General features: G+C 59.3%; 55 protein-coding genes, 1 other RNA gene and 1 riboswitch (1 of these 57 running past the window's edge). Of the genes, 32 read left to right on the top strand and 24 right to left on the bottom strand.

The annotated features are described in order from the left end of the window. From AC2TAD_RS05570 to AC2TAD_RS05555, 4 genes are all read left to right on the top strand, one after another. Positions 1–328, top strand: the final stretch of a protein-coding gene (locus AC2TAD_RS05570; RefSeq protein WP_480866439.1) for a helix-turn-helix transcriptional regulator. The gene continues 365 nt to the left of window position 1, outside the view; the window shows 328 of its 693 coding nt (coding positions 366–693); its start codon lies beyond the left edge, outside the window; it ends in the stop codon at positions 326–328. 117 nt (positions 329–445) lie between these two features. Further along, positions 446–1,108 carry a YiaD family glycine zipper/OmpA-like lipoprotein gene (locus AC2TAD_RS05565; RefSeq protein ID WP_480866437.1) on the top strand — a complete coding sequence of 221 codons (663 nt, stop codon included), beginning with the start codon at positions 446–448 and terminating at the stop codon, positions 1,106–1,108. A 122-nt stretch (positions 1,109–1,230) separates the two neighbouring features. Beyond that, positions 1,231–1,773: an NADPH-dependent FMN reductase gene (locus AC2TAD_RS05560; protein ID WP_480866436.1), complete on the top strand. Its 543-nt coding sequence runs from the start codon at positions 1,231–1,233 to the stop codon at positions 1,771–1,773. A 48-nt stretch (positions 1,774–1,821) separates the two neighbouring features. Further along, positions 1,822–2,619 (top strand): HTD2 family dehydratase, encoded by a 798-nt coding sequence (locus AC2TAD_RS05555; protein ID WP_480866434.1) that lies wholly within the window; start codon positions 1,822–1,824, stop codon positions 2,617–2,619. Here AC2TAD_RS05555 and AC2TAD_RS05550 read toward each other — a convergent pair. Further along, on the bottom strand, positions 2,611–3,645 hold the full coding sequence (locus tag AC2TAD_RS05550) for an NAD(P)/FAD-dependent oxidoreductase (protein ID WP_480866433.1): 1,035 nt from the start codon (positions 3,643–3,645) through the stop codon (positions 2,611–2,613). The two genes, AC2TAD_RS05555 and AC2TAD_RS05550, sit on opposite strands and share 9 nt — an antisense overlap. A 55-nt stretch (positions 3,646–3,700) precedes the next feature. Between AC2TAD_RS05550 and mnmC2 the strand changes: the two genes are divergently transcribed. Beyond that, entirely contained in the window at positions 3,701–4,366 is a 666-nt protein-coding gene (mnmC2, locus tag AC2TAD_RS05545) for a tRNA (5-methylaminomethyl-2-thiouridine)(34)-methyltransferase MnmC2 (protein ID WP_480866431.1), read from the top strand. Beyond that, on the top strand, positions 4,363–5,232 hold the full coding sequence (locus tag AC2TAD_RS05540; RefSeq protein ID WP_480866429.1) for a DMT family transporter: 870 nt from the start codon (positions 4,363–4,365) through the stop codon (positions 5,230–5,232). Before mnmC2 ends, AC2TAD_RS05540 begins: the two co-directional genes overlap by 4 nt. Here AC2TAD_RS05540 and AC2TAD_RS05535 read toward each other — a convergent pair. Beyond that, a complete protein-coding gene (locus tag AC2TAD_RS05535) occupies positions 5,206–7,170 on the bottom strand; it encodes a lytic transglycosylase domain-containing protein (protein WP_480866427.1) in 1,965 nt (654 codons plus the stop codon). The genes AC2TAD_RS05540 and AC2TAD_RS05535 overlap by 27 nt on opposite strands. 134 nt (positions 7,171–7,304) lie before the next feature. Here AC2TAD_RS05535 and dapA point away from each other — a divergent pair, with 134 nt between their 5' ends. Then, positions 7,305–8,177, top strand: a complete 873-nt coding sequence (gene dapA / locus AC2TAD_RS05530) for a 4-hydroxy-tetrahydrodipicolinate synthase (protein ID WP_480866425.1) — start codon at positions 7,305–7,307, stop codon at positions 8,175–8,177. 95 nt (positions 8,178–8,272) lie between these two features. Here dapA and AC2TAD_RS05525 read toward each other — a convergent pair whose 3' ends face one another. The 6 genes from AC2TAD_RS05525 to pdxR all read right to left on the bottom strand — a co-directional run bounded on the left by AC2TAD_RS05525 (position 8,273) and on the right by pdxR (position 17,278). After that, complete coding sequence (locus AC2TAD_RS05525) at positions 8,273–9,145, bottom strand: dimethyl sulfoxide reductase anchor subunit family protein (protein WP_170754507.1); 873 nt, start codon at positions 9,143–9,145, stop codon at positions 8,273–8,275. Next, positions 9,145–9,894, bottom strand: a complete 750-nt coding sequence (locus tag AC2TAD_RS05520; RefSeq protein ID WP_170355347.1) for a 4Fe-4S dicluster domain-containing protein — start codon at positions 9,892–9,894, stop codon at positions 9,145–9,147. The genes AC2TAD_RS05525 and AC2TAD_RS05520 overlap by 1 nt, the downstream gene beginning before the upstream one ends. Positions 9,895–9,991: 97 nt before the next feature. Continuing rightward, positions 9,992–12,838 (bottom strand): molybdopterin oxidoreductase family protein, encoded by a 2,847-nt coding sequence (locus AC2TAD_RS05515; protein ID WP_480866423.1) that lies wholly within the window; start codon positions 12,836–12,838, stop codon positions 9,992–9,994. A 56-nt stretch (positions 12,839–12,894) separates the two neighbouring features. Continuing rightward, positions 12,895–13,908, bottom strand: a complete 1,014-nt coding sequence (pta, locus tag AC2TAD_RS05510; protein ID WP_480866422.1) for a phosphate acetyltransferase — start codon at positions 13,906–13,908, stop codon at positions 12,895–12,897. Between the two features lie 5 nt (positions 13,909–13,913). Then, a complete protein-coding gene (gene xsc, locus AC2TAD_RS05505) occupies positions 13,914–15,692 on the bottom strand; it encodes a sulfoacetaldehyde acetyltransferase (RefSeq protein WP_480866420.1) in 1,779 nt (592 codons plus the stop codon). A gap of 125 nt (positions 15,693–15,817) precedes the next feature. Beyond that, the gene (gene pdxR, locus AC2TAD_RS05500) at positions 15,818–17,278 is read right to left on the bottom strand and encodes a MocR-like pyridoxine biosynthesis transcription factor PdxR (protein WP_480866418.1); all 1,461 of its coding nucleotides are present in this window, start codon (positions 17,276–17,278) and stop codon (positions 15,818–15,820) included. Positions 17,279–17,394: 116 nt separating this feature from the next. On the opposite strand from pdxR, the gene AC2TAD_RS05495 reads away from it, so the two are divergent. Next, the gene (locus AC2TAD_RS05495) at positions 17,395–17,703 is read left to right on the top strand and encodes an ArsR/SmtB family transcription factor (RefSeq protein ID WP_170355342.1); all 309 of its coding nucleotides are present in this window, start codon (positions 17,395–17,397) and stop codon (positions 17,701–17,703) included. Continuing rightward, positions 17,696–18,727, top strand: coding sequence for a permease (locus AC2TAD_RS05490; protein ID WP_480866416.1), 1,032 nt, complete (start codon positions 17,696–17,698; stop codon positions 18,725–18,727). The genes AC2TAD_RS05495 and AC2TAD_RS05490 overlap by 8 nt, the downstream gene beginning before the upstream one ends. 38 nt (positions 18,728–18,765) lie before the next feature. Here the strand turns inward: AC2TAD_RS05490 and AC2TAD_RS05485 are convergent, their stop codons facing one another. Next, on the bottom strand, positions 18,766–19,158 hold the full coding sequence (locus AC2TAD_RS05485; protein ID WP_480866414.1) for a hypothetical protein: 393 nt from the start codon (positions 19,156–19,158) through the stop codon (positions 18,766–18,768). A gap of 53 nt (positions 19,159–19,211) precedes the next feature. After that, complete coding sequence (locus AC2TAD_RS05480) at positions 19,212–19,973, bottom strand: DUF1013 domain-containing protein (RefSeq protein WP_170724540.1); 762 nt, start codon at positions 19,971–19,973, stop codon at positions 19,212–19,214. A 130-nt stretch (positions 19,974–20,103) separates the two neighbouring features. Between AC2TAD_RS05480 and AC2TAD_RS05475 the strand changes: the two genes are divergently transcribed. Continuing rightward, on the top strand, positions 20,104–20,745 hold the full coding sequence (locus AC2TAD_RS05475) for a ribonuclease T2 family protein (protein WP_170754489.1): 642 nt from the start codon (positions 20,104–20,106) through the stop codon (positions 20,743–20,745). Here the strand turns inward: AC2TAD_RS05475 and AC2TAD_RS05470 are convergent. After that, on the bottom strand, positions 20,742–21,230 hold the full coding sequence (locus AC2TAD_RS05470; protein WP_480866412.1) for a hypothetical protein: 489 nt from the start codon (positions 21,228–21,230) through the stop codon (positions 20,742–20,744). The two genes, AC2TAD_RS05475 and AC2TAD_RS05470, sit on opposite strands and share 4 nt — an antisense overlap. A gap of 212 nt (positions 21,231–21,442) precedes the next feature. On the opposite strand from AC2TAD_RS05470, the gene AC2TAD_RS05465 reads away from it, so the two are divergent. Continuing rightward, entirely contained in the window at positions 21,443–22,288 is an 846-nt protein-coding gene (locus AC2TAD_RS05465) for an FkbM family methyltransferase (protein ID WP_480866411.1), read from the top strand. Between the two features lie 35 nt (positions 22,289–22,323). Here the strand turns inward: AC2TAD_RS05465 and recR are convergent, their stop codons facing one another. The 3 genes from recR to AC2TAD_RS05450 all read right to left on the bottom strand — a co-directional run bounded on the left by recR (position 22,324) and on the right by AC2TAD_RS05450 (position 25,292). Then, on the bottom strand, positions 22,324–22,917 hold the full coding sequence (gene recR, locus AC2TAD_RS05460; RefSeq protein ID WP_480866409.1) for a recombination mediator RecR: 594 nt from the start codon (positions 22,915–22,917) through the stop codon (positions 22,324–22,326). Between the two features lie 63 nt (positions 22,918–22,980). Continuing rightward, entirely contained in the window at positions 22,981–23,325 is a 345-nt protein-coding gene (locus AC2TAD_RS05455; RefSeq protein WP_170355334.1) for a YbaB/EbfC family nucleoid-associated protein, read from the bottom strand. Between the two features lie 215 nt (positions 23,326–23,540). Beyond that, positions 23,541–25,292 (bottom strand): DNA polymerase III subunit gamma/tau, encoded by a 1,752-nt coding sequence (locus AC2TAD_RS05450; RefSeq protein WP_480866408.1) that lies wholly within the window; start codon positions 25,290–25,292, stop codon positions 23,541–23,543. Positions 25,293–25,425: 133 nt separating this feature from the next. Here AC2TAD_RS05450 and AC2TAD_RS05445 point away from each other — a divergent pair, with 133 nt between their 5' ends. After that, positions 25,426–25,914, top strand: coding sequence for a protein-tyrosine phosphatase family protein (locus AC2TAD_RS05445; protein WP_480866406.1), 489 nt, complete (start codon positions 25,426–25,428; stop codon positions 25,912–25,914). Between the two features lies 1 nt (position 25,915). Here the strand turns inward: AC2TAD_RS05445 and AC2TAD_RS05440 are convergent, their stop codons facing one another. Beyond that, the gene (locus AC2TAD_RS05440) at positions 25,916–26,323 is read right to left on the bottom strand and encodes a hypothetical protein (RefSeq protein WP_480866404.1); all 408 of its coding nucleotides are present in this window, start codon (positions 26,321–26,323) and stop codon (positions 25,916–25,918) included. Between the two features lie 82 nt (positions 26,324–26,405). Continuing rightward, positions 26,406–26,625, bottom strand: a riboswitch (cobalamin riboswitch). 136 nt (positions 26,626–26,761) lie between these two features. Between AC2TAD_RS05440 and AC2TAD_RS05435 the strand changes: the two genes are divergently transcribed. Next, positions 26,762–27,619, top strand: coding sequence for an alpha/beta hydrolase family protein (locus AC2TAD_RS05435; protein ID WP_480866402.1), 858 nt, complete (start codon positions 26,762–26,764; stop codon positions 27,617–27,619). Between the two features lie 38 nt (positions 27,620–27,657). On the opposite strand, the gene ffs is transcribed toward AC2TAD_RS05435, so the two are convergent. Both ffs and AC2TAD_RS05425 read right to left on the bottom strand, forming a co-directional pair. Next, positions 27,658–27,756, bottom strand: an RNA gene (ffs, locus tag AC2TAD_RS05430) — signal recognition particle sRNA small type. Between the two features lie 39 nt (positions 27,757–27,795). After that, positions 27,796–29,655: a bifunctional 2',3'-cyclic-nucleotide 2'-phosphodiesterase/3'-nucleotidase gene (locus tag AC2TAD_RS05425; protein ID WP_480866400.1), complete on the bottom strand. Its 1,860-nt coding sequence runs from the start codon at positions 29,653–29,655 to the stop codon at positions 27,796–27,798. Between the two features lie 178 nt (positions 29,656–29,833). On the opposite strand from AC2TAD_RS05425, the gene nudC reads away from it, so the two are divergent. Together nudC and AC2TAD_RS05415 are read left to right on the top strand one after the other, a co-directional pair. Beyond that, positions 29,834–30,814 (top strand): NAD(+) diphosphatase, encoded by a 981-nt coding sequence (gene nudC / locus AC2TAD_RS05420; protein ID WP_480866398.1) that lies wholly within the window; start codon positions 29,834–29,836, stop codon positions 30,812–30,814. Between the two features lie 39 nt (positions 30,815–30,853). Next, positions 30,854–31,318 carry an SRPBCC family protein gene (locus AC2TAD_RS05415; protein WP_480866396.1) on the top strand — a complete coding sequence of 155 codons (465 nt, stop codon included), beginning with the start codon at positions 30,854–30,856 and terminating at the stop codon, positions 31,316–31,318. Positions 31,319–31,348: 30 nt separating this feature from the next. Here AC2TAD_RS05415 and AC2TAD_RS05410 read toward each other — a convergent pair whose 3' ends face one another. Further along, on the bottom strand, positions 31,349–32,182 hold the full coding sequence (locus AC2TAD_RS05410; protein ID WP_480866395.1) for a prephenate dehydratase: 834 nt from the start codon (positions 32,180–32,182) through the stop codon (positions 31,349–31,351). 118 nt (positions 32,183–32,300) lie between these two features. Here AC2TAD_RS05410 and AC2TAD_RS05405 point away from each other — a divergent pair, with 118 nt between their 5' ends. The 5 genes from AC2TAD_RS05405 (at position 32,301) to AC2TAD_RS05385 (ending at position 38,665) form a co-directional block, all read left to right on the top strand. Next, positions 32,301–32,810, top strand: coding sequence for a c-type cytochrome (locus AC2TAD_RS05405; RefSeq protein ID WP_170355522.1), 510 nt, complete (start codon positions 32,301–32,303; stop codon positions 32,808–32,810). A 173-nt stretch (positions 32,811–32,983) separates the two neighbouring features. After that, the gene (locus tag AC2TAD_RS05400) at positions 32,984–34,888 is read left to right on the top strand and encodes an extracellular solute-binding protein (protein ID WP_480866393.1); all 1,905 of its coding nucleotides are present in this window, start codon (positions 32,984–32,986) and stop codon (positions 34,886–34,888) included. A 1-nt stretch (position 34,889) separates the two neighbouring features. Further along, positions 34,890–35,984: a microcin C ABC transporter permease YejB gene (locus tag AC2TAD_RS05395; protein WP_170754462.1), complete on the top strand. Its 1,095-nt coding sequence runs from the start codon at positions 34,890–34,892 to the stop codon at positions 35,982–35,984. Beyond that, a complete protein-coding gene (locus AC2TAD_RS05390; protein WP_170355323.1) occupies positions 35,985–37,091 on the top strand; it encodes an ABC transporter permease in 1,107 nt (368 codons plus the stop codon). Next, complete coding sequence (locus tag AC2TAD_RS05385) at positions 37,088–38,665, top strand: ABC transporter ATP-binding protein (RefSeq protein WP_170754460.1); 1,578 nt, start codon at positions 37,088–37,090, stop codon at positions 38,663–38,665. The genes AC2TAD_RS05390 and AC2TAD_RS05385 overlap by 4 nt, the downstream gene beginning before the upstream one ends. Before the next feature lie 18 nt (positions 38,666–38,683). On the opposite strand, the gene AC2TAD_RS05380 is transcribed toward AC2TAD_RS05385, so the two are convergent. Together AC2TAD_RS05380 and hemN are read right to left on the bottom strand one after the other, a co-directional pair. After that, on the bottom strand, positions 38,684–40,612 hold the full coding sequence (locus tag AC2TAD_RS05380) for an elongation factor G (protein WP_480866390.1): 1,929 nt from the start codon (positions 40,610–40,612) through the stop codon (positions 38,684–38,686). A 203-nt stretch (positions 40,613–40,815) separates the two neighbouring features. Continuing rightward, positions 40,816–42,171 carry an oxygen-independent coproporphyrinogen III oxidase gene (hemN, locus tag AC2TAD_RS05375; RefSeq protein ID WP_480866388.1) on the bottom strand — a complete coding sequence of 452 codons (1,356 nt, stop codon included), beginning with the start codon at positions 42,169–42,171 and terminating at the stop codon, positions 40,816–40,818. A 61-nt stretch (positions 42,172–42,232) separates the two neighbouring features. Between hemN and fnrL the strand changes: the two genes are divergently transcribed. Continuing rightward, entirely contained in the window at positions 42,233–42,970 is a 738-nt protein-coding gene (fnrL, locus tag AC2TAD_RS05370; protein WP_480866387.1) for a transcriptional regulator FnrL, read from the top strand. A 6-nt stretch (positions 42,971–42,976) separates the two neighbouring features. On the opposite strand, the gene AC2TAD_RS05365 is transcribed toward fnrL, so the two are convergent. Continuing rightward, entirely contained in the window at positions 42,977–43,816 is an 840-nt protein-coding gene (locus AC2TAD_RS05365; protein WP_480866660.1) for a universal stress protein, read from the bottom strand. A gap of 194 nt (positions 43,817–44,010) precedes the next feature. Between AC2TAD_RS05365 and ccoN the strand changes: the two genes are divergently transcribed. From ccoN to ccoP, 4 genes are read left to right on the top strand one after another with little or no spacing between them, the layout of a single operon-like run. Further along, complete coding sequence (ccoN, locus tag AC2TAD_RS05360; RefSeq protein WP_170355317.1) at positions 44,011–45,618, top strand: cytochrome-c oxidase, cbb3-type subunit I; 1,608 nt, start codon at positions 44,011–44,013, stop codon at positions 45,616–45,618. Between the two features lie 14 nt (positions 45,619–45,632). After that, on the top strand, positions 45,633–46,361 hold the full coding sequence (gene ccoO / locus AC2TAD_RS05355) for a cytochrome-c oxidase, cbb3-type subunit II (RefSeq protein ID WP_170355316.1): 729 nt from the start codon (positions 45,633–45,635) through the stop codon (positions 46,359–46,361). 10 nt (positions 46,362–46,371) lie between these two features. Then, on the top strand, positions 46,372–46,557 hold the full coding sequence (locus AC2TAD_RS05350; protein ID WP_170355315.1) for a cbb3-type cytochrome c oxidase subunit 3: 186 nt from the start codon (positions 46,372–46,374) through the stop codon (positions 46,555–46,557). Then, positions 46,554–47,417 (top strand): cytochrome-c oxidase, cbb3-type subunit III, encoded by an 864-nt coding sequence (gene ccoP, locus AC2TAD_RS05345; protein WP_480866385.1) that lies wholly within the window; start codon positions 46,554–46,556, stop codon positions 47,415–47,417. Before AC2TAD_RS05350 ends, ccoP begins: the two co-directional genes overlap by 4 nt. A 102-nt stretch (positions 47,418–47,519) precedes the next feature. On the opposite strand, the gene AC2TAD_RS05340 is transcribed toward ccoP, so the two are convergent. Then, positions 47,520–47,687 (bottom strand): hypothetical protein, encoded by a 168-nt coding sequence (locus tag AC2TAD_RS05340; protein WP_480866383.1) that lies wholly within the window; start codon positions 47,685–47,687, stop codon positions 47,520–47,522. Between the two features lie 99 nt (positions 47,688–47,786). Here AC2TAD_RS05340 and AC2TAD_RS05335 point away from each other — a divergent pair, with 99 nt between their 5' ends. From AC2TAD_RS05335 to nusG, 7 genes are all read left to right on the top strand, one after another. Continuing rightward, the gene (locus AC2TAD_RS05335; RefSeq protein ID WP_480866382.1) at positions 47,787–48,662 is read left to right on the top strand and encodes a LysR family transcriptional regulator; all 876 of its coding nucleotides are present in this window, start codon (positions 47,787–47,789) and stop codon (positions 48,660–48,662) included. Between the two features lie 101 nt (positions 48,663–48,763). Beyond that, the gene (ccoG, locus tag AC2TAD_RS05330; protein ID WP_480866380.1) at positions 48,764–50,191 is read left to right on the top strand and encodes a cytochrome c oxidase accessory protein CcoG; all 1,428 of its coding nucleotides are present in this window, start codon (positions 48,764–48,766) and stop codon (positions 50,189–50,191) included. A gap of 1 nt (position 50,192) precedes the next feature. After that, the gene (locus tag AC2TAD_RS05325; RefSeq protein WP_170355311.1) at positions 50,193–50,651 is read left to right on the top strand and encodes a FixH family protein; all 459 of its coding nucleotides are present in this window, start codon (positions 50,193–50,195) and stop codon (positions 50,649–50,651) included. Positions 50,652–50,666: 15 nt separating this feature from the next. After that, on the top strand, positions 50,667–52,832 hold the full coding sequence (locus tag AC2TAD_RS05320) for a heavy metal translocating P-type ATPase (protein WP_480866658.1): 2,166 nt from the start codon (positions 50,667–50,669) through the stop codon (positions 52,830–52,832). A gap of 4 nt (positions 52,833–52,836) precedes the next feature. Continuing rightward, positions 52,837–52,995: a cbb3-type cytochrome oxidase assembly protein CcoS gene (gene ccoS / locus AC2TAD_RS05315; RefSeq protein WP_170355309.1), complete on the top strand. Its 159-nt coding sequence runs from the start codon at positions 52,837–52,839 to the stop codon at positions 52,993–52,995. A gap of 68 nt (positions 52,996–53,063) precedes the next feature. Next, positions 53,064–53,261, top strand: a complete 198-nt coding sequence (gene secE / locus AC2TAD_RS05310; protein ID WP_170355308.1) for a preprotein translocase subunit SecE — start codon at positions 53,064–53,066, stop codon at positions 53,259–53,261. Positions 53,262–53,455: 194 nt separating this feature from the next. Further along, positions 53,456–53,989, top strand: a complete 534-nt coding sequence (nusG, locus tag AC2TAD_RS05305) for a transcription termination/antitermination protein NusG (protein ID WP_480866378.1) — start codon at positions 53,456–53,458, stop codon at positions 53,987–53,989. Between the two features lie 128 nt (positions 53,990–54,117). On the opposite strand, the gene AC2TAD_RS05300 is transcribed toward nusG, so the two are convergent. Both AC2TAD_RS05300 and AC2TAD_RS05295 read right to left on the bottom strand, forming a co-directional pair. Next, positions 54,118–54,882, bottom strand: a complete 765-nt coding sequence (locus AC2TAD_RS05300) for a hypothetical protein (protein WP_480866376.1) — start codon at positions 54,880–54,882, stop codon at positions 54,118–54,120. Further along, positions 54,879–55,739, bottom strand: coding sequence for a hypothetical protein (locus tag AC2TAD_RS05295; protein WP_480866375.1), 861 nt, complete (start codon positions 55,737–55,739; stop codon positions 54,879–54,881). Before AC2TAD_RS05295 ends, AC2TAD_RS05300 begins: the two co-directional genes overlap by 4 nt. Positions 55,740–56,006 lie beyond the last annotated feature (267 nt).

The following is a 56,006-nucleotide window of genomic DNA, read 5'->3' as shown; positions in this document are numbered from 1 at the left end:
CGCACCGATCGACGATCCCGACAAGGGCTGTATCCCCGTTGTGAACTACCGAGAGGCCATCCGCGCCGAGCGCAAGATTCGCATCACCTACATCAATGCCCAAGAGGAAAAAACCGAACGTGTCGTGCGGCCTGTCGCTCTGATTTATCACATAGAATGCACCATGCTGGTCGCTTGGTGCGAGCTTCGTAGCGGGTTTCGCCACTTCCGCACGGATCGAATCTGGGCCTGCGAACTGATAGATGACCATTTTTGCGGTCAGGGAGAGCCGTTGCGCGCCATCTGGCAGGAACAAAACCAATGGGAGACTGGACCAAAAGCCCATTAGATGGCGGGTAACTGCCCATATCACCGCATTGTTGCTTGAGCCCGCCTGCACTAGGCACGATATACTGCCTCAAACAACATGGACCTAAAAAAGAGGTCCAGAGCAGAAGGTGAATTCATGACGATTTCCAAGTTTTTTGTAACCGCCGGGCTGTGCTCGGCCATGTTTCTGGGTGCTTGTACGGACCCCGGTACCCTGAACCTTCCGGCCGATCCGAACCAGAACGCCAAGCAAGGTGCAATTCTGGGCAGTATTGTTGGCGCGGGCGTTGGGGCGATTGCCAACGACTCGGACCCGCTTCTGGGTGCCGTGGCCGGTGCCGCAATCGGCGCAGCAGGCGGTGGAATCATAGGCAATCAGCTGGACCAGCAAGCGGCAGAGCTGCGGCAGCAACTGGCCAATGACGGCATTACTATTGTGAACGCAGGCAACCGCCTGATCGTGACCGTGCCCAACGACATTACTTTCAACACCGACAGCGCGACCGTGCGTCCGGCGTTGCGGGCCGATCTGGTTAAGGTGGGTCAGAACCTGACGCGCTATCCCAATTCGAACGTGCAGGTTATCGGCCACACCGACAGCGATGGCGAGGCCTCGTATAATCAGGGCCTGTCCGAACGTCGCGCGCGTTCGGTCGCGGATATTCTGCAAGCGAATGGCGTGAATGGCGCGCGGATCTCGACCATTGGTCTGGGCGAAAGTCGTCCTGATGCATCGAACCTGACAGCTGCGGGCAAGGCGCAGAACCGTCGGGTCGATATCGAGATCATCCCCAACTGATCACATTGACCGAGCAGGGCGCCTTTTGGCGCCCTTTTGCGCACATTGACTGCGCGTCAGGTGGGCTTTGGTCCACGGCAAAGCCGCGCTAGGTATTGGGGAACACGCAACGGAGTTTCCCAATGGCCGAACCGATCCTTCTGAGCCTTTCCGGCTCACTTCGCGAAAGCGCGACCAACCGTAAACTGCTGCGCGAGGCCGCCCGGCTGTTCGAACCCGCCACCCATATCGAGGCAGACCTGAATCTGCCGCTTTACGACGGCGATCTGGAAGAAGGCGAGGGTATTCCCGCCGCCGTTCAGGTGCTGGCGGATCAGATCGCGCAGGCCGATGCGGTGATCATCTCGACCCCGGAATACAACAAGGGGCCGTCTGGCGTACTGAAAAACGCTCTGGATTGGGTCAGCCGAACCAAGGGTCGTCCCTGGGCTGACAAGCCTGTCGCTGTTATGTCTGCGGCTGCCGGACGGGCCGGTGGGGAGCGCGCGCAAATGGTTTTGCGCGGCTATATGGTTCCGTTCCAGCCGCGCATCCTGCAGGGCCCGGAAATCCATTTGGCTGACAGTTCGAACGAATTCGACGAACATGGCAAGCTGGTCAGCGAGCGCTATGAAAGTGCCCTGCGGACCCTGATGCAGAAATTGCGGGCGGAAGCGGGTCTTTGAAAGCCCTGATGGCTTGTTCTGCACAGGCGCGCTGCTTAGGTTTTTCTTATGACCGAGGATATCCTGACTGACACCCTGGACCCGGCGCGTGCCGCCGCATTGCAGGCAACGCTGGGTCAAAAGCCAAGTGTAGCAGCCGGGTCCGAGTTGCCACCATTTTTTCATCACCTGTATTTCTGGTCTCCACAGACCCCAGATCAGCTGGGGCGCGACGGGCACCCAAAAGTCGGCGGGCTGATCCCCGACATAGGCCTGCCGCGCCGTATGTGGGCCGGGGGACGGTTGGAGTTTCATACGCCGCTAACAGCAGGAGCGCAGGCCGAGAAGCGGACGGTTTGCGAAAGCTCCGAGGTTAAGGCTGGACGCAGCGGCCCGCTTGGGTTTGTCACTCTGCGTCACGAATTCCACCAGAACGGAGCGCTTTGCCTAACGGAATGGCAGGATTTGGTTTACCGCGAAGACCCCTCGGCGAATGTTGTCCGGCCTGTCGCACCTCAAGCACGCGTGAAGGAAACGCATCGGCGGGAGGTCGATTTCGATTCGACAGTGCTGTTTCGCTATTCGGCGCTGACGTTCAACGGGCACCGAATACACTATGATCTGGATTATGCCCGCGAAGTCGAAGGCTATGATGGGCTGGTCGTTCACGGCCCCCTGCTGGCGCAGCTGTTGATGTTGTTCGCGCAGGATCAGATCGGCCCGTTGGCGCAGTTTTCTTTCCGGGCCTCTTCGCCTTTGATGCATTTCGAGCAGGCGGTTTTGTGTCGGAACGGCTCGGATATGTGGGTGCGTGGCCCGGACGGACGCCAATGTATGAGCGCGCAGGCCGTGCCCCGTTCAGAGTGAGGCTTCGGGCCTGAAATCATTGGGGATGGTATCGCGTTCTTCCAACACCAGATCGGCCATCACCTCAGCGACTTTCGGGGCCATGCCAAAGCCGATCTTGAACCCCCCATTGGCAATGAACTGTCCCTGATGCAAAGGATGTGCCCCCAGCATCGGTGCACGACTTTTGCTGCGAGGGCGGACGCCGGCCCATCGTTCGATCACTTCAGCCCCATGCAGCACCGGCACCGCCCGCATGGCGCGTTCCAACACGTCGTCCAGCGCAGCGTCCGTACTGGTTGGATCGTCATACTCTCGTTCCGAAGTTGAACCGATCGCCAGCGTTCCGTCCGCATGAGGAACGAAATGAATGGCGTCTGCAAAAAGTTGTGGAACACTACCCGCATCAAATCGCAGCAGGGCGGCCTGTCCCTTGACGCCGTTGCCGACTGTCTTGCCGAAAGCGTCGCTCAGTGCTTGCAGCCCGGCCAACCCGGTGGCGTGAATAACCTGACCTTTGTCAGGCGCTTCCGCCTGAACGTGCACGTCCATCACCTCTAACGCCGCGACCAGCGCGGCACAGGCCCGTCTGGGGTGCATCCGCGCGCTGAGCGTGTCGTGAATGACGAAATCGGTGGGGCTGGGCGGGCACCAAGCACCGATCTCCGAGGTTTTGACCACGCGCCATTCGGCATGGCCTTGCCACAAGTCTTGTGCCGTCCCTGCTCTCGCGTAGGCAAGGTCCAAGCTGCGTTGATCGGCAATGGGTTGCAGGCGACCTGACCGGGCATAGCCGGGCGACACGCCTCCTGTCGCCTCGACCTGTTTCCAGAACGGTTCGGCCATGATCAGGCTGTCGAATTGAAAGGCTTTCTTGGCGTTCCAGTTCTCGGGCACATGCGGGGCCAGTGCACCCACTAGCCCGCCGCTAGAGCCCGCGCCGGGGCCGAACGGGTCGACCACCTGCACCTTGGCGCCGCGCCGGGCGCAGGTCCAAGCGATGGACAGGCCAAAGATACCTGCACCCCGCACTGTCACATCGACCATTGCCAAACCTCATTTCCTTGTTCAGTGTCGCGCCGCTTAGCTACAGGATTCCCCGATGGCAGACCAGCGTGCCGAACTGACATGGCGGGACGGGCAGATCCCCGTCTCGGACCGTTTCGATGACCCCTATTTCTCGCTCCAGAATGGGCTGGAGGAAACGCGGCATGTTTTTCTGGCGGGCAATGATCTGCCTGCACGGTTTGCGCCGGGATTTCGCATTGCCGAGCTAGGTTTTGGCACCGGTCTGAACATGCTGACGGCTTGGTCTGCTTGGGAAAAATCGGGCCAGTCGACTCCGCTGACCTTCACCAGTTTCGAGGCCTACCCAATGGTCCGCGATGACATGTCCCGTGCCTTGGCCGCCTTTCCTGAATTGGCCCAATGGGCCGAACGGTTTCTGGCTACATGGCGGGGAGGCATTTGCGATTTGGGTACTCTGCACCTTGAGGTCATCGAAGGCGATGCCCGGCAAGCCCTGCCTGCGTGGCAGGGCCTTGCGGATGCATGGTTTCTGGACGGGTTTTCCCCCGCCAAGAACCCCGAACTTTGGGGTGCTGACCTGATGCAACAGGTATTTGACCATACCGCCCTAGGGGGCACTGCGGCCACTTATACTGCCGCAGGGTTTGTGCGTCGCGGGCTGGAGGATGCGGGCTTTGCCGTCACCCGCGCGCCGGGTTTCGGCCGCAAACGCCATATGACCCGCGCTGCCAAATCATGAGTCAGCAAAACAACACCCGCGCGGGCATCGCGCTGATGATTTCGGCCACAGTTGTGTTTGCCTTGCAGGACGGAATCTCGCGCCATTTGGCAGGGACATATAACACCTACATGGTCGTCATGATCCGCTATTGGTTCTTCGCGGCGTTTGTCATCGCACTGGCCCTGCGCACACCCGGAGGGATCGCGGCCACTGCAAGAACCAGTCAGTTAGGGCTGCAAATCCTGCGCGGTGTTCTGTTAGCCGGAGAGGTCTGCGTCGCGGTTTATGCGTTTACCATCCTTGGGTTGATCGAAAGCCAGGCGGTTTTCATTTGTTATCCCCTGCTGATTGCGGCACTCAGCGGGCCGGTACTGGGCGAACAGGTTGGATGGCGGCGTTGGTCGGCAATTGGAGTGGGGTGCGTCGGGGTTCTGATTATCCTGCAGCCGGGCATGGGCGTGTTCAATCCGTGGGCGGTGATCCCACTGATCTCGGCTCTGATGTTCGCCGTCTATGGTTTGCTGACCCGATACGCAGCACGACGTGACAGCACCGCGACCAGCTTCTTCTGGACCGGTATTGCCGGGGCCGTTGCCATGACTGTGATTGGCCTGTGGTTTTGGGAGCCGATGGTCGGCGGCGACTGGCTTTGGATGGGTCTTTTGTGTCTCAGCGGCGTTCTGGGTCACTGGCTTCTGATCAAGTGCTATGAGATGGCCGAGGCCAGTGCCGTGCAGCCCTTTGCCTATTTCCACCTGATGTGGAGCGCAATCCTTGGCATCTCAGTCTTCGGAGAATCGCTGCGGCCCGCAGTTGTGGTCGGGGCCGCGCTGGTGATTGCGGCGGGGCTGTTCACCCTATGGCGCGAACGCCGCCAGAGTTGACCCCGTGAGTTCTTGCGAAAACGGGACAGGCAAGGCGGGCCGCCCAAGCCGTGCGCGGTAAACCGGCAGGCTTTCGGCGACGCGCATCACATAGTTCCGGGTCTCGCTGAACGGGATAGTCTCAATCCAGTCGACCATGTCGATCTCACCCGCGCGCGGGTCGCCGTACCGATCCATCCACGAGATCGGCCTGCGTGGTCCAGCGTTATAGCCTGCGGCCATCATCACCACGTTGCCGTTGAAATCGTCGGCCAGACTGGACAGGTAGTTCGCTCCCAGCTTGGCATTGTATTGCCAGTCCGATGTCAGGCTCGAGGTCTTGTGCCCGCTGAGAATCCCCATGTTCTTGGCGACCAGCTGAGCGGTTGCGGGCATCACCTGCATCAATCCACGTGCGCCTGCACCGCTGATGACGACCGGATCAAACTCACTTTCTCGGCGGGCGATGGCCAGCGTCATTTCCTTCGCCATTGGCAGGCCAAGATCGGCAACCGGATGCACCGGATAGTACGCAGCGGGCAGCACGACACCGGTTTTGGCTGCCCGCTTTGCAATCATCACTGCCAGATGTGGCTGTTTCAGCTCGATCGCCAGATCACCCAATTGGTTGGCCTGCGTGTCGTCCAGATCTTCGACCAAGTGGGTCAGGAAACGTTCTGATAGGTTGTCCTCGCCCGCACGCAGTAGCAGTAGACCCGCTTCCAGCACGCTGGAATCGGCAAATCCTGCCTGTTTCCAATGCGGGGCTCGGCGTGGGCTGGCCAATTCACTGTCAAAGGGTCGACCGATCCGTTCCGCCGCCAGCAAGCCATAGAATGAGGTCTGGTAGTCAGCCCCCATCGCATAAGCTTCATACGCCTTGTCCGCATCCCCCTGGGCCGCGTAGGCCCGCCCCAGCCAATAGCCGCCGCGCCCCTTCGAAATAGGAGACGCAACTGCATCCGAGAAGTTCTGGAAATGGCGCACCGCCGTGCCAGGGTCGTTCAGTTTCCGCAGCGCCAGAAATCCGGCCAGCCATTCCAGATCGGCATAGCCATAGCCCATCTCAGGCGTCATATGGTGGTTCGCTGCAATCTTGTAGGCTTTTGAGGCGCTACCATTGCGCATTTCAAGCCGCGCCAGACGGCGACGGCCTTCGGCCCATTTGTCGGGTTCCCCCAACGCATCCGGCCCAGTGGAACGCGCCAGCATCAGGTCAATTGCACTGTCGTCCAGCTCTTTCTTGTCGCGCCAGACAAAGCGGTCAAAGGCCAGCCCCGGCGCGTCCGCCAGTGATTTCGGAACCGCAGCGACCTTGCCATCGACACCCGGTTGCCGCTTTTGCAATGCAATTCGCGCCTCGGCTAGTTTACGCTGATCGGTACTGACCAAAGGCAACATCTGGCCAGCGCTAACCAGATGACCGTCCCACAGCATCCGGTCCAGCCGCGCCGCGTGATGAGGTTTCAGTAACGATCCAAAGTTCTCAAGATAGTTCTTTTGCAGTCCGGACCCCATCGGCATGGTCCGCCAGGCGGCCACGATATCAGCCTCGGCATCCCCCGACCGCCCCTTGGCCTTCAGCGCCACAGCATAATTCAATGCACCCTCGGCGGTCTGAGGTGGAACGTCTGTATAGAATTTCACGACGCGATCCGGATCAGCTCCGGTAAAGGCTGGCTCGCTTTTGCGTCGCAGCCATGCGAGGCCGGGCCAATCGGGGCGTCGGTCCAGAAAAACCAACACATCGCCTGAAGTCCCGAAGCCTTCGCGCAACCAGTGCCATACGATAATGTCGCGCGATACCGACCCTCGGGCACCAGATTCGCGCAGGGCGGCGTTCCAATCGCCTTTGCGCATCTCGTAAAGACCCGCGCGCAGGTCGCCCACCGCGTCGGCCCTTGCCTGCCCGAATGAAACCAGAATCACAGCCGTCAAAAGCGCCAGAACGCGTGTCATGCCTTGCATTTCCCAACCAACCAAGGATAGAGCAATTCAGGATAAAGCTTGCATCGTCGGGATCAACACACATCGCAAAGATTGTGATGACCCGCGAGGCAAAAAAACACTAACCGCACACCAAGGAGCGTGTCATGTTCAAAGGCTCAATGCCAGCCCTCGTCACTCCGTTCACTAACGGCGCGTTGGACTTGGATACGCTCAAACGTTTGGTCGAGTGGCACATTCAGGAAGGCTCGACCGGATTGGTCCCTGTGGGCACGACGGGCGAAAGCCCCACACTCAGCCACGATGAACACGAAACCGTTGTGGCCGAGGTCGTCAAAGCTGCCGCCGGTCGCGTGCCAGTTATCGCGGGGGCGGGCTCGAACAACACGGTCGAGGCCATCCGCTTTGTGCAATTTGCTCAAACGGTTGGAGCAGATGCGGCTCTTGTCGTGACCCCATACTACAACAAGCCCACGCAAAAAGGGCTGATCGAACACTTCCGCGCGCTGCATGAATGCGCGGATATCCCGATCATCATCTACAACATTCCCGGCCGCTCGGTCATCGACATGTCACCCGAAACCATGGGTGAGTTGGCTAAACTACCGCGCATCGTGGGCGTCAAAGATGCCACAGGCGATATCGCTCGGGTCAGCCAGCAACGCGCGTCCTGCGGCTCGGAATTCTGCCAGCTATCGGGCGAGGACGCCACTGCGCTGGGTTTCAACGCCCATGGCGGCGTCGGCTGTATCTCGGTCACTGCAAACGTGGCACCCAAGCTCTGCGCCGAATTCCAGCAGGCCACTCTGAACGGCGATTATACCAAGGCGCTTGCGTATCAGGACCGCCTGATGCCCCTGCACGAAGCCATCTTCATCGAGCCCGGCCTTGTGGGCGCCAAATACGCGCTTAGCAAACTGGGCCTGTGCAGCCCCGAAGTGCGCTCGCCGCTGACCGAACTGGAAGACAGTACCAAAGCCGCGATCGAAGCTGCCATGAAACACGCAGGCCTGTTGTAAAACCGCGCTTCCATCCGGATCCGTTCTTCATCTGGCTACAAATATCTCAGGGGAGGAATTGGCCTTAAAGGCCAAGGAGGAGCTGGCCCCCTCCATCAGCGTTTGCCGTAATACAGCCCCACGACATGTTCCGCCTGCGCGAAGAACAGCCAACGTGACGTGGCAACACCTGCGATATGGGACAAGACCGCGACGGCGGCAAAGGCATGGCTGAACGGCAGCAGCAGGAACAACACCGGTGCCATGAATGCCAGCACAAAGGAAATGATACGAAGTTTCTCAGCATGTTTGCGGCCAACCACATGCACGAACTCTCGCAGCAGATAGTTCGTACCGGTGTGCGGCGGTTCAAACGCTCTGACGTCACCACGTGATCCTAAACCCGTGGCTGTTCCGATATCGGTGCCGGAGCGGGCCAAGGCAGTATCCCCACGCCACCAATACAGCGCTTGAATTGTAGCGGCGACCACAAGAAGTATGATGGAAACTGTGGTTTGTCCGGCCAGCAACGCGCCACCCGCCAAGCTGAAGCTCAAAAACATCGCCGGTGTCAGCGCCATGTTCCAGCGCGGGATTGTCTTAAGTTGGGTGTAAATCATCGAGGTCGTGAAAACCGTGGCCAATGAGAAAGCCGCGCCCAATAGACCTAAAGCACTCCAGCGTTGACCTGCGAAAACAACCCCAAGCGCATAAAGCCCCATCACGATCAAAGCGATCACGGCACACCAGCCTTCACGGCTGAGCCAGCTTGACCGCCACTGTGTAAACGCCTTCCACGCGCGTTCGGGGTGGCCAAGGTGAAAAGTCGAGGCCATCAAACCGCCAACCGACAACGCATAGGCGATCAAAAAGAAAACAAATGCCACCCAGCCCGAGACGTCAGGTACTCCCAGACCCAAAAAGAACAGAAGACCGAAGCCCAAGCCTGAGAGGGTGGTAAAGATGATGACAGAAGGGGCCGGATGCATCAGAGCTTCTCCAGTGCTTTATCGAGCCAGCCAAGGAACCCTTTCGGCTCTTCGGCTACAGGGGCCAGAAGGGGGGCGAGAATGTCGATTTGCTCCTCAATCTGATCCTTGGGGCGTGGAGGCAGGTATTTGTTAACAGGTTTGGTGCCCATCTCAGGCATCAGATCCATGCCTTCACGTTCGGCTACCAGTTTGCTGACATCGCTATTGGGGTCGCCAAGGTCTCCGAAATGGCGGGCACCGGCGGGGCAGGTCCGAACGCAGGACGGCACGCGATCCACCTCGGGGAGGTTCTCATTATAGATGCGGTCGACGCAGAGTGTGCATTTCTTCATCACGCCTTCGGCCGCATCCAGTTCCCGCGCGCCATAGGGGCAGGACCATGCGCACAACCCGCAACCGATGCAGTCGCTTTCATTGACCAGAACGATCCCGTCCTCGACCCGTTTATAGCTGGCCCCGGTGGGGCAGACGGTGACGCAGGGGGCGTCCTCGCAATGCAGGCAGGACTTAGGGAAGTGGATGAGTTGGGCATGACCGTCGGCGGGTTGCACCTCGTAGGAATGTACCCGGTTGAGGAATGTGCCTGAGGGGTCGGCCCCATAGGCGTCCTGATCCGACAATGGTGCGCCGTAGTTTTCAGTGTTCCAGCCTTTGCATGAGATCACGCAGGCATGGCAACCGACGCAGGTGTCGAGGTCGATAACCAGACCCATTTTGCGGTCCGTGGATTGGGGAAGCTGGGTCATGATTGCCTTGCCTCTGCGTTGGTGGGGAAGACAGGAGCGAGGGGCCAGCCCCTCGCGCTCCCCGAGGTATTTTGGGCCAGATGAAGAGCGGATAGGGTCATTTGCCCACCTTCCATGCCAGGTCCTTGGGGCCAGTGCCGACGGGGGACTGGATAGGATCGAATTCCGGCTGACTTTGGGCGTCCGAGGGCGGGGCGGCTTTTTCGAGTTTGACCTTGAGGTCGAACCATGCAGCTTGCCCCGTGATCGGGTCTGAATTGGCCCAGCGCATGCCATCAACTTTGGGGGGGAGGAGTTCGTGAATGAGGTGGTTCAGCAAGAAGCCCTTGGTCGCCTCGGGCGCGTCTTCCTGCAAGGCCCAGGCACCTTTCCGTTTGCCGATTGCATTCCACGTCCAGACGGTGTTGTCGTTGAGCGCGGCCATCTCCATCACCGGCACAGTGATCTCACCGTGGGGCGAGGTGACTTTGGCCCAATCGCCGTCTTCCAGCCTGTGTTCACGCATCAGTTTCGTGGGCACGTAGAGCGGGTTGCGACCGTGCAGCTGACGTAGCCATGCGTTTTGGGTGCCCCAGCTGTGATACATCGCCATGGGGCGTTGCGTCAGGGCGTTGACGGTGAATCCTTCGTTACCCTGCTGGTCGGTTTCGTACCAGATGGGCAGCGGGTCCATCGTGTCCTTGAGGCGTTTGCGCAGGTGCTCGGGGGGCTGGCGGTCCCCATGCCCTTCAGCGGCCAGCTGGAATTTGCGCATCGGTTCAGAATAGAGCTGGAAAAGATAGGGTTGCGGGCTGTCATAGAGGCCCATGCTGACGGCCCAGTCCTGATAGGCTGTGTTCCACGGTTTGTAGTAATCTGCGCCTTCGGGGATGTGGGCCACATAGAAGCCGCCATTGTCTATATAGCGGGTCAGCTGGTCTGGATTGACCGCTCCGCGCCCTTCTTTATCGCCATCCTCGCCCCGGAACCCGGCCAGTGGTCCGATGCCGGGCTTGCGTTCGTGGTTGACGATGTAGTCGGCGTAGTCTTTCCATTTGGGCGTGCCGTCTTCGTTTGTGAAGCCCGGGAGGCTCATGCGGTTTGCCAGTTCGATCAGAACCGACTGGAACCCGCGCACATCGCGGTCGGGTTCCACCACGGGCCAGCGGATGGCGTCGGCTGCGGCGTCGGCCTCGCAGATCGGGCGGTCCAGCAGCGAGATACAGTCGTGCCGTTCCAGATAGGTGGTGTCGGGCAAGATCAGGTCGGCATAGGCGACCATTTCCGAGGAATAGGCATCCGAGTAGATGATCTTGGGGATGACATATTTGCCGTCTTCGGTTTTGGCCGACAGCATCTCCATCACGCCCTTGGTGTTCATGGAGGAGTTCCACGACATGTTCGCCATATACATGAACAGCGTGTCGATTTTGTAGGGATCACCGGCAGCGGCGTTTGAGATCACCATATGCATCAGCCCATGGGCCGACATCGGGTTTTCCCACGTGAACGCTTTGTCGATGCGCTGGGCCGTTCCGTTTTCGTCCAGCAGCAGGTCTTCGGGGCCGCGCGGGAAGCCCAGATGCGGGCCTTCCAGTGGGCGACCGGGGCGGCGGTCACCGTGCGGGGTGGGGTGCGCCTCGACCGGTTTGGGGTAGGGCGGCTTGAAGCGGAAGCCTCCGGGGACTTCGACCGTACCCAGAAGAATTTGCAGCACGTGCAGGGCGCGGCAGGTTTGGAAGCCGTTGGCATGGGCCGAAATCCCGCGCATGGCGTGGAAGCTGACAGGGCGGCCGGTCATTTTGGAGTGTTTTTCGCCCCGGAAGTCGGTCCATTCGTGATCCAGCTCGATGGCCTCGTCAAAGGCGACGCGGGCGATCTCGGCCGCGATGGCGCGGATGCGTTGGGCAGGGATGCCGCAACGGTCAGCGACGTTTTCGGGGGCGTGGTCGTCCGACAGGTATTTCTCGGCCATCAGATGAAAGACCGGGCGGTGGATGACGCCGTCTTTGTCATAGGTGGCCGACAGGTCCGGGCGGACACCGGGTTTATCGAAGGCGGTGGCCTCGCCCGTCACGCGGTCGATGACCAGAGGCTTGCCGTCGGCGTCGCGCAGGAACAGGCCCTTATCCGGACCGTCGGCGGCGTTCACCAGAACCGGTGCATTGGTGTAGCGGCTGAGATAGTCGAGGTCGATCTTGCCCGCTTTCATCAGCACATGAATCAGCGACAGGATGAACAGACCGTCGGTGCCGGGCGTGATCCCGACCCAATCGTCGGCCACCGCGTTATAGCCCGAGCGGATCGGGTTCACCCCGATCACCCGCGCGCCGCGTGCCTTGATCTTGCCGATGCCCATCTTGATCGGGTTGCTGTCGTGGTCCTCGGCCACGCCGAACAGCATGAACAGCTTGGTGTGGTCCCAGTCGGGCTGGCCGAACTCCCAGAACGCGCCGCCCATCGTATAGATTCCGCCCGCCGCCATGTTGACCGAGCAGAACCCGCCATGGGCTGCATAGTTGGGCGTGCCGAAATTCTGCGCCCAGAAGCTGGTGAAGCTCTGGCTTTGATCTCGTCCGGTGAAAAAGGCCAGTTTCTGCGGGGCGGTTTCGTGCAGCTCGTTCAGCCAGCCGACGGCGGTGCTGATCGCCTCGTCCCACTCGATCTCGCGGAATTCGCCCGATCCGCGTGGGCCAACTCGGCGCAGCGGTTTGCGCAGGCGTGAGGGCGCGTTGACCTGCATGATCCCGGCGCTGCCTTTTGCGCACAGAACGCCCTTGTTCACAGGGTGGTCGCGGTTGCCTTCAATATAGGCAACCTTGCCGTCCTTCATGTGGACATTGATGCCGCAGCGGCAGGCGCACATGTAGCAGGTGGTCTTGCGGACCTCGTCGGAAACCTTGGGCGAGGTGTCGATCACTGGCTGGCTCAAATGCGCCCCCTTTTCAGCTTGCGACCCGATCATTCCCACGTTTTGAGAAAAATCGGAATAATTTTTTCGTTGTCACGTCTTAGGACGACTTATGTCCCGGCATCATTGTGTTGCGCCTGAACGGCGGTGACGGCGATCATGTGCAGGATGTCTTCGGACGAACAGCCGCGCGACAGGTCGTTTGCGGGTTTCGCCAGCCCCTGTAGTACAGGGCCGATCGCCTCGACGCCGCCGATTCGCTGGGCGATTTTATAGCCGAGGTTCCCAGCATTCAGGCTGGGGAAGACAAAGACATTTGCCTCACCCTTGAGCGGCGACTCTGTGGCCTTGGTGGCGGCGACTTCGGGAACGAAGGCGGCGTCGAATTGCAGCTCTCCGTCGATCAGCAGGGTTGGGTCCTTGGCGCGTGCGATCTGTGTGGCCTCGACGACTTTGGACACTTTGGGATGTTCTGCGCTGCCCGAGGTGGAGAAGGACAGCATCGCTACGCGCGCCGTATCGCCGGTCAGGGTCGTATAGGAATCGGCCGAGGCACGGGCGATTTCCGCCATCTCTTGCGCGTTGGGGTCCACGACCAAACCGCAATCGGCGAAGATGCGGGCGCCTTTGACGTCGTGATGGTCCTGACAAAACAGCATCAGGAAGAAGCTGGACACCATCGCCGCCTCGGGTGCGGTCCCAATGATCTGCAACGCGGCGCGCACAGTGTCCGACGTGGTCTCGACCGCGCCGCCGACCGTGCCGTCGGCGATGTCCTGTTGCACCAGCATGGCAGCATAGGTCAGGCGGTTAGTAATCTGCTGGCGCGCCTCATCCAGCGTCAGGCCCTTGTGCTTGCGCCGCTCATACAGGGCCTGCGCAAGGCCGGGCGTCAGGTCAGAGGTGGCCGGGTCATGAATGTCGATCCAATCCGGGTCATATCCCTCATGTGCGTTGAGAAGGGCCGAAACCTCGGCCCTGTCTCCGATCAGTATGATCCGCGCAACACTCTCTTTCACGGCCTTGACGGCCCCTTCGACAACGCGGGGATCGTCGCCCTCGGACAGGGCGATGATCTTGTCCGACGCGCTTGCTGTCCCGAGAATGGCGCGCAGAGGCTTCACGCGGATTACGCCCCGGCCTGCGGGGTCATGTCATCGGCGGTGACGCCTGCAACGGCCACCGGTTTCTTCATCGCGTCGCGGCGGAAGGGCTCGCCCAGTTCCTGATTGATCATGGCTTCGATCAGGGTAGTGATGCCGTTCTTCTGGTCCTCGATGGCCTGATTCAGGGCTGCTGTCAGCTCGTCCATGGTGCGTGCCACCACGCCTTTCAGGCCGCAGGCCTGCGCGATACCGGCGTAAGAGACCTTGGTGTCCAGCTCGGTGCCCACAAAGTTGTCGTCGAACCACAGAGTCGAGTTCCGTTTCTCCGCCCCCCACTGATAGTTGCGGAAGACGATCTGCGTAATCGCGGGCCATTCTTCGCGCCCAATGGCGGTCAGTTCGTTCACGGCGATGCCAAATGCACCGTCACCAGCAAAGCCCACAACCGGCACATCCGGGCAGCCGATCTTGGCACCCATGATCGACGGCAGGCCATAGCCGCAGGGGCCGAACAGGCCCGGGGCCAGATATTTGCGGCCATCCTCGAAGGAAGGATAAGCGTTGCCGATGGCGCAGTTGTTGCCGATATCGGACGAGATGATCGCCTCTTTCGGCAGGGCGGACTGGATCGCGCGCCACGCCATGCGGGGGCTCATCCAGTCGGGCTTGGCCGCGCGGGCGCGCTGGTTCCATGTGGTGCCCGGATCGTCATCCTCGTGGTCCATGCTGGACAGTTGCTGCGCCCAAGCGGATTTCTTCTGAGCGATTTTCGCCTTTCGCTCATCGCGACCGGCGTCGCCAGCTGTATCGCCGAGATTTGCTAGAATGCCATTGGCCACCTTGGCCGCGTCGCCGATGATGCCAACCGAGACCTTTTTGGTCAGGCCGATCCGATCCGGGTTGATGTCGACCTGAATGATCTTGGCATCCGCAGGCCAGTATTCCATGCCGTAGCCCGGCAGGGTCGAGAACGGGTTCAGACGGGTGCCGAGGCACAGAACCACATCGGCCTCGCTGATCAGCTCCATCCCCGCCTTTGAGCCGTTATAGCCCAGCGGGCCAGCAAACAGAGGGTGCGAGCCGGGGAAGGCGTCATTGTGCTGGTAGCCGACACATACCGGCGCATCCAGGCGCTCGGCCAGGTCTTTCGACGCTTCGATGCCGCCTTCGGACAGAACCACGCCCGCACCGTTCAGGATTACTGGATTCTTGGCGTTCGACAGCAGCTCGGCCGCCTGCGCTACGGCGCTTTCGCCGCCCGAGGGACGCTCGAATTCCACAATCGCGGGCAGGTCTACGTCGATGACCTGGGTCCACATATCGCGCGGGATGTTCAGCTGCGCAGGAGCGCTGGCGCGTTTGGCCTGCATGATCACGCGGTTCAGAACCTCGCACACGCGGGTCGGATCGCGGACCTCTTCCTGATAGGCGACCATGTCTTCGAACAGTTTCATCTGCTCGACTTCCTGGAAACCACCCTGACCGATGGTCTTGTTTGCGGCCTGCGGCGTGACCAGCAGCAGCGGGGTGTGGTTCCAATAGGCGGTTTTGACGGCGGTGACAAAGTTGGTGATACCGGGGCCGTTCTGCGCGATCATCATCGACATCTTGCCGGTTGCGCGGGTATAGCCGTCGGCCATCATGCCGGCGCTGCCCTCGTGCGCGCAGTCCCAGAACATGATCCCCGCCTTGGGAAACAAATCCGAGATCGGCATCATGGCCGAGCCAATGATCCCGAACGCATGTTCGATCCCGTGCATTTGCAGAACCTTAACAAAGGCCTCTTCCGTGGTCATTTTCATCTGAGTGATCTCCGCGCATATGTGGAATGGCCGGGGCTCTTGCCCTGCCTTTAGATACGGTTTTGACGGATGGCGCGGGGCGGCGTTAGGGCCAGAATGCGCGGCGGAATAGGTCCAGTGTTGCGCTAACAGGCGCGGATTGCCTCGGCGATGCGTTTTATGCCCGGATTGATGCGATCCGGCGCGATCGAGGAATATCCCAGACGGTAGAAATTCTGCGGCCGGTCAGGGCTGGAAAAGAACGGAGCGCCGGGCTCGATATGAACGCTCTGACCCTGTAGTTCCTGTGCTAGCCGGGCCGTGTCCACATGATCCGGTGCCGACATCCAGATGGATGAGCCGCCCAGCACGCCGCGCCCGGCCACGGTCAGGCCGTGCTGTTCAACGGCCTGATCCAGCGCCGCGCGCCGTTGGTCCAGCGCTTTGGACATCCGCCGGATCTGCGCGTCATAATGGCCAAGGGACAGGAAATAGGCCGCCGTGCGCTGGATATGCCCCGGCGGGTGGCGCAGAACCAGCGACCGCAGGGCGCGGGCCTCGCGGATGAACGGCTCGGACCCGACCATGTAGCCAAGGCGCAGGCCGGGGAACAGCGATTTGGAGAAACTGCCCACATAGATCACCCGCCCATCCCGGTCCATCGATTTGAGCGCGGGCGAGGGCGCACCCAGAAAGGCCATTTCGAACTCATAGTCATCCTCGACCACCATGGCGTCCAATTCGCGGGCGCGGGCCAGCAGGGTGGTGCGCCGGTCCACGGGCATGGTGGCTGTAGTGGGGCTTTGGTGGCTGGGGGTGGTAAAGATCACATCGGTCTGATCGGGCAGCGCCTCGGGTGGCAAGCCATCGCGATCCACTGCGACCGGGGCCACTTTGCAATCGGAATGGTTCAGAAGATCGCGCAGGGCGTAATAACATGGGTCTTCGATCACCGCGGTTCGGTTGTGGTGCAACAGAATGCGAGAGGCCAGCCAAAGCGCGTTCTGCGCGCCCATGGTGATCAAAATCTCTTCGGGGCGGGCGGCGATGCCGCGGCGGGGCAGGGTGTGGCGGGCGATGAATTCGACCAGCAGCGGGTCATCCTGATCCACGTAATCGCCGGTCAGAGAATCGAAATCCTTGTGGCCCAGCGCCCTAACTGCGCACAGGCGCCAGTTGGCATGATCGAACAGCGACCGGTCGGCCTGACCGTAGATGAACGGGTAGCGGTAGTCGCGCCAGTCAGCAGGCTTGGTCAGGGTGTCCCCGTCCGAGAATCGGCGGGCCAGTGCCGTGGTCCAGTCAACCGTCTCGTCGCCGCGCGGGGTGGGCGTGTATTTCGGGGGCACTGGCGCGTTTTCCGACACGTAATACCCCGACCGGCCCTTGGCGGTCAGATAGTCATTGGCCAGCAGTTCCGTATAGGCCAGTGTCACCGTGATCCGGCTGACGCCCAGATGGGCCGCCAGTTTGCGGGACGAGGGCAGCTTCTCGCCCACATGAAAACGACCCGACAGGATGCCTTCGGCAATCATTTGCTGGATCTGCGCCTGCAACGTGCCCTGACCGTTTAGTTCCAGAAAGAAGGTGTCGACTGAGATGCCCATTCAAGTCTTATAGGGTGGACTTATGCGGTGAGCAATCTGGACTTACGCGTTTTGTCGTTGACGGGTGCGCGACATTAATCTAAATAACTAGAAATCTAGTTTAATGGAGTTGCGATATGTGGGAAACTGCAGCAGCAGGATTTTCGGCCATGGGGTCCGAGGCCCGGTTGAAGGTTCTCAAAACGCTGGTCCGCGCCGGTCAGGCCGGGCTGACGGTTGGAGAGATTCAGGAACGCACCGGAATTGCGCCCTCTACTCTTGCCCATCACCTGCGATTTCTAGCCGCCGGAGGGGTCGTGCAGCAGGAAAAGATCGGTCGCACCACCATCAACCGCGCCAGCTATGACGAGCTGCGCGCTTTGGCGCAGTTCATTCTGTCCGAGTGCTGCGCCGACGAAGTCGGAAAGGCCGCAAACGATGGCTGAGTTAACGCAAAACCCGAAGGTCCAAGCCAAAGCTGCGCTGGAGTTGATCAAAACGCCCTGGGCAGTGATCGTGGCTATTCTGATCGCGGTTGCCGTTCTGGACCCCGGCAACTGGGGTGAGGTGGTAATCTTCGCGGGCAAAGCGCTGGCGCATACCGGGCAGTATATTCTGCTCGCAGTTCTGCTCCTATCCTACCTCAAGGCCACCGGTGCCGAGGTCATGGTCGCCCGTGCCTTTGAGGGGCGCGAGACGCGGATGATTTTCCTCGCCGCCCTGTTCGGTGGCCTTGCCCCGTTCTGTTCATGCGAGGTGATCCCCTTCATCGCCGGTCTGCTGGCGCTGGGCGCGCCTTTGTCGGCGGTGATGGCGTTTTGGTTGAGCTCACCGCTGATCGACCCGCCGACCCTGCTGATCACGGCGGGCGCGCTGGGTTGGCCGTTTGCCATAGGCAAGGCCGTCGCCGCCGTTGCTTTGGGCCTGTTCGGAGGCTTCGTGGTGCGCGCGCTGATGCGTGGCGGAGCGTTCGCCGAGCCTCTGCGTGTTTACAAACCCGCCGGGTGCTGCGGCTGTGGTCCGAAACAGGACGACAAGCCGGTCTGGAAATTTTGGCAGGAACCGGAACGCCGCACGCGGTTCCGGGCTGAGTTTGTCCAGAACGGGATGTTCCTGCTGAAATGGCTGGCTTTGGCCTATGTGCTCGAGGCGCTTCTGGTCAGCTATGTGCCCGCCGACCTGATCGCGCGTGTGGTTGGGGGCGAAGGCGTCGTGCCGATTGTCATCGCGGCGCTGGTCGGAATGCCTGCCTATCTGAACTCTTACGTCGCACCGCCGTTGCTAGCGGGTCTGACCGAGCAGGGCATGAGCGCAGGCGCTGCCATGTCGTTCATGATCGCAGGCGCGGTCAGCTCGATCCCGGCGATGGCTGCCGTATGGTCGCTGGTCAAGCCACGGGTCTTTGCGACCTATCTTGGATTGGGGATTACTGGCGCGATCATCTCAGGGATCGTCTTCCAGATGATCTAAAGGAAAAACCGCCCGGAGATGCCTCCGGGCGGTTTTGCTTATTGGTTGGCCTCGCAGAGGCTCGGCATTTTGAAGCGGTACCTTGCTTCCCCGCTATTGACGTAAACGCGTTTTTCGACGCAGGCCGTATCGCCGACGGTGCGCGCCACGTGTTCCTTGGATTCGTCGATCGAGATGGTGGACCCGTCGGGCAGCTTAACCGACGCGATAACGCCGTGTTTCAAGTCCCCGTTCAATGGGGTCGCCGTCAGAACCGCAACCGTCAGGTACGAGTCGTGTTCATGCGCGCCATCATCGTTGAGTACCAGCAGCGCTGCCGCGACCGAGACTGTGCCGACGATCGCCACCATCAGCAGGCCCCATGTTTTCAGAAACGCATAGATCGACACCGCACGGTGCGGGCCGAAAACAGAGGACAAAGCATTCAGCATAGGTATCTCGTGCAAAAAAGCCCCGGCCCTTTCGGACCAGGGCTGATTAAGTATCAGAAGCGCGGATCTTCGTCTTCTTCCTCGTCGCCGCCACCTTTGGGCAGGTTGAAGAAGCTATCGGCGTCGATGACCGGCTCATCGTCTTTTTCCTCGACCGGATCATCGGACAGCGAGAAGGTTTCGAGCCCCTCGATGGCCGTCGGGATTTTCGGTGCGGCGTCCATTTCCAGCGACTGCTCGGTCGAGACTAGCTTGCGGCGCTCGTCATCGCTCATGACGCCACCTTCGGCGGCCTTCTTCGCGGCGGCTTTTTGGACAATCGCGTCCAGCTCGGACTGTTTGCACAGGCCCAGCGCAACCGGGTCGATTGGCTGCATGTTGGCGATGTTCCAATGGGTACGCTCACGGATCGACTGGATGGTGGGCTTGGTGGTGCCGACCAGCTTGGCGATCTGGCCGTCGCTGAGTTCCGGGTGGAATTTGACCAGCCACAGGATCGAGTTCGGACGGTCCTGACGCTTGGACAGAGGGGTATAGCGCGGGCCACGGCGCTTTTCCTCGCCTGCCGCAGCGGCGTTGAACTTGAGCTTCAGCTTGTGCAGCGGGTTGTTCTGCGCCGAGTCGATTTCTTCCTGGGTCAGCTGGTTGTTGGCGATGGGGTCGAACCCTTTGACACCGGCGGCCACGTCGCCGTCTGCGATGCCCTGCACCTCAAGCTCGTGCATTCCTACGAAATCCGCGATCTGCTTGAAGCTGATCGTGGTGTTGTCCACCAGCCAAACGGCGGTTGCTTTGGCCATAAGCGGTTTTGCCATCAGCCCGTCTCCTGTAAATACATCTGTCCCGTCGCCGGAATTCGGCGGCCCCGTGATCTTGGGGCAGGTTTCCGTTGTCGGGGAACTTCGGGCCTATATAGTCGCGCAAAGGCAAGAAGGGAAGAGGCGAATGCGTCACGGGATTCTAGCGCTGGTCATGTGGGCGTTCAGCGGGTTGGTCGCACTGGCCGATGGAGAGAAGGCGGGCGTTTTCGACTATTACGTCCTGTCGCTGAGCTGGTCGCCCAACTGGTGTGCCCGCGAAGGTGATGCGCGCGGCTCGGATCAATGCGATGCGCGGCATGATCATGGGTGGATCCTGCACGGGCTTTGGCCGCAATATCATCAAGGCTGGCCGTCTTATTGCCCGACGGTCAAGGCGCCGCCGTCGCGCGCGATGACGCGCGAGATGGCGGATATTCAAGGCACCTCTGGGCTGGCGTGGCACCAGTGGAAGAAGCACGGAACCTGTTCGGGCCTGTCTGCAGCGGACTACTACGCTTTGTCGCGCGCGGCCTATGAGGGCGTCACCCGCCCGCCTGTGTTCCGCAAGCTGGACGGGGCGGTCAAACTGCCCGCCTCGGTGGTGGAAGAGGCGTTTCTAAAGGAAAACCCTGCGCTAGAGCGCGACATGATCACCGTCACCTGCAAACAGGGCTATATCGAAGAGGTACGCCTTTGCCTGTCGCGCGACCTGAAACCGGTGCCATGCGGCCGAGATGTGATCCGCGACTGCACGGCCAAGGATGCTCTGTTCGATCCGATTCGTTAAAGCTCGCGGTTCTGGCACTCCCGCGCATAGCCCAACGCCTTGGCGGTGCCTTTCAGATCAATGGCCATCACGGTTTCACCTTGCGTGTTGTAGATGGTCAAGGTCTTGTTCTGTGCAATCGCATCAACGAATTTGGGGTCAGTGAAAAACACCGTTGCACCGGGCACATCGCGTTCGTTGAATCCGATTGCGGTGCCATCGTAGCTTTTGCCATCCAGTTCAAAACGGATCGGATAGCTCTCGCCCTGTTCGATCTCGCCCCAGGCCTTGTTGTAGACGGCGAAATAACCGCGTTTGTCCAACGCGTCATACCCGATACGCACGACCGAGAGATCCTGATAAATCGTCTGGATCAGGCACCCATTCCCAAGCGCAGGGTCCATCATGATGTTCCAACCCTCGACGAAACCCTTGTCGATAAGGTCTTGTGCAAACGCTGTTGTTGTTGTGACTGCCGTTAACAAAAGAGCAAGAAGACGAGGCACTGGTTAAGCTCCTGAAATATGTCGAATAACGGACGCTCGCATTCGGAATCGAGTTGATACCAAAGTCCGGCGCATCTAAAGCGCCAAATGTGCCGAACGTTTCTATCAAATCTTGAGAAGCAGGCGCAATTGTTCCATTTTGTGCGCGATCGGGTAATGCCGGTGGTGGCCGTTGTTCGAGATTAGATGTTTTCACTATTCAGGATCACATGATGAACCGTCAACAGATACGTTTTCTTCGACGTACCTGCACCTCGGTGCAAATGCGGCTATCCGAGGAAAGCCCTCTTCGTGGAACGTTTGAGCGGGGGGACGAGATCTCGCTTCTGACCGATGGCTCGATCTTTCCTCATGTCGCGCAGCAGTACGAGTGGAATTTCAACGAAACACGCTTTATTGGTCAGGTTTGCGATGCAGCCTCTTACCATCTTATTGATATAGGGGCGAATGTCGGGCTCTATACGCGGCAGGTGCTGCTCAACTACCAGAACGTGCATTCCGCTTCCTGTTTCGAACCCAGCCCGGACAATGTCGAGCATCTTGAGCGAAATATCGGCGGGATGCCAACTGCGACGGTCCATAGCTTCGGTCTGGGAACGACAGATGGTGAGTTGACCTTTTTTACTGACGATGTGAACGGAGGAAATTTTTCGTTCAATGAGAATGCAGTAGCGGGCAGAAACCATCACGTGATCAAAGCCCCGATCCGCAAGATATCGGAGCAGTTGCTTGACGATTGCATGGGGGATGAGGCCCGAAAGCGACGGTTGATTTGGAAATCTGATACCCAAGGTTTGGATGAGGTGCTGATGAGCGAACTTCCACTCGGATTCTGGCAGCGCGTTGATTTGGCGGTGTTCGAAGGGTGGCGGATACCAAAGCCTGAATTCGACGCCCAGGCCTTTGCCGCGGTCCTGAAGGCGTTTGACTTTGTTAATATCATGGGCAGCAGGAACAAAAGACTGCAGCGGACAGACGCGGAACAATGCATGCATTATCTATCCGGTACAGACCGCAGATGGGCCGATGTTTTCCTGTCGAGGCGCGAGCTGTCCTGACCTCTTAACCTGCAATTTAGGCCTGATATCGTTCGCTAGATCTCCTTGCGCGCCCGCAGCGCTGCCGTGATCGTTCCGTCATCCAGATAATCCAACTCGCCACCAATCGGCACACCCTGAGCGAGTGAGGTCAGGCGCACCTGACCGTCTAGCTGGTCGGCGATGTAATGGGCTGTGGTCTGGCCATCGACGGTGGCGTTCAGGGCGAGGATGACCTCGGTGATCCCTTCTGCAGTGACTCGATCTTTGAGGCGCGGGATGCGCAGTTCGTCCGGGCCGACGCCGTCCAGTGCCGAGAGTGTCCCACCCAGCACGTGATAGCGGCCTTTGAACACGCCTGCGCGTTCCATCGCCCAGAGGTCGGCGACGTCTTCTACTACGCACAGCTCTCCGGTGGCGCGGGCCTCGGCGTTGCAGATGTCACAGATGTCCGTGGTGCCCACGTTGCCGCAGTTCAAGCATTCGCGGGCGGTGATGGCGACCTGCTGCATGGCGTCCGACAGGGGTGTCAGCAGCAGCGCACGTTTGCGGATCAGGTGCAGCACCGCGCGACGGGCCGAGCGGTGCCCAAGCCCCGGCAGTTTGGCCATCAGGTCGATCAGATTGTCGATGTCGCTGTTCGAACTCAACGCGCGTACCCCTGCACAGGGGCCGGGCAGGGTGCCCGGCCTTTGGACCGTCAGGAGTGTCTATCAGAACGGCAGCTTGATGTCTGCGGGCAAACCCATGCTTTCGGTCAGCTTGGCCATCTCGGCCTGCGCGCGTTCGGCGGCTTTGGTCTGCGCGTCCTTGATAGCGGCGAGGATCAGGTCTTCGACGACCTCTTTGTCGTCGCCGTTGAAGATCGAGGGGTCGATGTCCAGACCTTTGAGTTCGCCCTTGGCGGTGGCAGTGGCTTTGACCAGTCCAGCACCGGATTCGCCGACAACCATCAGATTGTTCAGTTCTTCCTGCATGTCGGTCATCTTGGTCTGCAGATCCTGCGCGGATTTCATCATCTTGGCCATATCGCCCAGACCGCCGAGTCCTTTAAGCATTACGTTTTCTCCTGCTAATCGGTTTGTCGCCTAGATACGGACAGCGCCCGTGCGGCACAAGGGGGCAGTGCCCTCCCGCCCGTCGTCGCGGTCTTTTGCAAGACCTCTCCTCCCGTTGGGCCCGGCAGAGCGCGGGCAACGCCCGCGCTCTGCCGGGCCCAAGGTCGCTCAGGGGTATCGGCGTCAGCCGATGGCCCGTGGCGGGCGCGGGAGGGTTAGTCCTCCTCGAACGGGTCCCATTCGTCTTCGACCTCGGGCAGGGCTTCGGTTTCGACCTTGGCGGCGCGTTCTTCGGGGGTTTCGATGCGTTTGATCTTGGCTTTGGGGAATTGAGCCAGCACCGCCTGCACCAGCGGGTGCTGTTCGGCCTCGGCCTTTAACGCCAGATCGGCGGCATCTCGGATTTCGGCGATGGTTGCCGCCTCACCGTTGGCCACAATGGTCACCGCCCAGCGGTTGCCGGTCCAGCGTTGTAGTGCGGTACCCATGCGGGCGGCCAGATCGGTTGGGGCTGAATCTGTTGGCGTGAACTCGATCCGACCGGGTTGGTAAGACACCATCCGGACGCCGTTTTCGACCTCAACCAGCAGTTTCACATCCCGGTTGGTACGGATCAGTTCGACCACATGTTCAAAACTCGGGTAGCGGGCCAATGCCGTTTGCACATCCTGCGCCAGTGCGGCCGTGGGCGCTCCGGGCCCGCCGCGAATGGGCGGCGCATAAGTGGAGGCCACCGGGGCCTGCGCGGCGTGTGATGATGCGGTCATTCCGCCGCCGGGCCCGCCGTTTGGCGGTGGGGGAGGCGCGTCTTGCAACCGTTTGATCAGTTCTTCTGGGCTGGGCAGGTCAGACACATGGGTCAGGCGGATCACGGCCATCTCGGCGGCCATCATGGCGTTGGGCGCGGCTGAGACTTCCTCGAGCGCTTTCAACAACATCTGCCACATGCGGGTCAGGACCCGCATCGGCAGGGCCTCGGCCATTTGCTGACCCCGCGCGCGTTCATCTGGGGGCACAGTCGGGTCTTCAGCGGCATCCGGCGTGATCTTTACCACCGACACCCAATGAGTGATCTCGGCCAGATCGCGCAGCACGGCCAGCGGGTCGGCGCCTTCGGCATATTGTGCGCCAAGTTCGGTCAGCGCCCCGGCGGCATCGCCACGCAGGATCATGTCCATCAGGTCCAGCACTCGGCCCCGGTCGGCCAGACCCAGCATCGCACGCACCTGATCGGCGCTGGTTTCCCCGGCGCCGTGTGAAATCGCCTGATCCAGAAGAGAGGTCGCATCGCGGGCTGAACCCTCGGCGGCGCGGGTGATTAGTGCCATCGCGTCTTCGGCGATCTGTGCGCCTTCGGCATCGGCGATCTTGCGCAGTAGGCCGATCATGTCCTCGGGCTCGATCCGTCGCAGGTCAAAGCGCTGACATCGGGACAGGACTGTCACCGGCACTTTGCGAATCTCGGTGGTGGCAAAGATAAACTTCACATGCTCGGGCGGTTCCTCAAGCGTCTTGAGCAGCGCGTTGAAGGCGCTGGTCGACAGCATGTGGACCTCGTCGATGATGTAAATCTTGTAGCGGGCCGAGGCCGCGCGATAGCGGACGCTGTCGATGATCTCGCGAATATCGTTCACACCGGTCCGGCTGGCGGCGTCCATCTCCATCACGTCCACATGGCGACCTTCCATGATCGCCACACAATGTTCGCACTGGCCGCAGGGTTCGGTCGTCGGTTTGCCCTCGCCATCGGGGCCGATGCAGTTCATGCCTTTGGCGATGATCCGGGCCGTGGTGGTTTTGCCGGTGCCGCGAATGCCGGTCATGATAAAGGCTTGCGCGATCCGATCCGCCTCGAACGCGTTTTTCAGCGTGCGTACCATGGCCTCCTGCCCGACCAGATCGGCAAAGGTTTCAGGGCGGTATTTACGGGCAAGAACCTGATAGGCGGGGCTGGGCGTGTCGGTCATATCTGCTCTGTCGGATTCGGGTTCCGACGCAGCCTAGAGACCCCCGCCGCCCGCGTCCACCGCCGCCTTGGGGGAAATTCGGTTTGCAGGTCAGTTTGCACAGCATAGAAGCTATGTGGAAAGGAGGCCGGGGATGGAGCCATTTGCAATTCACGTGGTCGAGGTCGGGGCCGGTCATTTCGCGCTGTCGCCGCTGCCGGGGCGCGCGGGGGAGTATGCGCGGGATTTGGATATCATTCGCCGCTGGCGGCCCGATCTTGTGATTTCGATGACCACAAGCTCCGAGATGGAGCAGACCGGAGCGGGAAAACTGGGAGATGACCTGCACGCCGAGGGCATAACCTGGACGCACCTGCCGATTGAAGATTTTGGCGCGCCGTCGCCGGACACCGAGGCCGCGTGGCCCCGGATCAGCCAGTCTGCCGCGCATATTCTGGCGCGTGGAGGGCGGGTGCTGGTGCATTGCCGGGGCGGGTGCGGGCGGTCGGGCATGATCGCCCTGCGGCTTATGGTCGAACAGGGCTTCGCGTCCGACGCGGCGTTGCGCCGCCTGCGCGCCGTGCGGCCCTGTGCGGTTGAAACCGACGGGCAGATGCGTTGGGCAACCTGCGCGCCGGACTGAGTTACAGCGCCAGATGCTGCTGGGGCTGTGCTGGTTGCGCCGGGGCCAGCTCTGACACTTCAAGCATGGCACAGGGCGGCACTGGCAACTGGCCGGCCGGACGGGCCGCAGCATCGGGGCCGAACAGCATATCCGCATAACCATCCAACGCGTCGAGCGAGGCGTCCGTGCTAGTGCCGCAGAAGATGCGAATTTGATCTTTCTGGGCGCGGAATCGGGCGATGCAGCCCTGTGGGCAATGGCCCAGCTCTCCGCTGCCGTCCAACGCGAAGTCATCCGACGTGGCAGGCACTGCGGATTCCATCGCCTGCACAATAGCCCGTGCCATCTGCGCCAGAGCCGGGCAGGTCTTGCCGGTTTTCTGACATAGGGTTGCACTGAATTGGTGCGTTTTTGTCTTCCAGATCATAATGCGCCCTCCGCGCGGGGAACGGGGCGTAGATCAGGTGTGACAGCGCGCTGACAATCCCGCCCGGATACCCCGCCCGAGTTACAGTTTTGCTTTGATGGCAGGTCTCCTGACTTGCGGGTCATAGCGTTGCCGACCTTCCCAGCCTTGCGGGCCAGTGGTATTTCGGCATTGCTCACCGCTTACAGTTGCGGGGGCAGTCGCGGCATTGGATCGTTCCGGCATGACCGGGCAGAACCGCACCGTGTTCCCTTTTCATCTTGTCCCAACACGGGACAAGAACCATCACGCCATCGCTAGCGGTTGAGCGGGCTTTGAGTCAAGCGGGCGCGCGCGCAAAGTGGACGTTTGGTCATCTTGATGCGCCCTTGACTCAGCCCGGCCAAAGAAGTGGGGATAAGGGGTGAACCGAACAGTTCAGATCAGGTGAGCAACGCTATGCTGGATGATACACCCCCCGTCCTGACCGAGGATTTTCGGTTTTCTGCCGGTTCGGCAATGCTGTCGGCGCGCCTGTACCGGCCCGTGACTGATCCCAAAGTCGCCGTGGTTGTACATGGTGCGACCGGTGTCCCGAGGGATTACTATCAGCATTTCGCGAATTGGCTGGCAGCGGATCAGGGGATCGCCTGCCTGACCTACGACTATCGTGACTTTGGCCACTCACTGACCGGATTACTGCAGGAATCGCGGGTAAAGATGGCGGATTGGGCGCTGACCGACATGCCTGCCGCCAGAGCGGAAATGCGCCAGCGTTACCCACACGCAGAACACTGGAGCATAGGGCACTCGGTCGGAGGGATGTTGGGGCCAATACAACCTGATATCGACCATATAGATCGCATGATCTGTGTGTGTTCGGGGCTGGTGACAATCAGTGATCACCCTTGGCCTTATCGCGCGTTGGCGTCCTTGTTCTGGTATGGACATGTTCCGCTGGCGGTAAAAACAGTTGGATACCTGCCAGGAAAGGCAGTGGGATTTGGGGCCGACCTGCCTGCATCGGTTTACTGGCAGTGGCGCAAGTGGTGCACGGCACCCCAAAATTATCTGCCAGAAATCGGAAAAACGCTACCTGCCGCAACCTGGGCAGAGAAAGGCAAACCGGTCGATCTGTTCACTTTCGAGGACGACCAGATGGTTCCGCCCGAAGCCGTTTGGCGGTTGGCAGATCTGTACGGCTCCAGCGCTCGGCGTCATGTGCTGTCGCCGCAGGAATTCGGACTTAAGGACATTGGCCATATCGGCGCGTTCGCGCGTCGCAACGCGTCCCTATGGCCGCGCTTGATCGCATAAGTGCTGCGTGTCTAAACCGGTCAAAACTGTCGGGGATGAAGTGAGAGGTTGGACATCGACCCAAGCGGGGCTCGTTGTGGCTGCTTCCTTCCGGACCTGACCAGGTTGGCGAGGCGCTCGCCCGCGCCAACCTCTCAACGGTGGATATAGGCATTTGGTTCATGCTTGGCAACCCGTCAGAGGGAGAGCTGAATATTCAGAAAACCTTTCGCATCCGGACCGATGACTTTGGCGCGGTAGCGTGCCAGTTCTTCCAGGTGTTGGTCAGCGGCCGCTCCGGTTTTCACAAGCGCATGGGCACCGGGTATGGGTGACAACCGAAAAGGCTGGAGTGCCTCTTCCAAAGGGTCCATCGGTAAGACGCCCGACAGGTAATCCCGTACAATATGTTGAATCGGAAGGACCGGCAGAGGAATTCGGGTCGCGTTTTCGGAAAACGGGAAATTCCCGCCTCCGTTGGCGCGATAGTTGTTCAACGCGACAACAAAGCGCTGATCTGTGTCGATAGGGCGGCCGTTGAATCGCAATCCGCGAACCCGATGGCTGTTGGGATGAAGTATTGCGCCACCTGCGTCAAACCGCGCCGGAGATGCTAGATCTAGTGCGTAAGTTAACCCGTGTAGCACGTCAAAATTATGTCCGGCGCGATTCGTATCCACAAGGTCCGATTGTTCACCCGGCCGCATCTGGTTCAGCACGCCAGCGGACATTTCCAGCCAATCCTTGATTTCAGTGCCCGAGACAATGACGGCCTGCATCTCGTTCGGAAACACGTTCAGGTCGGCAACATGGCGCGTACATATCTGCCCGGGTGGGATATCGGTGAAAAACCGAGGTCCTGCACGACCGCCGAATTTTGACGGTGCAACTGCCGACAAGACGGGTAGCCCTGCATAGGCAGTTCCCTGCATATGCTGCCGCAATGCTGCAGCTTGCGCGGCAGCCACAAGCGCCAGACCGCGATCCCAGGCGCAAAAGCTGAAATAGCTGTGCAGATGATGCGACGTGTGTCCAAAGAGCGTGTTGCACTGCGCGCGAGTTTCGCGGTGCGCCTTGGCAAAAATCCGCGACAGTTCGGGGTCTTCCGGAACCTCAGCGCCAACAAAGTCGGGTGCGATTGCCTTCAGGTGTGAACGGTGCGTTTCTACCTGCCATTTTCCGTCGTCACCAAGTTTCATCGTCAGGTCAATCACACCAAGATGCGACCCAGCGCTGCCCGGCATGACAGCCGGCTTGCCGTGCACTTGACCTTTGGCACTGTCCACGAACGCAAACCCTTCATGCGACGCGCCCGGCAAAGTCAGATGTGAATGTCCCGCTATAATCGCATCGATTGGCCCGATGGCCGCTAGGGGAATCACCGCGTTTTCCAGATTCGGCTCCGGTTGGGCGGTGCCAATCCCGGAATGCGCCAGCGCGATCACAAGATCGCACCCAGCGGCCTTCAGCTCTTGCGACACGTGTCGTGCCGTGGACAGGATATCGTCGATGCGGACCTTTTGCTCTAGCCGGTGCGCCTCCCAGTTCGCAGTTTGCGGCGGCAGGGCTGAAAAAACGCCGATTTTGATCGGATATTCGCGGCCTCCGGCTTTCATGGTTCGGTTTAGCACTGCCTGCCTGCTCCAAGCACCGGGGCGGTCCAACCGGTGCGCGTTGCTGCATAGGACAGGGCAGGGGGATTGGGGCAGGATACGGTCCAGAACCTGCAAGCCGAAGCCGAAATCATGGTTTCCGAGTCCGATGGCATCGTAATCCAGCGCTTCGAAAGCCTCCATCAGAGGATGACAGGTCTGGGTTTGTGTTACGGCCCATTCCCCAATAGGCGTTCCCTGCAGTGAATCCCCGTTATCCAGCAAGATGGTCAGGGCATCTTTGACCTCGTTTCGAGCTTGGCGGATCAGTGTGGCTGTGCGGGTAAACCCAATCATGGGTTCCGGCGCATCCCGATAATAGTCAAACCCGGTCACATTCATATGCAGATCCGAGGTTCCCAAAATCCTGATCGTTGCGCTTAGAGAAGAAGGGGGATGTTGCAATACTCTACTTTTAGACGTTTTTGGTTAACCTATTTCAACAAAAAGAGTATTTGACGCAAGTTTCAAGGCAGAGTTTGAGTTGATCACATTATCTCCTCAATTTCCCACGAGGCAGAAATGTCGTTGCAACGATCCGGTGCTCGTGGCAGCCCTGTGCCGACAACCTGAAGGGATTGCAATGAAATACGCGGAAACCGTGACGTTTGGCGGGTCGGGACTGGATCGCGCAGCACATCTGCGCAACGATCCCGAGGGGCTTGCGCAAGTCACAAACGACCCGGAGGCAAGGTGCCTTTTGTTGTGGCGCGGTAAGGTGCTGGTCGAGGGCGAAGCTCTGGATCGGCTGGCGTTGCTGCCGCTGACGCACGATCTGTTGCGCAATGGACCGGGTGGTATTGTTGAGGATCCGGTCTTTTTAGGTATTTCGGATCACGTACCGCTGTTCGCTTTGGACATCTCGGGGTGGGAAGCCGAGGGGCTGGACCTGTCCGAGGTCGGGGCATTCTTCGACCGTTCCGAGCAACAGCACCCCGCTTTGTCCATCGGGCATGTTTTCGTCGAATTGCGTCGGATCATGACCCGTCTGAACCCTCGGGATGCGGAGCTGGCGGCAACAGCCAAGGCGGTGATCGGCTGGCACGAGACGCACCGTTTCTGCGCCCGCTGCGGTGCCGCCAGTGATTTGGCACAGGCGGGATGGCAGCGCAGCTGTCCGTCTTGCGGGGGTCAGCATTTCCCGCGCACGGACCCGGTTGTCATCATGTTGATCACGCATGGAGATTCGGTGTTGATGGGGCGGTCTCCGGGTTGGCCGGACGGGATGTATTCCCTGCTTGCGGGCTTTGTGGAGCCCGGTGAAACGCTCGAGGCCGCCGTGCGCCGCGAAGTGATGGAAGAGGCCGGAGTACCTGTCGGAGCAGTCACTTACCTGTCCAGTCAGCCCTGGCCTTTTCCCGCGTCGTTGATGTTTGGGTGTGCAGGTCTGGCGCTGTCACGCGATATTACAATCGACCCGATTGAAATCGAAGATGCCATCTGGGTCAGCAAGTCGGAAATGATGCAGGCCTTTGCAGGTGAACATCCGACATTGATGCCTGCGCGGAAGGGTGCCATCGCGCATTTTCTTTTGCAGCACTGGCTGGCGGATACGCTGCATTGACAGAATATTGGGGAATCAAAGGTAAGAGCCTCGGACACCATGCAATTCACAGCACATGAAGATATCGACGCACCCATCAACGCAGTGTTTGAAATGGTCGCTGATTTTGAACGTTTCGAGCGTATGTCAATGCGTCGCGGGATCGAAGTCAGACGCCTTTCGGGTCACATGGGTGTTGTGCCGGGCACCACATGGCAGGCGGATTTCAAGCTTCGGGGCAAGCCGCGTCGCGTCTCTATCGAGATGGCCGAGTGTGATCCGCCAGCAAGGATGCAGTTCAACGCGGCAGGAAAGGGCGTAAGTGGTACGACGACTGTTGACTTCCTGGCCTTATCGCAACGCCGAACCCGGTTGAGTGTGGACCTGAGCCTGGCTGCAAAATCATTGCCTGCACGCCTGTTCCTGCAGTCTATCAGACTGGGAAAGTCACGCTTCAAGCGACGCTTCCAATCACGGCTCAGCGAGTTCTCGAGAGAGATAGAAGAACGATATCATCACGGCTGAAATACCAGTAACAAACGTTCATCCGCCTGACTAACCGCGCGGTTGCGCTGCCGGGTAAACGCCCAGAACTTCGACATTGGTGGTAAAGTGCTGCAGCTCGTCCATCGCCAGTTGCACGTTGCGGTCATCTGGATGGCCCACGATATCAGCGTAGAACTGGGTCGCCGTAAAGGATCCGTCGACCATATAGCTTTCCAGTTTGGTCATGTTGATACCATTAGTCGCAAATCCGCCCATCGCCTTGTAAAGCGCCGCCGGAATATTCCGGACCTGAAAGACGAAGCTGGTGATCATCCCGTTTTCGCCGCGCCGAGCGCGGTCTGCTTCGCGTGACATCACCAGAAAACGAGTGGTGTTGTCGTCGTTATCCTCGATATGGCGGGCCAGAACGTCCAAGCCGTAGATCTCTCCGGCCAATTCGCTGGCCAACGCCGCCGAGTGAACCTCGCCCTGTTCGGACACTTCGCGCGCGGCGCGGGCATTGTCTGGGCTGACGCGGCCACGGATGCCGTGTTTTTTCAGGAAGCCTGCGCATTGTGGTAGCAAGACCAGATGGGAATGCGCCTCGGTAACATCCTCCAGCGTCGCACCCGGAACGGCCAACAAGTTGATATGCACCCGCACGAAGGCCTCGTCGATAATGTGCAGCCCGCTATGGGGCAGCAAGCGGTGAATATCGGCCACTCGGCCGTAGGTCGTATTCTCAACCGGCAACATCGCAAGTTCGGCTTCACCTGACCGAACCGATTCGATCACATCCTCGAAGGTACGGCAGGGCAGGGCCTCCATATCGGGGCGCGCGTTGCGGCAAGCCTCGTGGCTATAGGCGCCGGGTTCCCCCTGAAATGCGATACGTTTGGTCATTTGGTCGATTCCGTGCAACAAGTTCCAAGATTGGGCGTTTAGTCGCGGTGTCTATACCTTGCCTCTTGTCAGGGGAAGCCTTAGACACCCCCAAGACAGCTAAATGGACTCGCGATCAATGTTCGACACGATGACAGTTACCAAGGCCGCCGCAGGCCTGTTTGGCACCTTCCTGGTGCTGCTTCTGGCCAAATGGGCCGCCGAAGGCCTGTACCATGCCGATGGTCATGGCGAGACGGCCTCTTACATCATTGAAACCGAAAGCTCTGGTGAAAGCGCCAACGCCGAAGAAGTGGTGTTCGAAGACCTGCTGGCCGCCGCCGATCCGGAAAAAGGCGCACGCGTTTTCCGCAAATGCACCGCTTGCCACAAACTGGAAGACGGAGCCAACGGAACCGGACCCTACCTTTACGCCGTTGTTGACCGCCCTGTTGCATCGGCCAAGGGTTTCACCGGCTATTCGGCTTCGATGCAAGCGCATGGTGGCAACTGGACACCAGAAGCACTGGATGCATTCCTCGAGCGCCCAAGTGCTTACATCTCGGGCACTTCGATGAGCTTTGCTGGTTTGAAAAAACCGCAAGAGCGCGCTGACCTGATTGCCTATCTGCAGACAATCGGCAACTGATCCAGTCCTTGGATATTCCAAAAATTGAAAGCCGCTGCTTTGTGCAGCGGCTTTTTTTGTCTAAACAGAACTTCACAAAGCGCTCACGCATTCTAAACTTGAATCTGTCAGCGCTGGTCTTTTAGCCTTCGCGTACGAAAATAAAGACGACAACGATCCAGAGGATGAGCCACATGACACCCCTCCTGCCTGCACTGCGCGTTTCGAATATGCGACCTTGGGCGGCAGCATTGGGAATAGCGCTTGTTATGGGGGCAAGCAGCGCCGTCAGCGCCGCAGAAGAAAATGTGATGCGCAGCCATGGGTACTCTTATTTTGGTAATCTGGACTACCCGGCGGATTATCCGCATCTGGGTTATGTGAATCCCGAAGCCCCAAAGGGTGGCGAGCTGTCGCTGGCTGGATCAGGCACGTTCGACTCTCTGAACCCGTATTCGCGCAAAGGGCGTGCCGGTGCATTGACGACCCTGCAGTACGACTCGTTGATCGACAGCACCTCGGATAGTGTGGGTCAATACTATGGCCTGCTTGCGGAAAGCATGGAATATGACGAAGGCCGCAACTACGTGATCTTTCACATCCGGCCCGAAGCAACATTCTGGGACGGATCGCCAGTAACTGCCGAAGATGTGGTCTATAGCCACCGACTGTTTATCGAACAGGGTCTTCCATCTTATGCGCAGGCCGTTGGCCGGATGGTCACCGGTGCCGAAGCATTGGATGATCATACGGTCAAGTTTACGTTTAGTCCCGAAGTGACACGGCGTGGGTTGATCGAAACGGTTGGCTCGACACCGGTGTTTTCAAAAGCGTGGTTCGAGGCCGATGAGAGCCGCCGCCTGGACGAACCGCGGCTTGAAGTTGCAGTTGGGTCGGGGCCGTACAAGCTGGATAGCTATGACATTAACCGCCGCATCGTTTACAAGCGGCGCGACGATTATTGGGGGCAGGATTTGCCGATCAATGTCGGGCGCAACAACTACGACACCATTCGGGTCGAGTATTTCGCCGACCAGACCGCCGCGTTCGAAGGGTTCAAGGCCGGCGAATACACAATGCGCATCGAAAGCGACCCCAAGCTTTGGGCTTCGGGGTATGACTTTCCGAAGTTGACCCAAGGGTCGGTCGTTCGTGATGAGATTACGGATGGCAGCCCGCCGACGCCATCGGGTTTCGTGTTCAATCTGGGAAAGCCGCAGTTCGAGGATAAGAATGTCCGCAAAGCCATAGCGCTGGCCTTCAATTTCGAATGGGCCAATGAATCGCTGATGTTCGGTCTCAATTCACCGCGCAGCTCGTTTGTGCAGGGTACTCATCTCGAAGCGACAGGCGCACCAGAAGGGGCTGAGCTTGCCTTCCTCGAGGCGCTGGGCGATGTTGTGCCGGCCGAAGTCCTGAGCGACCCTGCCTTGGTGACTCATGAATCCAATTCGGCGCGCCTGAATGATCGTCGAAATCTGCGCAAGGCGTCGAAATTATTGGACGAGGCCGGTTGGCCGGTTGGTGACGGCAATCTGCGGCGCAACGCTGAAGGGCAGACGCTGAAGGTTAACATCCCTTACGCCTCAAGCATTCCCACATCAACGGCCACGATGATCGAGACTTTCGTTCAGAACCTGCAGGCGATTGGCGTGGATGCCTCGGCCGAGAAGGTTGATCCGTCACAGTTCACACTGCGCCGCCGTGAACGCGACTACGACATGGTTTATTCGAACCGGTATGGATCGTTTTTGTCGACGGGCGGCGGTCTTAGTCAGATGTACGGTTCGGAAGAAGCCGCCTTTAGCCTGTTCAACCCTGCGGGTTTGGCCAGCCCTTTGGTTGACGCGGTCATCGAATCCTCATTCGATACGACAAATCAGGAAGAACAAGACGCAGCGCTTATGGCATTGGACCGTGTCCTGAGGTATGAGTTCTTTATCATCCCTGACGGTTATGTCGCGGACTACTGGACGGCTTACTACGACATGTACGAATACCCTGAAAACCTGCCGCCTTTCACACTCGGTTATCTGGATCTTTGGTGGGTAAACCCTGAAAAAGAGGCTGACCTGAAGGCAAAAGGCGCACTGCGTTAACATGGGCGCCTATATTCTAAGACGCCTGTTGCTGGTTATTCCGACCCTTCTGGGCATCATGATTGTCAATTTCACGCTGGTTCAGTTCGTGCCCGGTGGACCGATCGAACAGATCATTGCTCAAATCGAAGGGCAGGGTGACGTCTTTGCCGGTTTTGCAGGCAGTGGTGACGCCGGAGCGGCCGCTGAACCCGCCGGAGGGGCCTTTGACGACAAATACGTCGGCGCCCGCGGCCTTCCGCCTGAATTCATCGCCGAGCTTGAGAAAGAGTTTGGGTTCGACAAACCGCCGGTCGAGCGGTTTCTATCCATGATGGGCAACTACCTGACATTGGATTTTGGCGAGAGCTATTTCCGGTCGATCAGTGTGATCGATCTGGTGTTGGAAAAGATGCCCGTGTCGATCTCGCTGGGTCTTTGGTCGACCCTGATTGCCTATCTGGTCTCGATCCCGCTGGGCATTCGCAAGGCCGTCAAGGACGGATCGCGGTTTGATACCGTGACCAGCGGGGCGATTATTGTTGCCTATGCCATACCCGGTTTCCTGTTCGCGATCCTGTTGCTGGTGCTTTTTGCAGGTGGGTCCTACTGGCAGATATTCCCACTGCGGGGGCTGACCTCGGACAATTGGGACAGCCTTAGCCTGTTCGGCAAGATTACGGACTATTTCTGGCACATCGCTTTGCCGATCATAGCGCTTACGATTTCGGCTTTTGCGACGCTGACGCTGCTGACCAAGAACTCGTTTCTGGACGAGATCAAAAAGCAATACGTCATGACCGCCCGCGCCAAGGGACTGAGCGAGCGGAAGGTGCTGTATGGCCATGTGTTCCGCAACGCGATGCTGATCGTGATCGCCGGTTTTCCAGCCGTGTTCATCGGTGTGTTCTTTGGTGGCTCGATCATTATCGAGACGATCTTCTCGCTGGATGGTCTGGGCAGACTTGGCTTTGAGGCCGCCGTGGCGCGCGACTATCCGGTGATCTTTGGCACCCTGTTTATCTTTGGCCTGATGGGTCTGGTTGTGGGCATCATCAGTGACCTGATGTATGTGCTGGTCGACCCGCGCATCGACTTTGAAAAGCGCGAGGGGTAAATGGCTCTTTCTCCGCTCAATCAGCGCCGCTGGCGCAACTTCCGCCGCAATGGCCGGGCCTTCTGGTCACTGATCATCTTTTCGATCCTGTTCGGCCTGTCGCTGTTCGCCGAGTTCATCGCCAATGACAAACCGATCCTTTTGAAGTACCGAGGCGAATTCTACACGCCGATCTTCAATTTCTACGCCGAAACGGAGTTCGGAGGAGATTTCCAGACCGAGGCGATCTATCGCGACCCCGAGGTCATGTGCCTGATCGACAGCGGCGGGATTGAAGACTGTTTCGACGACCCCGAAGGCATCATCGAACAGATCGAGGCTGGCACCTATGAAGCTGACGGGTTCGAACGCGGCTGGGCAATTTGGCCACTGATCCCCTATTCCTTCAACACCAGCGTGGATCGCGCAGGTGCCGCGCCGCTGCCGCCCAATGGGCAGAACTTGCTGGGCACCGATGATACCAAGCGCGATGTGCTGGCGCGGGTGATCTATGGTTTCCGTCTGTCCATTCTGTTCACGCTAATGGTAACCGGCGCTGCCAGCATTGTCGGAATCTTTGCGGGGGCCATTCAGGGCTTCTTTGGCGGTTGGCTGGACCTGATATTTCAGCGTGTGATTGAGATCTGGTCAGCGACGCCCTCGCTTTATGTTATCATCATCATGTTTGCGGTGTTGGGGCGAAGTTTCTGGCTGCTGGTGATCCTGATGATCCTGTTCAGTTGGACGGGCTTGGTCGGTGTCGTCAGGGCTGAATTCCTGCGGGCGCGAAACCTTGAATACGTGCGCGCCGCACGGGCGCTGGGCGTGGGCAACATGACGATCATGTTCCGCCACATGCTGCCGAATGCCATGGTGGCGACGCTGACCTTCATGCCGTTCATTGTGACGGGTACAATTGGCGGTTTGGCCTCGCTGGATTTCCTTGGCTTCGGCCTGCCGTCCTCGGCCCCATCACTGGGTGAGCTGACCTTGCAGGCGAAACAGAACCTGCAGGCCCCATGGTTGGCCTTTACCGCGTTTTTCACCTTTGCCATCATGCTGTCGCTTCTGGTCTTCATCTTCGAAGGCGTGCGCGACGCGTTTGATCCCAGAAAGACTTTCTCATGAGCCTTTTGGATGTGAACAACCTGAAGGTCTCGTTCAAGCAGGATGGTCAGGTCTCGGCGGCTGTCAAAGGCGTGTCCTTTACCGTTGATCGTGGGGAAACCGTGGCTTTGGTGGGCGAATCCGGGTCGGGCAAATCGGTGACGGCGCTGTCCACGGTGTCGTTGCTGGGCGACAGTGCGATCGTTGAAGGTTCGGTCAAGTATGACGGCGATGAAATGATCGGAGCGTCAGAAGACAAGTTGATGGATGTGCGTGGAAACGACATCAGCTTTATCTTCCAGGAACCGATGACCTCGCTGAACCCGTTGCACACGATCCAGAAACAGATGGCGGAATCGCTGGCGCTGCATCAGGGCGTTACTGGGGATGCTGCACGAGACCGGATTGTGGAACTGCTGACCAAGGTAGGCATCCGTGATCCGCGTGACCGGCTGGACAGCTATCCGCATCAGTTGTCAGGCGGACAGCGGCAACGTGTGATGATCGCCATGGCGCTGGCCAACAAGCCCGATATTCTGATCGCGGATGAACCCACAACGGCTCTGGACGTGACCATTCAGGCGCAAATCCTTGAACTGCTGGCCGAGCTGCAGAAATCCGAAGACATGGGGATGCTGTTCATCACCCATGACCTTGGCATCGTGCGCCGCATAGCCGACCGGGTCTGCGTGATGAAAGACGGTGAGATTGTCGAGACCGGCGTCACGACCGAGATTTTTGACAACCCCCAACACCCCTATACGCGCAAACTGCTGGGCGCCGAGCCCTCGGGCCAGCCTGATCCGGTGGCGTCGGATGCCGAAGAGGTTGCACGGACAGATCACCTGAAGGTCTGGTTCCCGATCCAGCGCGGATTTCTGAAACGCACCGTTGGGCATGTGAAGGCGGTTAATGATGCCACGCTCAGCGTACGCGCGGGTGAGACGCTGGGGATCGTCGGCGAAAGTGGCTCGGGCAAGACGACGCTGGCGCTGGCGATCATGCGGCTGATCGCGTCCGAGGGCGGGATTACTTTCCGCGATCAAGATGTGCGCCGCTGGTCCACGCGGGAATTGCGACGGCTGCGCAAGGATATGCAGATCGTGTTTCAAGACCCGTTCGGCAGCCTCAGCCCTCGGATGACCTGTATGCAGATCATTGCCGAGGGGTTGGCCATTCATAAGGTCGACCCACACCGCGCACCGCGCGATCTGGTGGCCGAAGTGATGACCGAAGTGGGCCTCGACCCCGCCGCAATGGACCGATATCCCCACGAATTTTCGGGCGGGCAGCGTCAACGCATCGCAATCGCACGCGCCATGGTGCTGCGACCCAAGCTGTTGGTTCTGGACGAACCCACCAGCGCGCTGGACATGACGGTGCAGGTGCAAATCGTCGATCTGCTGCGCGATCTGCAGCGGAAATACGGGCTGGCCTATCTGTTCATCAGCCACGACCTGAAAGTCGTACGCGCCATGTCCCACAACGTGATCGTCATGCGCAACGGCGATGTTGTCGAGATGGGCACGGCTAAGGATTTGTTCGAGAACGCGCAGACGGACTATACCCGCGAGCTGATTGCGGCGGCGGGCTGATCCCAACCCGCTCCTTGTTTACGCGCTGGCTTTCTCCTTGGCGGTCGGTTTTGGCACCGGGCCGCGCAGTTCCTCATAGTGATCAAAGCTCAGCTTGACCCAGCCGGTGCCGCGCGTGGCGCTGGCCAGGGTGCGGTGCAGCTCATCCTGCGCTACGGCGGGAAGCTGGGCATTGAATATTTCCCAACCCGAGGCGTTTGGATTGCCCTCAAACCCAAGAACTTGCCCCTGTAGTGAACTGATTGTGGGCACCAGATCGCCCACGAAATCCGAGGGCAGGTGAATCTCCGCACTCAGGATCGGTTGCAGCACCACGGGCTTGGCTTGGGGAAGCGCCTCGCGCACTGCGTTCTTGCCTGCCGTGCGGAAGGCATAGTCGGAACTGTCGACGTTGTGGTGCTTGCCGTCGCTCAGCGTGACTTTGACATCAACCACGGGAAAGCCTTCGGGCCCCTGTTCCAGCGCGTCTTTGGCCCCATGTTCGACCGAGGGGATATAGTTACGCGGCACCGCGCCGCCTTTGACCACCTCTTCGAACTGGAACCCCGCCCCGCGTGGCATTGGCGCGACTGAGATCACCACGTCGGCAAACTGCCCCGCGCCGCCCGATTGCTTGCGGTGGCGGTGGCGATGTTCGACGGGTGCTCGGATCGTCTCGCGATAGGCGGTTTCGACGGTGTCGGTGGCTATCTCGATCCCGAAATCCTCAGCCAGCTTCGCCGTCACGCGGCGCATATGCTGCGGACCTTGCGAGCCTAGAACGGCGTGCCCGCTCAGGTCGTCTTGTCCCAGATGCAGGCCGGGGTCGATCTCGACCAGACGCGAGAGGGCGTTGGACAGGCGCACGTCGTCGCGCTCATGCGCGGGTGAGACGACCTGACGGTGCCCCGCCGGGTGTGACGAGGCCCATTCGGGCAGCGGTGTCGCGCCTTTGCTGTCATAGATGTTGCCGGGGTTCAGGTGATCGGATTTCACCGCCAGCCCGATTTGCCCGGCGGGCAAGTCAGTGATCTGGGTCTTGGCGTCCAGCGTGGTCAGATTGCCGACGGTCTCACCGCCCAATGCTTCATGCGCTTTGACGCCGTCACCCAGGCCCCGCAGGACTACAATCTTGCCGATATGCTTTTTCACATCCGCAAAGCCTGCGATGGCGCGTGCATTCTCGGCGGCCTCGTCCCGATCGGCAGCGATGTCGAATTCGGGTGCTTCGTGCCGTAGGGCTTTCATCAGGCGGGTCAGCCCGTTGCCATGGCTGGCCGCGCCCAGACAGGCCGGGATCAGCTGGTGGTTCTGCAGGACCTGCGCGGCCAGATCGTAAATCTCACCGCTGGGGGGCTGTTTGTCCTCGATCAGTTGTTCCAGCAGGTGATCGTCGAAATCCGACAGCGTTTCCAGCAGTTCGGTGCGGGCCTCTTGTTCGCGATCCTCGACCGATTGCGGCAGTTCGATCAGGGCCGAGGGCTGGCCCTCTTGGTATTTCCAAGCGCGTTCCGAAATCAGATCGACCGCACCAACAATCGTGTCACCTTCGCGGATTGGCACCTGTCGCAAGGCGATGTGATGGGTGCAATAGGTTTGCAGCGCCGAGATGATGTCGCGGATGCGGCCATTGGGGCTGTCCATGCGGTTGATGAACAGGAAACAGGGGATCCCGGCCTCTTCCACCAAACGCAAATAGGGCGCACACAGGACGGCCGCGTTGGGATCAGGTGGAACGACCACGACCGCCGCGTCCGAGATCGCCATGGCTGGCCCAACATAGGCCAGGTTATCGCCGCCCCCGTCGACGTCGATGGCGCACCAGGGTTCATCCAGGTAAGAAAAACCGTGCAAATGCACGGTCCCGGACACGTCGAATGTGGTGGGCCGCCCGTCGAGGCGGCTGATGGCCTCGACCAGAGTGGTTTTGCCCGATTGGCTGGGGCCGAGGACGGTGAAAACGCGCATGGGTGCTGTCCCTCTTTCAGGTTGCAGATATACCTGCACGAAAAGGGCTGTCCGGCGCGGTTGCGTCGGTAAAAGCTGTCTGCGAATTCGCCTGCCTCGGGGTGCGATTGCACCCCTGAGTGTGGAGAAAACCAGAGGCCTGCGTCAAGCCCCTGTGCGGGTTGGGGGTCGGCAGACCGTGAACCCGGCCCGCCGGAAAGAGGTCAGATCGCCGAACTGTGGCCTGCCTTGCTCAGGTCATAGGCGTCAAAGCTGCGCGCGATCATGCGGGTCAGGGCGCGGGCCTCGTGCGGGATGAAAAGACCATCCTCGGTGATGCGCAGCAGCCCGTCAAAGGCGGTATTGGCATCCGCATACATGCCCTGCAATTCGGCGACAGTGATACCATGGTCACGCAGAATCTCGGCCGTGTTGATCTGAAAATCGCACATCAGCGCCTCGATCAAGCGCGCGCGCAGTACGTCCTGACCTTTGAACAGGTGTCCGCGCGAGGTTGAGAATCGCCCCTCTCGGACGGCCTTAGTATGAGCCGACGTGGCGGGCGCGTTCTGCGCATAGCCCTGCGGAAAGCGCGAGATCGAGCTGGCCCCGACACCAATCAGAACCTCGGCCTGATCGTCGGTATAGCCCTGGAAATTGCGCTTGAGCTTACCGGCGTTCAACGCGCGGGTCAGGCCGTCTTCCTGCGTGGCGAAGTGGTCGATGCCGATCTCGGCGTAATTGTCCCACATGAACAGACGGCGGGCGGTGTCGAACAGATCCAGACGCTGTTCCGGAGTAGGCAGCGCGTCCGAGGGGATCATCTGCTGCCGTTTGGCCATCCACGGCACATGCGCATAGCCGTACAGCGCCACGCGATCGGGGTTGAGCGACAGCAGTTTTTGCACGCTTTCCGTCATCCGGGTCTTGGTCTGATGCGGCAGACCATAGAGGATATCGGCGTTCAAGCTGGTGATGCCGCGTTCGCGGATCATGTCCACGGCCTTGCGCGTGGTGTCATAGCTTTGGATGCGGCCGATGGTCTTCTGTATCTCGTCGTCGAAATCCTGCACCCCGATTGAGGCGCGGTTCATCCCGGCCTCGGCCAAGGCATCCAAACGTGCCTCGTCAATCTCGTTGGGGTCGATCTCGACTGAGAATTCGGCGTTCGGCCCCAAAGGCACCACGTCCAGAATTCGCGCCGCCAGTTCGCGCATCAGATCCGCGTTCAGCAAGGTCGGCGTACCACCGCCCCAATGCAGGCGAGACAGGGTCACGCCCTGGGGCAAGCGCGCAGCCAGCAAGTCCAGCTCGGCTTTGAGGACATCCACATAGGCGATGACCGGATTGTCCGTTTGGGTGCCTTGCGTCCGGCATGCGCAGAACCAGCATAGCCTGCGGCAGAAAGGAACGTGGATATACAACGAGATCTCGCTTCCGGGTGTGATGCCGGAAATCCAGTCTCCAAAAAGCTCTGACCCTACGTCATTGCTGAAGTGGGGGGCGGTGGGATAGCTTGTGTAACGCGGGACTTTCGCGTCAAATAGTCCAAGCCGTGCCAGTTGTGGTTTTACTATCATAACGGTACGGTTAGAGGACGCCACGAACAGATGCTTTGATAGAGATCAAGTGGAAGCGCGCATGACACCCACATTCAAGATCGACCATACGAACTGTGCAGACTGCCCGATCCGACATCGGGCCGTGTGTGCCCATTGTGATGTCGATGAGCTGGAAGAGCTTGAAAGCATTAAGTATTACCGCAGTTTCGAGGCCGGTCAGACTGTCATTTGGTCCGGCGATCAGATGAATTTTGTTGGCTCGGTCGTGTCGGGGATTGCGTCTTTGACGCAGACGATGGAAGACGGGCGCACTCAGATGGTCGGACTTTTGCTGCCAAGCGATTTCGTCGGGCGCCCGGGGCGCGAATCGGCGCCTTACGATGTGCAGGCGACCACAGATGTTGTCATGTGTTGCTTCCGGAAAAAGCCTTTCGAAGAACTGATGAACACCACGCCGCACATCGCGCATCGGTTGCTGCAGATGACGCTTGACGAACTGGACGCGGCCCGCGAATGGATGCTGGTGCTGGGGCGCAAGACCGCGCGCGAGAAGATCGCGAGCCTGCTGTCGATCATCGCGCGCCGCGATGCCTCAATCAACCAAAAAGGGGGGCCCATCGTCTTCGACCTGCCGCTGACCCGCGAGGCGATGGCCGATTACCTTGGCCTGACGCTGGAAACGGTCAGCCGCCAGATCTCGGCGCTCAAAAAGGATGAGGTCATCCTGTTGGAAGGCAAGCGCCACGTGACGATCCCCGATATGGGCCGCCTTATGGAAGAGGCGGGTGACGACTCGGATGGTGGCTTTCTGGTCTGACGCCTTTCAGTGCGCCAGAAAGACCGGAACCGAGGATTGTTCCAACATGTTGCGAGTTGCGCCGCCAAGAATGGCTTCGCGGAAGCGCGAGTGGCCGTAAGCCCCCATGACGATCATGTCAGCCTGAGTATCCACAGCGTGACGGTTCAGGATATCTGATACCCGTGGCATGGTTTTGCTGAGAACATCGATTTCACACTTGACCCCATGGCGCGACAGCATCTGTGACAGCATCCCGCCGGGGTCCGAACGATCCGGGCCATGCCGAGGCGGGTCAATTACAACGATACGCACTTGGGTTGCTGCAATGAGGAAAGGCAAAGCCCGACGAATGGCGCGCATGGCCTCGACGCTTTCATTCCAGCCGATCAAAATGGTGCCGGGCTTGCTGAAGATTTTAGCCGAGTCCGGAACAATTAACACAGGGGTGTGCCCTTCGAACATCGCGGCTTCGACAATGGGTTCCGCTTCGACGCCGCGGTTTTCACCGTAGGGCTGCGGCAAAACGACAAGGTCGGAAAACCGGGCGCGATGCGCAACATGTCGCCCCAAATCGGCGATTTGCGCAACACCGGATTCGGCAGACCAACGCACTCCTGACTTGGTAAAGAAGTCTTTTGCGAATGCCAGAATCTCTTCGGCTTCAGCATTGGCCCGGTTTAGGGTTTCCTGAAGAATCAAAGCGTTAGCGCCCGCATAATAATACCCTGTCTGGCTGCGGTCGACGCCAAGGCACAGTGTTTCAGCATGCGCGTCCTGAGCTGCAGCCAGCGCCACGACTTGTGCAAGTGCCGAGTCAGATTGCGTGGTTTCTGTCATAACAGTGAGGAGAGATTTGTAAGCCATGTTGACCTCGTGCTTACGGGCCGGTTCCATGCGACGTTCCAGCCCATTCGTTTCCTCAGCATTGTCATAGTATGCGGAGCTCTGTCTTGACACAGATCAAAGCAGTTTGAGCAGCTGTCGTAGAAAACAGCAGCCAGTCAAATGGGTCTCGCGACACCAAAAGAATCGCGCGGGGCATGGCAAAGGGACGCAATATGTCAAATTATATCAAGCTGATCGTGCTTGGTGTGATTGCGGTATTCGCCGCGATCGCGACCAATTATGCACGCGATTTGGCGTATCAGGTGCATGCAATTCTGGTGATGTTTATCGCCGGCGGTTTGTTCATCTGGACGCTGAGAAACACGGATGAGCCAGAGACTTTCGTGGATCATTCCGGTGAGTACATGGATGGGGTGATCCGCTATGGCGTGATCGCAACCGCCTTTTGGGGGGTGATCGGTTTCGTCGCAGGAACCTTTATCGCGTTCCAGTTGGCCTTTCCGGCGCTGAACTTTGAATGGGCGCAGGGTTATCTGAACTTTGGCCGTTTGCGTCCGCTGCACACCTCGGCAGTGATTTTTGCATTTGGTGGTAACGCACTGATTGCGACCTCATTCTACGTGGTGCAACGCACCAGCGCCGCGCGCTTGTGGGGTGGAAATCTGGCGTGGTTCGTGTTCTGGGGCTATCAGCTGTTCATCGTTCTGGCTGCAACCGGCTATGTTCTGGGCGGCACGCAATCCAAAGAATATGCCGAACCCGAATGGTATGTTGACCTGTGGCTGACCATCGTCTGGGTCGCCTATCTGGCCGTGTATCTGGGCACCGTGATCAAGCGGAAAGAGCCGCATATCTACGTGGCCAACTGGTTCTACCTGGCCTTTATCGTGACCGTTGCAATGCTGCACGTGGTGAACAACATCACCATCCCGGTCAGCATCTGGGGTTCGAAATCGGTCATCGTCTGGTCGGGCGTGCAAGATGCCATGATCCAGTGGTGGTACGGCCACAACGCTGTGGGCTTCTTCCTGACTGCAGGTTTCCTGGGCATGATGTATTACTTCATCCCGAAACAGGCCGAGCGTCCGGTTTTCAGCTACAAGCTGTCGATCATCCACTTCTGGGCACTGATCTTCCTGTATATCTGGGCCGGTCCGCACCACCTGCACTATACCGCCCTGCCTGACTGGGCTTCGACGCTGGGCATGGTGTTCTCGGTCGTGCTGTGGATGCCGTCCTGGGGTGGTATGATCAACGGTCTGATGACACTCTCGGGCGCATGGGACAAGCTGCGCACCGACCCTGTGATCCGTATGATGGTGATCTCGGTCGGCTTCTACGGCATGTCCACGTTTGAGGGTCCGATGATGTCGATCCGCGCTGTGAACTCGCTGTCTCACTACACGGACTGGACCATTGGTCACGTGCACTCGGGCGCGCTGGGCTGGAACGGCATGATCACCTTTGGTGCGCTGTACTTCCTGGTTCCCGTTCTGTGGAAGCGCGAGCGTCTGTATTCGCTGCAGATGGTCAGCTGGCACTTCTGGCTCGCCACGATCGGCATCGTTCTGTACGCCGCGTCGATGTGGGTCACTGGTATCATGGAAGGTCTGATGTGGCGCGAAGTGGATGCCAACGGCTTCCTGGTGAACTCGTTCGCTGACACCGTGGCCGCTAAGTTCCCGATGTATGTGGTGCGTGCTCTGGGTGGCGTGATGTTCGTCGCTGGTGCCGTGATCATGTGCTACAACCTGTGGATGACTGTGCGGAAAGCGCCGGCCAAAGAGGCCAGCCTGTCCGTCGCGGTCCCGGCTGAATAAGGAGGGCCGGAGCAATGGCAATTCTCGACAAACATAAGATCCTCGAGACCAACGCGACCCTCCTGCTGGTATTCAGCTTTTTGGTCGTGACCATCGGTGGCATCGTGCAGATCACCCCGCTGTTCTATCTTGAGAACACCATCGAGAAGGTGGAGGGTATGCGCCCTTACACCCCTCTCGAAATGGCAGGGCGTGAAATCTACATCCGCGAAGGCTGCTATGTCTGCCACAGCCAGATGATCCGCCCCATGCGGGACGAGGTCGAACGCTATGGTCACTACTCATTGGCGGCTGAATCGATGTATGATCACCCGTTCCAGTGGGGATCGAAACGGACAGGTCCTGATCTGGCCCGCGTGGGGGGCCGCTATTCGGACCAGTGGCATGTGGACCACCTGCGTGATCCGCAGTCGGTTGTTCCGGAATCGGTGATGCCGAAATACGGCTTCCTCGAAAACCGCAAGCTGGACGGCAAGTATATCGGTGACATCATGCAGGCGAACGCCGTTGTCGGCACGCCTTACACCGAAGACATGCTGGCCAATGCCGAGGCTGACTTCCGTGCGCAGGCCGATCCCGACAGCGACTATGACGGGCTGCTTGAGCGCTATGGCGACAAGGTCAGCGTGCGCAACTTCGACGGTCAGCCAGAACTGACCGAAGCGGATGCGTTGGTGGCTTATCTTCAGATGCTGGGCACGCTGGTCGATTTCTCGACCTTCACCCCGGACGCAAGCCGCTAAGGAGGGCGTTATGGAAGAATACACACTCCTCAGACAGTTCGCGGATAGCTGGATGCTGCTGCTGTTGTTCACTTTCTTCATTGGCATCGTGGTGTGGGTTTTCCGCCCCGGTTCCAGCAAGGAATACAACGACACCGCCAACATCCCCTTCCGGCATCAAGACAAACCCGCCGAATCCAAGGAGGCGCGGCCATGAGCAAGACACCTGATAAACAGCCGGGCGATCCGAATACCACGGGTCACAGCTGGGACGGTATCGAAGAATTCGACAATCCGATGCCTCGCTGGTGGCTGTGGACCTTCTACGCCTGTATCTTCTGGGGCGTGATCTACACCATCATGTATCCGGCATGGCCGCTGGTTCAATCGGCAACCGCTGGTGTTGTTGGCTGGTCCTCGCGCGGGGAAGTGCAGCAGGATATCGTGTCCTTCGAAGAAGCCAACGCGCCTTGGAATGCGCGGCTGGTGGAAACGCCGCTTGAGGAAATCTCGGCGGACGCCGAATTGCAGCAATACGCTGTGAACTCGGGTGGTGCCGTATTCCGCACCTGGTGTGCGCAGTGCCACGGCTCGGGCGCGCAGGGGGCCACCGGCTTCCCGAACCTTCTGGATGACGCCTGGCTTTGGGGCGGTTCGCTTGAGGATATCGAATATACCGTTGCCTATGGTATCCGGAATGAAGAAAGCGACGATGCGCGCTATTCCGAGATGCCGGCCTTTGGCGAGCTTCTGGAAAAGGATGAGATCACTCAGGTCGTTCAGTACGTGATGTCCCTGACCAACGCCCAGTCGGATGACGCAGCGGCTGAAGCCGGTAAGGTTGTCTTCGAAGACAATTGCGCGGCCTGCCACGGCGAAGACGGCAAAGGCGATGTCTTCCAGGGCGCGCCGAACCTGACCGACGCGATCTGGTTGTACGGCGGCAGTGAAAAGGCTTTGACCGAGACGGTCACCTACAGCCGCTTCGGCGTTATGCCTCCGTGGGAAAACCGCCTGACTCAGGCGCAGATCCGCGCCGTGACCGCTTATGTCCACCAGCTGGGTGGCGGTCAGTAAGGCGAAAAGAATACCTCCGGACGGTTCGCCGTCCGAAGGTTGAAGCACCGGCTGTTCCATCTGTTCGCGCGTTTCCAGAACAGCCGGTGCTGACTTTTTAGATTACCGACGAAAAAAGGTGTGGTCCAGACTCACCTTTTCGCGCGCATCGCTTTTTTGTTTCCACCAATGCGCCTCCGGCAGCCAATTCTGACGGTGTTGCTTTTCTTGCTGATTGCGGTCCACGCTTTGGGTCGCGGTCATGAAACTGCGCGCTAGGATCGAAAGCATTTCTGCACTCCTTTGCTGTTTGTAGCTTATTTGAGGATTGCCCTGTGGGCCTTAAAATGCGACTCAATTACCTTGTCAGTGTGTAAGTAAGGCTTACAGATGGATTGGATGAAAATGCCGCCCCTTGCGGCGCTCAGGGCTTTTTCTGCCTTTGCGGAAACGGGCAATGTCGTGCAGGCGGGTTCGATGTTGAATGTCAGCCACGCTGCAATAAGCCAGCAGCTGCGGGCGTTGGAAAAGCACTTAGGTACCAGCCTTCTGGACCGGTCGGGCAAGTCGATGGTTCTAACTCCCGAGGGTGAGCACCTGGCCCAAGCTTTACACCTTGGGTTTCGTGCCATTGGCGCGGCAGTGACCGATCTGGTGCAATCGGGTCTTGATCGACCGGTTCATGTTTCTCTAACCCCGTCTTTCGCTGCATCGTGGTTGATGCCAAGGCTGCCGGCTTTTCAGGCGGAACATCCGGATATTGATTTGGCGTTGGACCCTACCCCAAAGCTTGTGACTCTCGGGCCCGGCGGGGTGGATGTGGCTCTTCGTTATGGAGCGGGAGGTTGGCCCGGAGTGACATCCGAGCTTTTACTGCCAAGCCCGATTACCATAGTGGCCGCGCCCTCATTGCTGGGGGACAAGACGGACTGGACTGCTGCCGAGTTAAGTCAGCTGCCTTGGCTAGAAGAGTTTGGAACCACTGAAGCAACGACATGGCTTGCTGGACAAGGCGTAGAGCACGGCCCCCGTGCCGGGCGAATTGCATTGCCCGGAAACCTGCTGCTTGACGGGCTCCGCGCGGGTCAGGGCGTCACGGTGACGGCGCGGCATTTTGTCGAATCCGACATCGCCGATGGACGGCTGGTCGAACTGTTCTGCCAGCCGGGCAACAGCGGATATCATATTGTAACCACTGAAAATTCTATACGTCCGGCGGTCAGAACCTTCGTGTCCTGGCTGCGGCGGCAATCCGGTCGCATGTGACAAAAGGTGTCTGCACGATGCGCTTTTGACCCATGTCAAAGAGCTTATCTGTGTGATCTGGGACAAGACACAAAAAATAAAGCCAAATCTGGAGCCAGCTCGTGAGCGATTCCGACCCCGCCCCCAGCCTATATGCTGCAAGGGAGCCTATTTTCCCCCGTCGTGTTTCCGGCCCGTTCAGAAACCTGAAATGGATCATCCTCGCTGTTACTCTGGGGATCTACTACATCACTCCGTGGATCAGATGGGACCGTGGCCCCAGCCTGCCGGATCAGGCGGTGCTGCTGGATCTGGCAAACCGCCGGTTCTATTTCTTCTGGATTGAGATCTGGCCGCACGAGTTCTATTTCGTGGCCGGTCTGTTGATCATGGCCGGTTTGGGCCTTTTCCTTTTCACCTCGGCTTTAGGGCGCGTGTGGTGCGGTTATGCCTGTCCACAGACGGTGTGGACCGACCTCTACATTCTGGTCGAACGCTGGATCGAAGGCGACCGCAACGCGCGTCTGCGTCTGCACCGGCAGGAAAAGATGGATTTGCGCAAGGCGCGTCTGCGAGTCACGAAGTGGGCGGTTTGGCTCCTGATTGGTCTCGCGACCGGCGGGGCATGGGTGTTTTACTTTGCCGATGCGCCCACATTGCTGCGCGATCTGGTGACTGGGAATGCGCATCCCGTGGCCTATACGACCGTGTTGATTCTGACCGGCACCACCTTTTTGTTTGGCGGCTTCGCGCGCGAACAGATTTGTATCTATGCCTGCCCGTGGCCGCGCATTCAGGCCGCAATGATGGACGAGGATACTCTGGTCGTGGGCTACCGCGAATGGCGGGGCGAGCCGCGCGGCAAAGGCAAGCGCACGGCGGATTCCGAGCTTGGCGATTGCATCGACTGTATGGCCTGCGTCAATGTCTGCCCGGTGGGGATCGACATCCGTGATGGCCAGCAGTTGGAATGCATCACCTGCGCGCTTTGCATTGACGCCTGTGACGACATGATGGCCAAGATCGGCAAACCGCGCGGTCTGATCGATTATATGGCGCTGAGCGACGAGACCCGCGAACGCGCTGGTCAGCCGCCCAAGAACATCTGGAAGCACATTCTGCGCCCGCGAACCATCATGTATACGGCCATGTGGTCGGCGGTGGGCTTTGCGCTGCTGTTCGCGTTGTTCATCCGCTCGGAAATCGACCTGACCGTCGCGCCTGTGCGGAACCCGACCTTTGTGACCCTGTCTGACGGGACGATCCGCAACACCTACGACGTGCGGCTGCGCAATAAGCATGGCGAGGATCGCTTGTTCAAATTGTCGCTGACCGGCGATCCGGCCATGCGGATCGTGATTGAGGGTACGAATCTTGATACAGTGAACGTCACAGCCGATACTGCCCAGCTTGAGCGCGTCTATATCGTTGCGCGTAAAGAGACTGGTCCAGCGGCAGAGGATGTGACGCCTGTGCGCATTTGGGTCGAAGACCTGCAAAGCGGTGAGCGCGCCTATAAAGACACGACCTTCAACGGACGAGGGCAGTAAGATGGCAGAACGTCAATTCACCGGAAAACACGCGCTGGCCGTGTTTGTTGGGGCCTTCAGCGTGATCATCGCCGTCAATCTGGTGCTGGCCTACAGTGCTGTGAAGACCTTTCCGGGGCTTGAGGTTAAAAACTCCTACGTAGCCAGTCAGGAGTTCAACGAACGCCTGCAGGAACAGCAGGCTCTGGGTTGGGAAATTCGGGCAGAGGTTTCCGGCGGTTTGTTGATCCTGCATATCACCGACAAGACAGGTGCGCCGGTTCAGGTGGCCGAGCTGCAGGCCGTTGTGGGTCGGGCTACTCATGTCAAAGAGGATTTCGCTCCCGATTTCACCTTTGACGGCATCGCCTATGCAACGCCCGCGTCGCTGGGCAAGGGCAACTGGAACATTCGTCTGGTTGCCAAAGACCATAGCGGAGCGGAATTCGCGCAGCGCGTACCGCTCTATGTGAAGGGGTAGGGGACTGTGGTGCAGATGAGTTCCGGTACGGCGGCTTGTCCGGGTTGTGTCGCAGCCCCAGCAGAACCCGCACGGCCGATCCCTCAGGACGTACAGATTGCGCTGTCGTTGCCAGGTATCCATTGCTCGGCTTGTATCTCGACGGTCGAGCGCGCGCTGAACGCCACGCCCGGCGTCGAGGATGCGCGCGTCAACCTGACCCTGAAACGCGCCATGATCAAAGCCGCGCCCGATCTGCGTGCTGCCGATCTGATCCCGGTGCTGGAAAACGCGGGTTTTGAGGCGCATGAGTTGGACCCCGGCGCCCTGTCCGCCACGCAGGCTGACAAGGCGGGGCGTGATCTGCTTATGCGGCTGGCGGTGGCCGGGTTTGCCTCGATGAACGTGATGCTGCTGTCGGTCTCGGTCTGGTCCGGGGCAGCGGATGCAACGCGGGACATGTTCCACTGGATTTCGGCGGCGATTGCGCTGCCTGCGATTGCTTTCTCTGCGCAGCCCTTCTTTGCGAATGCGTGGTCGGCCTTGCGCGTGCGTCGTCTGAATATGGACGTGCCAATCGTACTGGCGATCCTGTTGGCGCTGGTCACATCGCTGTGGGAAACTGCGCTGAGCGGTGAACATGCCTATTTCGACGCCGCCCTGACGCTGACCTTCTTCCTGCTGGCTGGACGCTATCTGGATTACCGTACTCGCGCTGCTGCCCGATCTGCGGCCGAGGAGCTGACCGCGCTGGAAGTCCCCCGCGCCATTCGGGTCGTGGATGCCATCGAGGAAGAGGTCGCCGTTGCCACGCTGAGTGTGGGCGACCTGATCTTGATCCGCCCCGGCGGGCGGATGCCCGTGGATGGCGAGATTGTCTCGGGTCAATCGGAGCTCGACCGGTCGCTGCTGACCGGAGAAACCCTGCCGGTCTTTGCCGAAGCAGGTACGACTGTCAGCGCCGGCGAGGTCAACCTGACCGGCCCTCTGACCATCCGCGCGACGGCGGTGGGTGAGGACACTTCTCTGCACCGTATGGCCGATCTGGTGGCCGTCGCTGAATCGGGGCGCTCGCGCTATACTTCGCTGGCCGACAAGGCCGCCAAGCTTTATGCGCCGGGGGTTCATATCCTGTCGGCGCTCAGCTTTGTAGGGTGGTATATCTATTCCGGCGATATCCGCACCGCGCTGAACATCGCCGCCGCCGTGCTGATCATCACCTGCCCATGTGCGCTGGGGCTGGCGGTTCCTGCGGTGACCACGGCGGCCTCGGGGCGGTTGTTTCGCAAAGGGATGCTGATCAAACACTCCACCGCGCTGGAACGTCTGGCCGAGGTTGATACGGTTGTTTTCGACAAGACCGGCACGCTGACCTCTGGCACTCCGGAACTGACCAATCTGGGCGATCATTCGAGATCTGACCTTGAGGTCGCGCTGGCACTGGCCGAAGCGTCCTCGCACCCGTTGTCGGTTGCTTTGACCAAGGCCGCTCGCGAGGCAGGGATCAAGCCAGCCACGCTGAAAGAGGTCACAGAGGTTCCGGGCTACGGTACCGAGGGTACCTATCGTGGCCAACGCGTGCGTTTGGGCCGGGCGGCATGGACCGGTGCAGACGAAGGCGATCAGACCGCCGCATGGCTGGCCATCGCCGGGCAAGCGCCGTCGGCATTCCTGTTCTCGGACGCTTTGCGCCCCGGCGCGGCGGAGGCGGTGCAGGCGCTGCGCGAGGCGGGAAAAGAGGTCATCCTGATCTCAGGCGATACGCAGGGCGCGGTTCAGGCACTGGCGGCCAAGCTGGGGATTGAAAACTGGATTGCGCAGGCCCTGCCGCAGGACAAGGCCAAGCATGTTGAGGTTCTGCGCGATAAGGGCCATCACGTGCTTATGGTCGGTGACGGGCTGAACGACACGGCGGCGCTGGCGGCGGCGCATGTGTCGATCTCACCGGCCTCGGCACTGGATGCGGCGCGGGTGGCGTCAGATATCGTGCTGCTGGGCAATGACCTGTCACCTATCGCCGATGCCTGCGACACCGCAGTCAAAGCAACCAAACGGATTCGCGAAAACTTTCGCATCGCCACCGTCTATAATATCATTGCGGTGCCGCTGGCGGTGGTTGGTCTGGCTACGCCGCTGATTGCGGCACTGGCGATGTCGACATCGTCTATCACCGTGTCTTTGAACGCATTGCGGGTAAGGTAAAGCGATGGAAGTTCTGGCCTATCTGATACCGATTTCCCTGTTTCTGGGCGGGGTTGGGCTGGTGGCCTTTGTCTATACCGTCCGCTCAAACCAATATGACGACCCTGAAGGGGACGCGCGGCGCATCCTCAGCGATGAATGGGACGACAAACCCAAGCCCTGACAGCCCTTGAAATTGCCGCAATGCCCGGTTATGTCCGGCCCATCCGCTAGCAGAGAGAACACCGCCAAATGGCTACCATGAATCCGATCCAGTTCATTCAGCAAGTCCGCGCCGAAGTTGCAAAGGTCGTCTGGCCGACGCGCCGCGAGGTTCTGCTGACCACGGTCATGGTGTTCATCATGGCGGCCCTGACTGCTGTGTTCTTTGCACTGGTCGATCTGGGCATTCGCGGTGGTCTGCAACTGATCCTGGGCATGTTCGGCTAAACCCGCGCGGGCAGGGTGGAAACACCGCTTCCCCCTTGCACAGCACGCGATGTCCTTGTAGGTCACGCGGAACTATTCGGAATGGGCGTGCGGCGATTCGGACCGCGCGCCGCTTTTTATTCCGGGTAACGTAATGGAATTTCAATCACGGGCACGCGTTGCCGCTGCCTGAGAAAAACAAGGACGACAGGTTCATGGCGAAACGGTGGTACTCGGTCAGCGTTCTTTCGAATTTCGAAAAGAAGATCGCAGAACAGATCCGCACGTCGGTAGCAGAGCACGGCCTTGAGGACGATATCGACGAAGTGCTGGTGCCCACCGAAGAGGTGATCGAAGTGCGCCGGGGCAAAAAGGTCACCACCGAACGCCGTTTCATGCCCGGCTATGTGCTGGTGCATATGGAGATGTCGGATCAGGGCTACCACCTTGTGAACTCGATCAACCGCGTCACCGGCTTCCTGGGCCCGCAAGGCCGTCCGATGCCTATGCGCGATGCCGAGGTGAACCAGATCCTCAACCGCGTTCAGGAAGGCGAAGAAGCGCCCAAGCTGATGATCTCCTTCGAGGTCGGTGAGAAGGTCAAGGTCAACGATGGCCCGTTCGAGGATTTCGACGGCATGGTCGAAGGCGTGGACGACGAGAACCAGAAGCTGAAGGTTTCGGTTTCGATCTTCGGTCGCGAAACGCCAGTCGAGCTGGACTTTACGCAGGTGACCAAGCAGACCTGAGTTAACCTGCTGCGAGATTCGAAGCGCCGCGATGCCTTGAGCAACGCGGCGTTTTTTTGTTTCAAACCAGTTCTAGCGGCCGGAGGCAAGGGGCAGGCTACTTCGGTGGCAGGGAAAGAACTGTGTAGCTATGGCGGTCCTGGGATCAGTTCATTTTGTTGAAGGGCTGTCAGAATGTCGAGGATTGTCGACGGGCTGAAATCCACCGATCCGTCAAGAAAGACACCCAGCCCGCCTTCTCCGATTTCTTTCGGGCCGCCTTTGTCGTAAACCGGATCGAGTGAAGCGAGTTCTGCTGGCAATTCCGGACACAATGGGGTTTCGTTCAAAACAAGGTCCACAGCGGCCAGCATCAATTCCTTAACAGAGTCCAGAGTGTCGTCCTTCAGAAGTTGCTCGCGCTGTTCTTCAGGGGCCGTAAGTGTAAGATCAATGAGTTTGAAATAAGCACAATTGTCGCGCAGCTCGACGGTCGCCGCGGTGGACATATTCGCCAGGATGGCTCTTTTTTGTTCGCCCCGCTGAAAGTCGCGCTCGCTGGTTCGACTGCATTCGAAGATTGTGATGGTTACATTTCCATTCAAGTCAATCGCGTCGTCTTGGGCTTTGAGGCTTAAGTCATCCAGCCGGGCCTGCAGGCCGCAATTGTCGATGATCGCGTTGTCAGCCAACTGCTCTGGCACTGTTTTTTGTATCTCTCGGAGATCGAGAAGGGCGTTTACCCCGATCCGTGTAGGGGCAGCGGCAGTGATTTTCAGGTCCAGCGTGTAGGGGAGCTTTGTTTCGCGCACCGGCAAGGTAGCGTCGATCAGAAAGTTCACCTGCTGAGCGCTAGGAGCGCGAACGCCGGGAACTGCTGCCGCCAAGACCAAGATCATGAACCAATGTCTCATTCAGCAAACTCCAAAACACCAAGCGCTTTTAGGCCCGCAAGGACTTTGACGATTGTCTCGGCGCTGACATCAGCCGATCCGACAACTGCGGCTCCCATCCCGCCCGGAGCAATTTCGCGTGTGCCGCCGGATTCGTAGATCGGGTCGAGAACTGCGAATTCTTCGGGCAGTGGCGGGCAGACCGGGTTGGCGGCCAAAAACTCTCCACCCTTTTCTAGCACGGCTTCGTTGATGCGGTTGGTCAAACCAAAAAGATTGCTGACGGCGCCGATAAAGCCACGCGGGTTGAGGTCAACATTTTCGATACTGAATGTCAGGCACTGGCCTTTAACTTCCGCCTTGGCGACAGCAACGGCATCGACTGTAGCCCCAAAATAACGAATGCCAGCTTCTTCACGCCGGTTGCACCTGGTAAATTGAGCGCGGGCCGAACCCTCGACCTTTACAGTATCCCCTATGGCAGTTACATCGCGGACCTCAAGATAGATCTGACGTTTGCAGCTTTCTTCCAGAGGGCCAGTCAGAATCTGCGGCGCCTTTTCCTGCAGTCCGCGCAGGTCCATGAACGCCCTTATTTGCAACCGTGTGGGGCTGGCTTCTTCAAGGCCGCTGTAAACCGTGAAGGGAACGGGAATGTCGCGTAGGGGAACTTCCTTGGTCAGTTTTATCTGAAACCGACCGGCATAGTTGGCAGGATCAATCCCCGCCGTGGCGGTTGATACGGGACTGTTGGACCCGTTGGATTGGCCGGTTGTCTCGGACGCGGCGTCCTGATCCTGAGCCTTGCTGCCACATCCCGGCAGCATCGCTAGGAAAACGCAGATCAGTAGCCCCTTGTTCAGCCGAGATGATGCCATCCCCGATCACCTCTTTTGCAATCAAGCAGTTCCAAGATACCCGTCTTGTTCTCTGGCGCAACTTATGTATTCAAGTAAATTATTCTGTTTGGTTTTTCTAACTGACACTGAGGTCGGACCAAGACAAAAAGGGTCACTTGGGAATAAGGTGACATCTACTTGCCAACCCCATCGTTCCCCTGTAAATGCCGCCTCTATCGTCTTCGGGCGAGATTCTCTCGTGGGAGGTTGCTGGGATCGCGATCCCGGATCGGACCACGCAACATA

Source organism: Ruegeria sp. HKCCD7628 (assembly GCF_057221005.1).
Note: the sequence above shows the minus strand (reverse complement) of the source record. Positions and strands in the feature narration are given on the sequence as shown.

Coding starts and splice junctions, on each gene's coding strand:
- AC2TAD_RS05325 (WP_170355311.1), top strand. CDS start 50,193: ATGGCAGAACGTCAATTCACCGGAAAACACGCGCTGGCCGTGTTTGTT.
- ccoP (WP_480866385.1), top strand. CDS start 46,554: ATGAGCAAGACACCTGATAAACAGCCGGGCGATCCGAATACCACGGGT.
- AC2TAD_RS05525 (WP_170754507.1), bottom strand. CDS start 9,145: ATGCATCCGGCCCCTTCTGTCATCATCTTTACCACCCTCTCAGGCTTG.
- AC2TAD_RS05555 (WP_480866434.1), top strand. CDS start 1,822: ATGACCGAGGATATCCTGACTGACACCCTGGACCCGGCGCGTGCCGCC.
- AC2TAD_RS05390 (WP_170355323.1), top strand. CDS start 35,985: ATGGCTCTTTCTCCGCTCAATCAGCGCCGCTGGCGCAACTTCCGCCGC.
- AC2TAD_RS05350 (WP_170355315.1), top strand. CDS start 46,372: ATGGAAGAATACACACTCCTCAGACAGTTCGCGGATAGCTGGATGCTG.
- AC2TAD_RS05480 (WP_170724540.1), bottom strand. CDS start 19,973: ATGGCAAAACCGCTTATGGCCAAAGCAACCGCCGTTTGGCTGGTGGAC.
- AC2TAD_RS05465 (WP_480866411.1), top strand. CDS start 21,443: ATGAACCGTCAACAGATACGTTTTCTTCGACGTACCTGCACCTCGGTG.
- AC2TAD_RS05400 (WP_480866393.1), top strand. CDS start 32,984: ATGACACCCCTCCTGCCTGCACTGCGCGTTTCGAATATGCGACCTTGG.
- AC2TAD_RS05335 (WP_480866382.1), top strand. CDS start 47,787: ATGGATTGGATGAAAATGCCGCCCCTTGCGGCGCTCAGGGCTTTTTCT.
- AC2TAD_RS05415 (WP_480866396.1), top strand. CDS start 30,854: ATGCAATTCACAGCACATGAAGATATCGACGCACCCATCAACGCAGTG.
- pdxR (WP_480866418.1), bottom strand. CDS start 17,278: ATGGGCATCTCAGTCGACACCTTCTTTCTGGAACTAAACGGTCAGGGC.
- dapA (WP_480866425.1), top strand. CDS start 7,305: ATGTTCAAAGGCTCAATGCCAGCCCTCGTCACTCCGTTCACTAACGGC.
- AC2TAD_RS05560 (WP_480866436.1), top strand. CDS start 1,231: ATGGCCGAACCGATCCTTCTGAGCCTTTCCGGCTCACTTCGCGAAAGC.
- nudC (WP_480866398.1), top strand. CDS start 29,834: ATGAAATACGCGGAAACCGTGACGTTTGGCGGGTCGGGACTGGATCGC.
- secE (WP_170355308.1), top strand. CDS start 53,064: ATGGCTACCATGAATCCGATCCAGTTCATTCAGCAAGTCCGCGCCGAA.
- AC2TAD_RS05410 (WP_480866395.1), bottom strand. CDS start 32,182: ATGACCAAACGTATCGCATTTCAGGGGGAACCCGGCGCCTATAGCCAC.
- mnmC2 (WP_480866431.1), top strand. CDS start 3,701: ATGGCAGACCAGCGTGCCGAACTGACATGGCGGGACGGGCAGATCCCC.
- AC2TAD_RS05485 (WP_480866414.1), bottom strand. CDS start 19,158: ATGCTGAATGCTTTGTCCTCTGTTTTCGGCCCGCACCGTGCGGTGTCG.
- AC2TAD_RS05320 (WP_480866658.1), top strand. CDS start 50,667: ATGAGTTCCGGTACGGCGGCTTGTCCGGGTTGTGTCGCAGCCCCAGCA.
- ccoO (WP_170355316.1), top strand. CDS start 45,633: ATGGCAATTCTCGACAAACATAAGATCCTCGAGACCAACGCGACCCTC.
- AC2TAD_RS05450 (WP_480866408.1), bottom strand. CDS start 25,292: ATGACCGACACGCCCAGCCCCGCCTATCAGGTTCTTGCCCGTAAATAC.
- AC2TAD_RS05435 (WP_480866402.1), top strand. CDS start 26,762: ATGCTGGATGATACACCCCCCGTCCTGACCGAGGATTTTCGGTTTTCT.
- AC2TAD_RS05365 (WP_480866660.1), bottom strand. CDS start 43,816: ATGGCTTACAAATCTCTCCTCACTGTTATGACAGAAACCACGCAATCT.
- hemN (WP_480866388.1), bottom strand. CDS start 42,171: ATGATAGTAAAACCACAACTGGCACGGCTTGGACTATTTGACGCGAAA.
- AC2TAD_RS05520 (WP_170355347.1), bottom strand. CDS start 9,894: ATGACCCAGCTTCCCCAATCCACGGACCGCAAAATGGGTCTGGTTATC.
- AC2TAD_RS05440 (WP_480866404.1), bottom strand. CDS start 26,323: ATGATCTGGAAGACAAAAACGCACCAATTCAGTGCAACCCTATGTCAG.
- AC2TAD_RS05385 (WP_170754460.1), top strand. CDS start 37,088: ATGAGCCTTTTGGATGTGAACAACCTGAAGGTCTCGTTCAAGCAGGAT.
- AC2TAD_RS05550 (WP_480866433.1), bottom strand. CDS start 3,645: ATGGTCGATGTGACAGTGCGGGGTGCAGGTATCTTTGGCCTGTCCATC.
- AC2TAD_RS05565 (WP_480866437.1), top strand. CDS start 446: ATGACGATTTCCAAGTTTTTTGTAACCGCCGGGCTGTGCTCGGCCATG.
- AC2TAD_RS05535 (WP_480866427.1), bottom strand. CDS start 7,170: ATGACACGCGTTCTGGCGCTTTTGACGGCTGTGATTCTGGTTTCATTC.
- ccoN (WP_170355317.1), top strand. CDS start 44,011: ATGTCAAATTATATCAAGCTGATCGTGCTTGGTGTGATTGCGGTATTC.
- xsc (WP_480866420.1), bottom strand. CDS start 15,692: ATGAAAATGACCACGGAAGAGGCCTTTGTTAAGGTTCTGCAAATGCAC.
- fnrL (WP_480866387.1), top strand. CDS start 42,233: ATGACACCCACATTCAAGATCGACCATACGAACTGTGCAGACTGCCCG.
- AC2TAD_RS05455 (WP_170355334.1), bottom strand. CDS start 23,325: ATGCTTAAAGGACTCGGCGGTCTGGGCGATATGGCCAAGATGATGAAA.
- AC2TAD_RS05300 (WP_480866376.1), bottom strand. CDS start 54,882: ATGAGACATTGGTTCATGATCTTGGTCTTGGCGGCAGCAGTTCCCGGC.
- AC2TAD_RS05380 (WP_480866390.1), bottom strand. CDS start 40,612: ATGCGCGTTTTCACCGTCCTCGGCCCCAGCCAATCGGGCAAAACCACT.
- ccoS (WP_170355309.1), top strand. CDS start 52,837: ATGGAAGTTCTGGCCTATCTGATACCGATTTCCCTGTTTCTGGGCGGG.
- nusG (WP_480866378.1), top strand. CDS start 53,456: ATGGCGAAACGGTGGTACTCGGTCAGCGTTCTTTCGAATTTCGAAAAG.
- AC2TAD_RS05540 (WP_480866429.1), top strand. CDS start 4,363: ATGAGTCAGCAAAACAACACCCGCGCGGGCATCGCGCTGATGATTTCG.
- AC2TAD_RS05495 (WP_170355342.1), top strand. CDS start 17,395: ATGTGGGAAACTGCAGCAGCAGGATTTTCGGCCATGGGGTCCGAGGCC.
- AC2TAD_RS05395 (WP_170754462.1), top strand. CDS start 34,890: ATGGGCGCCTATATTCTAAGACGCCTGTTGCTGGTTATTCCGACCCTT.
- AC2TAD_RS05475 (WP_170754489.1), top strand. CDS start 20,104: ATGCGTCACGGGATTCTAGCGCTGGTCATGTGGGCGTTCAGCGGGTTG.
- AC2TAD_RS05445 (WP_480866406.1), top strand. CDS start 25,426: ATGGAGCCATTTGCAATTCACGTGGTCGAGGTCGGGGCCGGTCATTTC.
- AC2TAD_RS05405 (WP_170355522.1), top strand. CDS start 32,301: ATGTTCGACACGATGACAGTTACCAAGGCCGCCGCAGGCCTGTTTGGC.
- AC2TAD_RS05490 (WP_480866416.1), top strand. CDS start 17,696: ATGGCTGAGTTAACGCAAAACCCGAAGGTCCAAGCCAAAGCTGCGCTG.
- AC2TAD_RS05340 (WP_480866383.1), bottom strand. CDS start 47,687: ATGCTTTCGATCCTAGCGCGCAGTTTCATGACCGCGACCCAAAGCGTG.
- AC2TAD_RS05295 (WP_480866375.1), bottom strand. CDS start 55,739: ATGGCATCATCTCGGCTGAACAAGGGGCTACTGATCTGCGTTTTCCTA.
- AC2TAD_RS05515 (WP_480866423.1), bottom strand. CDS start 12,838: ATGATCGGGTCGCAAGCTGAAAAGGGGGCGCATTTGAGCCAGCCAGTG.